Genomic DNA, 57,671 nt, shown 5'->3' with positions numbered 1-57,671 from the left:
AATGACTTTAGAAGATAAAACTTCTATTCGTGAATAATATCAATAATTTGCTCGGTTTAATTATTTTAAACACATAGAAACATAGAATTTTATAGTCTAAAAAGACGTTTCACTTATTTTAAAAAACATAGCTATGTGTTAGAAACTGGTTTCTTTTTAAACTCTTTTAGAAATAAATAAAAAATCTATGTTTCTATGTGTTAAAATTAATTCCCCCAATAGCTCTCAATAAATACTAATGAGGAGCTGTCTTAAGTGTGGAAATAGCCTTTTGTGATTCAGGATCATAAAGCATGGCAGTGCACAAACAATTTTTTCTTTCTTTGCTCATTAGTATTGAACAATTTACACATGATTTACAGCTTTCCCAAAACAATTCATCCTGAGGCAATTCTGAAAAGGTAACGGGTTCAAATCCCAGTTCATGATTCATTTTCATTACTGCAAGACCAGAAGTTAAACTGAATATTTTGGCTTTGGGATATTTTTCACGACTCAATTCAAATATTTTGGTTTTAATTTTTTTTGCAAGACCCGTATGACGGAATTCCGGCGCTACAATTAACCCCGAATTTGAAACAAAACGTCCGTCATCCCAGGAAGAAATAAAAGAAAAACCAGCCCATCTTCCGTCAGAAGCAAAAGCGATTATGGCTTCTCCTCTATTCATTTTAGTTTCAAGCAATTCAGGTGAACGTTTAGAGATGCCGGTTCCTCTTGCAATGGCTGATGATAAGGTTACTTCGCAAATTTGCCTGATCCAGTACGTATGAACAGATCGGGCTTTTTCTATTGTAAACTCAATTGGCGTTTCGGTTTCTTGTACAGATGAAACTTCTGCTTTATTTCGAGGCAAAACCGAAAAGAAACTTTTTTTACTGAGGTTTATATCAGGATTAATTATAGGATTTATGATTTTCATAATTGTTTGAAGGCATTAGTTGATGAATAAAACTTTTTAGGAGATTTTATACAATTTGAGAAATCAGTAAAATGGCAATAAAAAAGACAATGCTAAACACCATTACATTGATAAGCCTGTCTTTATTCTTTATAGATTTAGCAGATACATATTGTTTTGTAATTTTCCGGCTTCTTGTTTTATTTGTTTTCATTTGATTTTTTTGTTTTGATTTTGGTTCTAAAAGCCAAAGTATATGCCAAAAGAATTAAAAACCAAACAAACCACTAACTATCAATAAGTTAACACATAAACAATATTTAAGAAATATTCTAATACCTATCAAAATGAGAAGAAGGTATTTCAAAATGAGAAGTAAAATAAGCTGAATATTTGTTTTTATTTTTTATCTATTTATCATAAAAATTTATGTTTTATCTCCTTATACTTAGAACGTCCAATAGGCAGTAAATCACCATTCTTTAACTGCATACTGTACTTTCCTCCTGCTTCTACAACTATTTTATCGGCTTGTTCCCAGCAGAGAATATAGGATTTATGTATTCGTTCGAAAGTTTCCGGAAGGAGTTTTTCTAAAGCTTCGAGTGATTTATCGTGTAGTTCAATTTTATTATTTATCAGATGTAATTCGGTATAAATTCCTGCTCCTTTTATGTATAAAATTTCACTTATGGGTACAAGCCGAAAGGTTTTCGCTTTTCTTACTGCCAAAAAGCGAACATCACCGCCAGATTGTTTTCCTGATGTTGTATAACGCGTAAAAGCCTGAAATAATCGGGTTTCATCAAAAGGTTTCGGCACAAAATCGAGCACTCCGTAATTGAATGCTGTAATCGCTTTGTCTGTATATGCCGAAATTATAATAGTTTGAAAAGGTCCTGCAACAAAAGTCTGCAGAATTTCGAATCCGTCTTCTCCGTTTAGGTTTAGGTCTAACAAAAGCAGATCAATAGAATGTTTTTCAAGAGTGATTAATCCGTTTTCAAGAGAATCAGAAAGTAAAATCTCTACGTCTTTATCAAAAAAATCGCGTGTCATTCTTTCGGTTCTTTTTGCAATACGGGCTTCATCTTCAATTATGAGTATCTTCATTTTTTATCAAAAATTTTAATCGTGGTTTCCCATCCCTTTTCTACAGAATGAGAATCGAAAGACCAATTTGTACCGTAACTTTCTGTTAGTCTCGCTTTGATGTATTTAAACCCCGTTCCTACTCGCCCGTTCTTTTTTGTTTGTCGGTTTTGCGCTAAAGTCAGTAACGTATATTCTTTGAATTGTTTTTCTCTGGTAAAACTCAAACAGAAAACAATACAGCCTTGTTTTGGAGAAAGACTGTGTGTAATTCCGTTTTCAATAATGGTATGAAAAACTGCGGGCGGAATCGTTTCATTTTCATCAATTCCTTCTTCTTTCCATTCATAACAAATTTCTTTACGAAAAGACATTACTTCTAAATGTCTTCGGCACAAATCAATTTCTTGCCTGATAGGAATAAGCGTGTCTTCTGCAATATCATTCATAATATCAAATTCTTCTGCCAGGGCACGAATAAAAACCACACCATCTTTTGGAGATTCTTCAATCCAGTCTATTAATGAGGTTAAAGTATTGCGAAGAAAATGCGGCTGAATATTTTTCTTTATCAATTCTAATTGTAATCTCGAAGACAACAGCAATGATGCATTATGTGCTTCTTCTATAGCTTTTGTTCGTATGGTATGCAGATAAAGCATGCATAATACGAGAATTGTAAAGGCAATAAACAAACCAAAATCATAAAACATAAAATAGTTTACGGCGACACCCGCCAGTAAACCCGCTGCAACAATAAGTCCGCCTTTTGTTTTTCTAACTGCCGCATCTATAGCAATAACGATAGAGAAAAACCGTGCTGTAAGTGTAAAATAAGCTGCTGAACGATCAAACTGTCCATAAAAAACAATATAAATTGTTAATAGACTGATAAACAAAAGAAACAAAAACAATTTCTTTCTTTTAAATTGAAACTGAAGCATAAAATACCAGGGTACCAGTATTGAAATAACAAAAGTCATCCAGCCAATAATTTTTAAGCGGGTATAAAAATGGTTGTACGGAATATCAACGTAATACTTTACATATTCCATAATCAATAAACAGAAGAAAAGCAGGCAGATTATCCCGAAAAACAAAACCGATAATTCTTTTCTTGAGCTGTTTATGTAGAGAAAGAAATAATAAACTGCAGCAATGAGATAAGCTCCAGCCATTAAATTCATAAAAGATAATACGATAAGCGGCGCTCTATGAAGCAGGAGATAACTCTTTAGTTTTAAATGAAATTCACGATCTGAATCCCGACAGTAAAATCGTGTGCCAATTAAAGTAACAACGTGTTTTCCAACATTTGAAAGTTTCTTTGGAATTTGGTAATAAGTCGTTTCTGTTCCTGGCACTTCGCGATTTCCTTGTTTTGCCATTTGCCCATTTCTGCCCACATAAACGCTATCCCAATAAACATCAAAAGCACCAAAACCATGAACCTGAAGCCCTAGTGATTCTGAACTATTTTCAAGTTTTTGTATGTCAATTTCTGCCTGATATTTAAATATTGATGTTGGAAATTTACTGGGTTTATACAGCTGATGATCGTAATCTGTCTCATAGATTACATCTGATTTAACATACTCATTATACTGCTTACACGAGGTAAACATTAAAAGTAACAAAACGGTAAAAAAGACAGATTTATACATAAGATAAAGATAAAATAAATATCGATTTGAGAAATGCATTTGAGAAGTCCACAGAGCCGTTTGCATGTTTTAAGGAGCAGTACTTTATTTTATCAGCTAATCTTGTACTACAAAATCAATCAAATATGAAAAATCTAATAATCAGTATTTTACTTTTATTTATTCCGATGTTTGGCATGGCTCAAAAAACGGTTATTTCCGGAAAAGTTCAGGATCATAACACCAAAGAAGTATTGCCTTATGTAACGGTATCAATCTTGGATAATGCTTTAAAAACAGTAACTGCGGGTGTGACCGATGATCGGGGTATTTTTTCTCTTGAAGGAGTTTTAAACCAACAAATGAGTATTTCTTTTAGTTATGTAGGCTATCAAAATTTGGTACAGCCATTAGAAATCAAATCTGAAAAAAACAAAATTGAACTGGGAACTATTAATTTAATTAACGACGCTGTGCAATTAAAAACCGTGGAAATAAACGGGCAAAAACCCAATATCAGCCTAAAACTGGATAAAAAAGTTTTTGAAGTGGGCAAAGATGTACTTTCACAAAATGGTTCTGCGCATGATGTCCTGAATGGTGTTCCTTCTGTAGCTGTTAGTCCCGCCGGAGGAATAAGTCTGCGAGGCAACAGTAATGTTTTGGTTTTAATTAACGGCAGACAATCCGGACTTACTCAAAACAATGCTCTTGACCAAATTGCTGCCGACCAGATTGAACGAATCGAAGTTATTACCAATCCGTCTTCACGCTATGATGCTGCAGGTTCGGCAGGTATTATCAATATCATATTGAAAAAAAACAAAAAAAGCGGTTTTAGCGGGCAGGTACGACTGGTTGCAGGTTCGCCAAATGACAGTCGTCTTAATCCGAGCATTAATTTTAAATCAAACAAAATCAATATTTTTTCTAATTTCAGTATCCGTTCAAGCGATTATGAAGGCTTATATACAACCAATCAATCGACTAATATTACTAGTTCTCCTAATTTTATGGACCGTGTTCAGAATGAAGACCGCCACGACGATGGCAAACTTCTTTATCTGGGTGCTGATTATTTTATTAATGAACACGAAACCATAACGGCGGCTTTTTTAAAGAACGCAACTCACGATAATGATAAAACAGATTTAATTTACAATTACAGAAGTGATTCTAACAATGCTGCATCTGACAGTATTTTGAAAAGACACGGAAAATCATTAGAAAAAAGGGATTACAGTCAGTTTGAATTTAATTATACCCGAACATTCAAAAAGGCTGCAAAAAAGTGGACAATCGACGTTCAATATGACTGGTGGAACAGCGATAAAAAATGGGATCTTTCTACACAACGTTTATCTCCAGATCCGTTAGTTTATCCGGGAATCAGGACAAGATCAACAGGAAACAGCAAAGACTTTCTTGCTAAAAGTGATTTTGTACAGCCTTTAGACAGCGTTTCTAATTTAGAATTTGGAATTAAAACCGAAATCAGAAAAGTTTCAAGCGATTATTTGGCAGAAGAACAACAGGATGATGACTGGATTATTTACCAAAACATTGATAATGATTTAGATTATAGCGAAACCATAACCGGCGCTTATGTACAATTTAGTGATAAAATCAAGGCATTCAATTATATGCTAGGACTTAGAGGTGAATTTACAAACATATCGATCAATGATTTGAATAATACTTACAACGACCAGAAAAACTACAATAAACTATTTCCTACTGTGAATTTGAGTTATAAGTTTGATGCTTCGACTTTGCAGTTAAATTACAGTAAACGCATCAGACGTCCTTCTTTATATGCCATATACCCTTTTAATGAGGTTACAGACTTAAATGCACAATATATTGGAAATCCGGACTTAAATCCTTCTTATACAGATGCGTTTGAAATGGCGTTTCTTAAAACCTGGAAAACATTTACTTTTAATCCGTCTGTTTATTATCAGTATGAAAAAGGTTATATTCAGGATTATACCTTTCGTCAGGACGATATATTTCTGACAATGCCTATCAATATTGATTATGAAATTCGAAGCGGAATCGAATTATCAACTTTATACAATCCGATGAAATGGCTGCAGGTTAATGCCGAAATGAATTTTTATCGTTTTAAACAAAAAGGAAATTACATGGGAAATAATCTCGATTATAGCAGCGACAACTTTACCGCACGTTTAAGTACACAAATCAAATTGCCTTCAAAATTTAGTTTTCAGGGGCGTTATAATTTTCGCGGAGCAAAACGCAATGCCCAAACTACTAATGAGGCCTTGCAGTCTATTGATTTTGGGCTCAGTAAACTGCTTCTCAAAGATAAAGCTACAATCGTTTTTGATGTTACCAATGCTTTTAATCTGCGTCAAAACAAAAGCATTACAACCGGAACTGATTATGTTATAAAAGACAACAGTATTCCAAATGCGGCCAGATATCGTTTAAGTTTTGTGTATCGCTTTAATCTAACCGATTCAAAAGCAATCAGACAGGCTAATGAAGCGAATAGAAATTAACTGCAGTTTTTCTTAAAATTGAATCGACAAATTATGCGTTATTTTGGGCAATCCAATTGTAAATTTCCAACTGCGCGCGTCTTGGCGCCTCATCTGGAAATTCTAATTCGTTAAATCCTTCACTATTTATAATTCTCTTTTTTGTATTGTCTGCTAATTGCAGCTCAATTACTTTATTTATTTCTTCAATATGTTTTTCATCATGAATTGGAAAAGCCACTTCTATTCTTCTGTTTAAATTTCTGCTTAACATATCAGCAGATGATAAATAGATTTTTTCTTTGCCGTTGTTTCCAAATTTATAAATTCTTGAATGTTCTAAAAACATGTCTACAAGGCGGTACATTTTTATATTTTCAGATATATTTTTAATTCCCGGCAAAAGAGTACAAATTCCCCGAACAATTATAGTTATTTCAACATCGGCATTGCTTGCTTCAATAAGTTTGTCTATTATATCTTTCTCGTCTAAGCCGTTAATTTTTAAAAATATTGAAGCTGTTTTTCCAGCTTTTTTATTTTTTATTTCAGTATCGATTAACTCAAGCAGTTTTTCTTTCATATTAAAACCGGCAGCCAGAATATGCTTGGGTTTTGCTCCTTTTTTCTTGGTTTTTAAGAAGGCAAAAACCTTTTTTAAATCATTTGTGTATTTACTTTCTGCCGTAAAAAAACCAAAATCTGAATAAACACTGGCTGTATTTTCATTAAAATTTCCTGTAGACAAATATCCAAAATGATGTTTGTTATCGTATTTGTCTTTCATAGTAATCATAGCAGCTTTGGCGTGTACTTTTAGGTTGGGCAGACTGTGAATTATTTTTATGCCGGCGTTTTTCATTTCTTTTGCCCAGAATAAATTATTGTATTCATCAAAACGGGCTTTAACTTCAACAAAAACGGTAACTTTTTTTCCGTTTTTTGCGGCACTTATCAAAGCATTTGCAATCAGCGATTGAGAAGAAATACGGTATAAAGTAATTTTTATTTCGGTAACATTTTTATTGATGGCGGCCTGATTAAAAAACTGAAGCACATAGTAATACGACTGATACGGAAATTGCAGCAGCTGATTTTCTTTTTTTATGATATCAAAAATAGATTTCCCGTTTTCAAAAGGCTCATGTCGAAGTCCCGGATAGGATATTCCCTGAAGTTTTGGTTTTACAGGATTTGGAAACTTGAATAAATCGTAGAAATTATGGTGACTGCCTCCTTTTATCATTTCATTATTGTGCAGTTTGAATGCTTTTTTGCATATCAAAACCGAATCTGAATCCATATTTGAATCATATAGAAATCTTGTTGCCGAACCGCGTTTTCGTTCTTCTACTTTTGCTTCAATTTTTGCAATTAAATCTCCGGAATTTTCGTCTTCGATCAGGTAATTTTCATCTCGGTTTAATTTGATGGCATTACAGGAAATAACTTTTTCTGTTGGGAATACAAATGATAAACATCTCTTGATTATGGTATCAATTGAAATGATATAATGTTTGTTCTCTAAACTTTCCAAAGCTTTAAAACGCTCCAGTTTATCTGACGGAATATTTAGGTAGGCATAATTATAATTTCCTTTTCTGTCTTTTAGTTTTACCAAAAAATACAGACTTCTGTTATTTAAAAAATAAGTTCGAGGCTGATTTATTGTAATATAAACTACCTGAATATAAGAGAGAATGATGCTTTTGAAATAATATTCGATCTCGTTTAAATGTTCCGGCTGTATTTCCTGATTTTCGTAATAAATAATATTATTTTCTTCTAATTCTGGCAGAATTAAATGATTCCAGATTTTTCCGAATTTATTTTGCTGCAGGTTTACTTCCTTTAAAATTTGAGCCAATAAGTCATTATTTTTCTTGGTATTCTTTTTAAGAAGCTTATTTATTTTAACTCTGAAAAACTCATCTAAATTGGAAGAATGAATCGCTAAAAATTTTATTCTGTCGAATAAGGAATTCTGTACGTCTTCGGCTTCATCTAAAATGCAATTATTGAAAGAAAGCCATGATATTTCTGAAGGAATAAGATAGTTCTGCACTTTTAAAAAATACTTAAATAATAGAATTAATTGATTTTTGCTTACCAGCTATACCGGTAAATATCAACATTAATTATTATAGTTTATAAATAAAGAGGTCTGTTAACTATAATTTAATTTACTATTAACATCTTTCAAAACAGATCTGCAATAAAAACGTGATAGGTATTGAGCGTGCATCGCTATTTCAAGCTGTTTTTGCAACAGTAAAAAATCCACTTTTTCCTATTAACTTTTTATTAACGGTATTATAATATTGTCAAATAGTACGATTTCTCTTTTAAGGTACTTACATACAGTAAGAATTATAATTCAAAAAAACAGCACATTTTATCGATACGATTTTAGAAATCAGAACGCTGTTTCTGATGATTATTTTTTATGTCCGGGTTGATTATCGTTACGATATAATTTATCAAAATCATTGAATTTAAATAGGTTATAAACAATTAAAACTAGAATTATGAAAAAACAAAATCGAAAAATGAGGTTTACCAAAACCTTAATTATTATGCTGTCGGCCATGACGTTTTCATGTCAGGACACAACATTAGATGACGTAGAAACTACTGCCAAAGCCAAAGAACAAAATTTCAAAAAAATGAGTGCTGCTGTAAGTTCTGATTTAGCAAGAAGATGGGCTCCAATTCATTATCAGGATGTAGACGCTACAGGAACTTATGCTGAAGGTGGAAAATCTGATTACATCAGTGCTATTACTTATGATAATGACTGGAATGGTGAAAACAACTGGAATAATGTTCCTGTTTATGCCAATTCTTTGGCGGCGCATTGCTATTATTCGATTGTCGAATCAAAAACGCACTGGTTTATTACATATGCTTTCTTCCATCCAAGAGACTGGACAGATAATCCGTTTTTATATAGTTTAGATCAGCATGAAAATGATTTAGAAGGTGTATTGATGATTGTTGAAAAAGACGGTTCTAATTACGGTTCTTTAAAAGGTGCGGTTACTGTAAGTCATTCTGATTTCTTTTCTTATACAACGTCAGGAAGTTCTTTTGTAAGCGGATTGGAAAGCGTGGACGGAACTTTGCAAATGAGAGATTTTAACGGAGAAATGCATCCTGTTACGGCTCAGGATTCTAAAGGACACAGTCTAAAAGCGTGGCCTCAGCATGATATAGATGGAGACGGAATTATTTATTATCCATCACCAAACGGAACGGCGCAAATTCCATCTGATAATTACGATAATTATGTCGAATATAAACTGGTTGATATTTTTGAAGCAGGAGGATTATGGGATCAGCGATTTAATACTGAATTGTTTTCTAGTCCGGGCGGAGGATTTAAAGGAAATGATTTTAAAACCGGCGGTGCCAATGCGCCATGGGCATGGAATGATGGAGATGATGCAGTTGTTCAGGGCGGCGAATTTGCTACAGATCCGGCAAAACTGGCTGATAATTACTTTGATGGTGTTGGAAATTTTTCACGCACTTATGTTGATAATAAATACAATGCTTCTGCAGGAGGTGTTGTAACAGTTTATCAAAATTGCAATTATACGGGTTATGCAATTGCGCTGCCAGCTGGTAATTACACATTAGCGCAATTAAAATCATACGGTATAGCAAATGATGATTTATCGTCTGTACGTTTAGAAAACGGCTATAAAATTACAATGTACCAGGATGATAATTTTAACGGATCATCTGTAGAAATAACTGCAAACAACAGCTGTTTAAGTAATTTTAATGATAAAGCAAGTTCTTTAAAAATCACCACTTTGTAGGCAAATAAACAGTATGATTATCATTTCGTAGGAATGTTTCGTCGGTAGAAAAAAGCAATTGATTCAGTTTGCGTTCCGCAGGAACGTTTGAAATTTTAGATTGTTAAAAAATAATATTGAAGCCAAACGTTCCTACGGAACGTAAAACAATGCTAATAATATAATTTTTCTACCAACGAAATGTTCCTACGGAACAATGAATTGTATAAAATAGAAAAGGGCCGTATCAACTTTGATGCGGCCCTTTTTATATTGTTAATTATATTTTTGATTTAGTAATAAACCGAAAGCATAATTTTAGAATCAGAACTTTCTATAATTTTTGTCAGTCTTTTTAAGAAATTTTCACTCACCATTGGGCAGCCGTGGCTGTTTAAGATGTAGTATTCTTTTTCTTCATCCGGAACTTCTTTGTAACAGTGTAAAACTATCGCTCTTTTTAAAGCATTGTTGTTGGTTTGATCTAATCCAATTAATCTGAATGCTTTTCCGAAAACTCCTTTATATGATTTCTCGATAGAATAACGTCCTAATGCTGTGCAGTTAGAGTTAGGCGCGTTACTAAACTGAAGAATATCTCCTTTTATTCCCGTCTCTGATCCAGAACCGTGTGCAACAAGTCCCTGATCGATAATTTGGTTGTTTTCAAGATCGTATACAAAGAAACGGTTTTTACCTGATTTGATTTTCATATCTACAAGAAAAGCGATTTTCTTGCTGTAACCATTGCTTGATGATGTAAAGGATTTAATCTCACTTACATGCTCATTAAGTCTTGAAAGTTCAAGTTCTGTTAAGATGGCTCTTTTGTCCGTTATGTTGTAGGTTGTAAACGAACTTAAAGAAAGAAGCAGTGCAATAAAAAATATTCTCATACAAAGACAATAAATTAAGTTTAAGAGGTTTGGGACCTTTATCAAGATTTCTTGACGTTGCAAAATTATGCACAAATTTTACACAATTCCCATGTTTGATGTGTTAAATATATTATAATTATTTGAAAACATGACAATTAGCATGTTTTTTTTTCAGCCTTTTGTCGTTAAAAAAAGGCAATTTCGTCAAAAATAGCAGATTCTTTTTTGTTATTTTTATAAAGAAATCTCATAAAAAAGCCCGCTTGTTTAGAAAGCAGACTTTTTCCGGGTCTTTTTTAAGACAAAAATTGCGAAATCTAAAAAAATCAATTTTTATGATAAGGACATCCTGATGGTGCAGCAGATCCTGCAGCTTCAATCTTACTTGCAAACGAAATGTTCTATGGAATGTATAAACGAATAAGGCTGTTTCTAAATTAGAAACAGCCTTATTATTCTATTCGCAATTCAGTTTAGAATCACGTTATCAATTTATTTTACATCAAACCATAATTTGGTTGTAAGCAAATCTTTTCCTTGTGCCGCGATTGCAGCTTGGTAACTAACTCCGTTTAACGATTGTTCTGTACCCGGGTAGAAGAAACGAGAAGGTAACTGCCCGTCTAAAACTGTTGCAGGACCAGCCGTTAATACCGGATAATCCAATCTTCTCCATTCTGTAAATGCATCAAGACCTTGTCCGTAGAAAGCAATCCATTTTTGGGTTCCAATTGATTTTGCATAATTCGATGCATCATATTTTACACTTGTCTGATTCAGGTAAGTTGAGATCGTAGCTGCATTTGTAATTCCAAATTGATTGAAAGAGGCAGTAATGGCATCATTATAAAGCTGTTCTGCGTTTCCTGAAATATAACCACGAGCTACGGCTTCTGCAAGATTAAATAACGTTTCAGAATATGAAGCAATTACCGCAGGCGATGCCGAAGTTAAAAAGTAAGTTCCCGGTTTTGATGTTTTAGCAAATCCCTGACTATTGGCATCACTGTTTGACAAACCGTTTGCTCCTCCTACATATTTCCCAACAGTTGCATCTGATGGCAATTGAGCATAAACTGGCAAACGTGGATCAGATAATTCAGTTAATTTGTCAACCAATGTTTTAGAAATACGGAAATCATCACGAGTTTCAAACCACGCCGAAGCCGGATTTTGCTGCGGTGAACTTGTGTACGTAAATTTAAAAGTATCATTATTACTGCTCAATACTCCCGCTGCATCACTTGTTGCCTCAATAGCAGCTTGTTTTGCTAAAGCTGGTTCTCTGTCTGCAATTCTCAATGCGATACGCAGACGAAATGAGTTTACCAGTTTTTTCCATTTTGCAATATCACCTTTATACACTAAATCTCCCGTTACGGTACCATTTGCTGTGTTTAATAAAGATTGTGCCTGTTTTAAATCTTCAAGTAATCCTGTATATACTTCTTTTTGAGTGTTGTATGCAGGCGTTACTTTTAAGCCGGCTTCTTTATACGGAATACTTCCGTAAGCATCTGTCAAAAGCAAGAATGTCCATGAACGCAGGGTAAGCGCAATTCCTTTATAATTTGAATTGGCCTGATCTGCAGGGAAATTTATGATGGTATTCAAATCCGTAATCAAAGTTGCGTATCCGGTATTCCACAAAGAGGTGAAAGAAGTGTTTGATACGTCATATCTGTCTGGTTCTGTATACTGAATTTTAGCCCAATGCTGAACAAACAATAGCGATGAGTTAAAGTTATTAGCATCTCCCCAGTACAAATCAGCGCCTTGTTTTAAGGTTCCTGTCAACAGGTAAGGTGCCAATGGAGTTTCGGTTGCGTTTGGATTTTTATTGATATCGTCCAGCGTGTCACTGCATGAAGTCAGTGCCAATGCAAACAAAGTTATATATGTCAATTTTTTTAGCATGATTCTGATTTTTAGAATTTAAGATTTAAATTAAGACTGAAATTTCTCGTAGTTGGCAGCGCTAAACTCTCCAATCCCTGAGCATTTCCAGTATTGAAAGCCGTTTCAGGATCAATATTTGGTGCATCTTTATAAATAAAGAATAAGTTACGTCCGGCTGCCGTAATACTTGCTCCGTCAAAACCAATTTTTCTGGCAAATTTCTTGTCAAAATTATAAGTCAGTTTTACTTCTCTTAATTTTACAAAAGTTGAGCTGTATATATACGCTTCACTAATATTGTAAGAAGCTTTGTAATATTCCTGAGCGCTGATTACCTGATTATTTGGAGTTCCATCTGCAAATACACCATTAAAGATCATACCATCATCATAAACTGTAGTTCCGTTTGGAGCCGCTCCAGTTGGCAATAACGTTTTTGTAGAACCATTTATGTAATAGTTTAAACCACCGTTTGCAGCATCACGTCCGTGAAGAGTCTGTGCTAAAACCCCTGTATAATTACCCGTTCTGTTTGTTCCAGAGAAAAGCTCTCCTCCTACACTTGCATCGACAAGAACAGATAATTCAAGATTTTTATACGTTAATGTGTTTGTAACACCAGCTAAATAATCCGGAGTATAATGTCCTAAAACTTTCTTCTGCGGATCTGCTTTTGGTAATCCGTTAGCACCCACTACGATATTTCCGTTTGCGTCACGTAAATAAGCAGTTCCATAAAGTGCGCCATACGCCTGCCCTACAGATGCCAGTACATCTACACCTCCGGAAGAACCAATTGTATAGTTTTGAATTTGTTTATCATAATCCAAAATCTTCACTTCGCTGATATTTCTTGAGTAGTTTACACCCACATTCCATTTGAAATTTTCAGTCTGAATAGGATTTCCATCCAATTGAACTTCAATACCACGGTTGTTGATTTTACCGGCATTGATTAATTGTGAATTATAACCGCTTGAAGCCGTTGTTTTAATTTCTAAAATCTGGTCAAAACTGTTTGTGTTATAATACGCTACGTCAAAATGCAATCTGTTTTTCCAGAAAGAAGCTTCTAAACCTACCTCAGTAGAACGAGTCGTTTCAGGTTTCAGGTTCTCATTCAGTTTCTTTTGAGAAGAAGTCTGAATTGGGTTTCCGTCAAAAGCTGTCTGGAAATTGTAAACCGTAGACAATTGATACGGATCTGCATCATTACCCACTTCAGACCAGCCTCCTCTTACTTTTAAGAAATCAAGCGTATTGCTTTTTAAATTTAATGCTTCAGATAATATCAAACTTCCGTTAATAGAAGGATAAAAATAAGAACGGTTGCTGCTTGGTAATGTTGATGACCAGTCATTACGAGCTGTTAAGTTTAAATAAGCATAGTTTTTATAGCCTAATTGTGCCGAAGCATAAGCACTATACACTCTTAATCTTGAATAAATATTTGAGGAAGTCAGCGGATCACGAGAATTCGTTAACGTATACAAATCCGGTACAGCTAAACGCGGTGCTTTTTGATAGTTGTTTGCGTCGCTGTGGTTACGAATATTGAAACCTCCAAGAGCATCTAAACTAAAATCATCGTTTAATTTTTTAGTATAAGTAAAAATACCTTCTGTATTTTGTTCACTTACAGTATAAGCATCTTCTGCATAAGAACCGTATGGCGTTCCGTTTGTACCGTATTTAATTTTGTATTTTCTACGATCATTGTAGTAATCAATTCCTGTACGGAATTTAAAATTAAGTCCTTCAGCAAGTTTAGCATCTAAGTGAATGTCTCCAATGATACGGTTACGCTGCTGGCTTGTAGTATTATAATAAGCATTCCAATACGGGTTGCTGTAGTAACTGTTATTCCAGTTAACATTTCTATTGTCTTTAAGCTGATTGATATCAACCTGACGTCCGAACCAAAGAAACTGAAGCATTACACCCGCAGCACGGTTACCAGACGGACCTCCCGGAAGAGCCGGAGCATTAGTAGTAATATAATTTCCTGTTACACCAACTTTAATATTTTTAGAAATCTGGTAATTAGAATTAATGCTGACGTTTGTTTTGTTTACTTCACTGTTAGGTACAGTTCCTAATTGTTTTTGATTGTTTACTCCTAAACGAAAATCTGATTTATCATCTGATTTTGCTACAGAAACACTGTTGTCATACGTAAGACCTGTATTGAAAAAGTCTTTTACGTTATTTGGATGCGCTACAAAAGGCACCGCTTCTCCATTTGAATAAAATTGAGGAATAAGACGTCCGTCCATTTTAGGTCCCCAGCTTTCATCAACACCATCATTAATTCCGCCTCCTTTTCCATCAACATAACTAAATCTTCCGTTAGAACCCTGCCCGAATGTATTTTGAAAACGTGGCAAAGTAGTAACCTGAGAAAGTGTTATACCTGTGCTAAAGCTAATTCCAAGTCCCTTTTGGCTTTTTCCTGATTTTGTAGTAATAAGCACAACACCATGCGCTGCACGAGATCCGTAAAGAGCTGCAGCATTCGGACCTTTAAGCACCGTTAATGATTCAATATCCTGTGGATTTAAATCGGCAATTGCATTTTTGAAATCTCGTGTAGCACCGCCAACACTTCCTAATTGTGAGTTATCTACCGGAACTCCGTCAACCACAAACAATGGCTGGTTATTTCCTGCAATAGAAGTTTCTCCACGAATAATAATACGTGAAGATCCCATGTCTCCCTGTGAATTCGTAATACGAACACCCGCTAATTTACCTGTAAGGTTATTTAAAAAGTTAGTTTCTTTTGTATCTACTAATTCTTTGTTTTTAAGAGACTGCGTAGTATATCCTAAAGATTTTTTTTCTTTAGAAATACCAAGTGCTGTTACAACAACTTCTGATAACTGATTTTGTTCCTGAGTAAGACCTATTACAACTGAATTTTCGCTTACTACAGTTTCTGCTTTTTTATATCCCAGGAAACTTACTACCAATGTATAAGGAAATTTTTGTCCTGTTTGGAAAAAAAACTTCCCGTCAAAATCTGTTAAAACACCGTGAGTGGTTCCTTTAATATTTACAGAAGCTCCAATAATAGGCTCTTTTGTAGCGGCGTCTATTACTATCCCTTCTAGTTTCGACTGGATTAAAGGTTTCGTTTCCTGTGCTCTAATCCCTATGGAAATCAACAAAATGCATAGCCATGCATATCTATTTATTTTTTTTTTCATTACTTTGTTTTAGTTTAATAAATAAGGTAAGCCGAGGACGGATTTAGTCCATTCCTGCTTCCTTATAGAGATGTACAATTTCTTTAAGCTTCGCCATTTCTGCTGCAACAGAAATGGTTTTTTTATCTGCAGCACATTCGTTTTTTCATTTTTTTCTTTTTTTGATTACTACTATTTTAATTGGCCTGTATATTATTTTTTTCTAAAGAAAATTTGAAGTCAATTATCAAAAACAGCTAAGATTTTCCTGCTCAATGATTTACAAAGTCAATAAACATCATAAATTCTACTAATTTGATAGAACAAAGGTAAATTAAAAAAACGAACTCAAAAATTTTAACGGTTCTTTTTGAAAAAAAAATGCTAAGAAATTTAAACGTATGATTACAAACATCTAAAAACAAACAAGTTAACCTTTTGTGATTTTTTTCTTTAGTGTAAGATTTTTTTTAATTCAAAACTCAAAATCTTCATTCTTTACCATTATTTAAAAGCTATTTAAGAGAAGAAAAAACATCACCTTTCATAAATCAGCCGCGTTATTCGTGTAAAAAAAATTACTAATTTTAAAACACTTTCATTCTTATACTATGACCCATACATCTCAACTTCGAAGTTATATTTTCAGGCATCTTGACGGTTTAGCAGTAGCCCCGACAGCTATAGCATTAAAAAATAATGGCGTTTTAGAATTTATCCTAAATAAAAAACTGGTAAAATTAGCTGAGCTAACCACCGTTTTTAAAACAAATGAAGGCTATCTGAATGTTGGTTTGAGAATTTTAGCCTCTCAGGGATTTTTAAATTATGAAGTTGACAATGCTAAAGATGAAATTACGATTTCTGTAAATGAAAAAACAGAAATCGCTTTCTCACTGTTTTATCTTTATCAGGATGTTGTGGATTTATTAAAATTTTCAATTCAGTTTCATCCAAGACTTTTTGATGATGCGCCGTTTGAAAAACTCAATATTATTATCGAAAAATATAAAAAGAATTACGGAATTTCGCATTCTGATGATGATTTGACGAATGCTATTCAGGATCAGATTTTAAAGCATATTGAAGGTTATCTGGCCGGGCCAACCATTGTTCGTTTAGCCATGAACGGCATGTTTCATAAGTATTTTATGGAAACTTCTTTCAGACCCGAAGAGTTTCATAAATCTCCCGAAAACTTTAAAAAAATATTAGATTTCTTCGTTTTTCTGGGCTGGTTTCTGGAAAAAAACGGCAATTATCAATTTACCGAAACGGGTTTGTTTTTTGCAAAAAGAGCCAGTGCTTATGGCGTTACGGTTTCTTATCTGCCTACTTTTGCCAAAATTGAAGAATTGATTTTTGGAAATCCTGCAGTTTTAAAAAAGGCTGTCGACGATGAAAACGAAATTCATGTTGATCGTGAAATGAATGTTTGGGGAAGCGGCGGTGCGCATGACACTTATTTTAAAGTAGTTGACGAAATTATCATCAAACTTTTTAATCTCCCAATTGAAGAACAGCCAAAAGGAATTCTGGATATGGGCTGCGGCAACGGGGCTTTTTTGCAGCATATTTTTGAAGTTATTGACAGACAGACTTTAAGAGGAAGAATGCTTGATGATTATCCGTTATTTTTAGTTGGAGCCGATTATAATCAGGCTGCTTTAAAAGTGACGCGAGCCAATTTAATTAAAGCCGATATTTGGGCGAAAGTTATTTGGGGAGATATCGGACGCCCTGATTTGCTTTCGAATGATTTAAAAGAAAATTACAATATTGACCTAAAAGATCTTCTCAATGTGAGGACTTTTCTGGATCATAACAGAATCTGGAGTGATCCTTTACATATTAAAAAAGACAGAGTCAGTCAGTCTACCGGAGCATTCGCGTATAAAGGAAAAAGAATCAACAATAATTTGGTAGAAGATAATCTTTTAGAACATTTACAAAAATGGTCTCCTTATGTTCGTAAATTTGGTTTGCTTTTGATAGAATTGCATACCATAAGTCCGAAACTCGCCGCAGATAATTTAGGAAAAACTCCTGCTACTGCTTATGATGCCACACATGGTTTTTCTGACCAGTATATTGTTGAAATTGATGTTTTTAATACTATTGCTGCAGAGGCAGGATTATTTCCCGATAAAGTCATTTTTAAACGATTCCCGGATAATGATATTGCTACAGTAAGTATTAATTTATTGAAAGGAAATTGATTTATAGAGTTTATGTTCCGTAGGAACATTTCGTCAGTAGAAAAAATAAATTTATTATCATTATTTTACGTTCCGTAGGAACGTTTGATTTTCCATTATTTTTTTCAATCCAACGTCTCAAACGTTCCTACAGAACGTAAATCCGGTCGGTCATTATTTTTTTTCTACCGACGAAACATTCCTACGGAATGATTACTGGATCTAAAATTTTATTATAACAAAAAGGCTGTTTCAAAATTAGAAACAGCCTTTATTTATATATTCTATGTTCCGTAGGAACATTTCGTCGGTAGAAAATTATGTTAGCAGGAACGTTTGATTTTGATGACATTTTTTCTGCCAACTAAATATTATTTAACGATTAGTTTTTTAGAAACATTTAAACTATTAGAACTAATCGTAACAACATAAATTCCAGAAGCTAAATCATGATTAATTTTAGAAGAAGCATTCAGTTTTTTAACCAAAACTTTTCTTCCGTTTATATCCGTAACCGTTACAGTTGCAGTATCTCCAGCTTCTAATTCCGGAAACGCAATATTAAATTCATTATTTACAGCCGGATTTGGATAAAGACTAACAGCAGCATTTTCAACCGTTACTTCACTAACATTTATCTTTTTAGAAGCTGTAGTATTTTGAAACTGCCATTGTGCGCTTTCCCAGTTATTTTGTCCGCCATTGTATTGAGCAGAACCTGTAAGGTTTTCGATATGAATCATCGCGCCAGTCTGCCATCTGTTTTTAATTCTTACGTAAGTACCGTCAACATTTTCGCTTAACCATTGAGCACTCCACCAGCTAGACTGACCTGCTGTACATTGCACTACGCCTGTCAAATTTTCGATATGCATTACATCTCCTGTACCTACATTTCTTATCATGTAATAAGTGGCATCAATAGCTACTTTTTCCCATTTGTAGTTGTTGTTTGCTACAGTTGCTCCGTATCCAACATTTGCACCGGCATCATATAAATAATTACCCGTCCATCTGTTTCTAATTGTAAAGTAATTTCCTGTTGCTGTACTAACAGTAACCGCACAAGTACTCGTTTTGTTTCCATCCGCAGTTGTTACTGTAATTGTGGCCGTTCCGTTTGAAACTGCTGTTACCAAACCAGATGCATTTACAGTTGCAACACCCGTATTATTTGAACTATAGGATACATTTTTGTTTGTGGCATTAGAAGGAAGAACTGTTGCTGTTAATTGCTGTGTTGCTCCTACTGATAAAGATACTGTTGATGGACTTAAACTCACACTTGTTACCGCTACATTTGATGAAGTTACGGTAATTGCTGAAGTCGCTGTTTTTGCTCCATCTTGTGTTGTTACGGTAATCGTAGCAGTGCCAGAAGCAACAGCTGTAACTAAACCAGATCCGTTTACGGTTGCAACACCTGTATTATTAGAACTGTACGTTACATTTTTGTTTGTAGCATTTGCCGGAGCAACAGTTGGTGTTAACTGCTGTGTTGCGCCTACGCCTAAAGAAACTGTTGTTGGTAAAACTGTAACTCCCGTAACCGGAACATTTGAAGTAGAACAATTAGAAGCCTGAGTCCAGGAAAAAGTACCAATCGCACTGATTTCTTCATTTGTAGTGGCATTACCTCCTCTGTTTGAATAATTCATATTACAATACGTTCCGTTTCCGGCTGGAGAACCTGCGATAAGAACAAAATAACCTCTTCCCCAGTTTCTGTTAAGCACATTATTGTTTGGATATTCTTTTCCGGTACCGTTAATCGTAATATCTTTAAAGCTAAGATTGTAAATACCATCTCCGGATCTTTTACTTAGCGAAATAGCATCATTTCTTGAATCTATAATATCTAAATTATAAATCTGAACGTTTTTTACCTGACTTCCTGCATTTGTTGCACTAAAAATATCAACAGCCGGAACAGGATTATTGTAAGTATCATTAAAAGTTCCGCAGGTAGTTACGGTAATATCGTGAATTTCGTGCATTCCATCATTGTTAAATGGCGCTCCCGGAAAATTATTACTTACTCTGATTCCTGCCTCAAGGTTATCTTTAATAATTAAATTATAACCTTTATTGTTTTTTCCTCCATAAATAGCTAAACCTGAAGCTCTCCAGCAGTTTTCAGAAGTATTGTATCTAAACGTATTATTAATACACTCCAATCCGTCAGCTGACCAAATCGCCTGATCGTCATCTCCGTTGTTTCTAAAATTACAATGTTCAACTATTGAGTTTGCCGTTCCTTTACAAAGATTGATTCCATCTGCATAATTGTTTCTAAAACGACAATGCGACAATGTAAAACCATCTGCAATTGCAGGACCGCCTACATTATATTGTGCAATCCAGGCACCGCATTCAAAGTGTTCTGCCCAAATATTTTTTACAATCGAACCCGATGTAAAAACTCCATTTATAGCTTTATAAGAATTACTTCTTGAAGCTGAATTGGTTGTTAAATACATATCGGTAAACGAAATATTACTTGCATTGGCACGCAAACCGCCATTTAAACTGCTTGTGTTTGTAAAATTGATCTGCGTGTACCACATTCCAGCTCCAATTAATGAAGTATTTGCAGAACCAAAATACAATTCACGATTAACATTATAAACACCTGTAGGAACAAATATTTTTTTACCGCCGTTTGCATCAATAAAAGTCTGCAGATCACTTCCGTTTCCTGAATACGTTACCGCACCAGATGGAGCTGTAACAGCCGTAGGAACTGGCTCCATTTCAGCAAAATCTACATGAACATTTCCAGATTCTCTAACCAGTTTTAAGGTTCCGTTTACAGCAATTTTAGCAGGAAGTTTATAACGTACTTCGTCAAATCGCATTCTTGGGTTTTGGTTCGTAATTCCGTTGTTATTTGGATTTCCATTACTCCATAAATATTCCCATGACCAGGTCGAAGTTAAAGTAAGCGTTGTAATTTTTGTATTTCCGTTGTAAACGCCTAAAGTTGCTGATTGTCCGTCGGGAACACTATATCGAATTACAAGTCCGTCAGCCGCTTCTGTTAAAGTCCATTGAACAGTAGCATTTGTCGCAGACATATTTACACATTGCTGATCTGAAGCTTCAGACTGAAGATCGGCCTGACTGTATGATTTTGAAGTAACCGAAGCTCCATTAGACAATTGCCCTAAATTGGCTTCGTATCTCTTATACGCTGCGTCATAATAACCACGCTGTGCATAAGAATTTGAAGTTACGAGAACGAAAAAAAACCATAATATAATATGGCAATAATTGTCTCTTTTAAATAAAATAGAATGTAATTTGTTTCTCATAAGTTTTGGTTTTTTAAAATAGTTAGCGCCTCAAAATAAGGTCATAACGAAACTATACCTAAAAAATAAATTAAGGAAAAAGTGGACAAAAAATCAAGATTCATACAACGATTTCGCTACATTAAAAAACTAATAATCAAATACATACAATTTTAAAGAAAATAAAAAATCAAGAATTAATATAGATGCAAACTTGATAATTTAAAGCTCTGGAAATGAGAATATAAAAAAAATAAACCTTGTTTTTAATGAGATTCGCTTTTTTGAAAGTAAAATAAAAAATTACTTACAATAGCCGAAATAAAAATTCTAACTAAAAAACTTATTGTTCGCAATTTTGTAAATTCAATGAAATTGATCTATTTTCATTTCATTAAAAAGAAAACTAAATAATGAAACCATTACATATAAAAACTTCACAGCTTACTATACGCCATCTCGAGTTATCAGACCTGAATGATTTTATTGTGTATCGTTCAAATCCGGAAGTAACAAAATATCAAGGTTTTGACGTTATGACAATCGAACAGGCAGAAGATTTCATAAAAGAAAATTCGGTAAAATATTTTGGAATCCCGGGAGAATGGGTACAATACGCAATTGAAAATAAAACAGGAAAACTTATTGGTGACTGCGCTATTAAACTCGATCAGTACGATTCGAGAATTGCAGAAATTGGGATTACGATTTCGCATCTCGAACAAAAAAAAGGTTACGCTAAAGAAGTTTTTTTGGGTATTTTAAACTTTTTATTTGATGAAATAAAGATTCACCGCGTAGTTGAAATTGTTGATGCAGAAAATATTGCCTCTATCAATTTATTAAAAAGCATCGGTTTTAGAGAAGAAGGCCATTTTATTGAAAATATATTTTTTAAAGGAAAATGGGGAAGCGAATTTCAATTTGCGATGCTAAAGCGAGAATGGGATGCTGGAAAACTCTCAAAATTATAATCCTTCAACGATTTGAAATCCAAATAATTAATAACCGATTTTTTCGTACTTTCGTAAAAACTCAATATCCCATGAAACGTTCCGGTACAGCTGATCTCCCATTGCATTATGGACAAGTTCCTTTATGGCTTTCTGAACGTATGGCTAAACTAGGTTTGGCAATTGTAGAAACTATTGCTTTAGAATTTTCAACTTCTGAAGTAATAAGCAAACTTAGTAATCCTTTTTGGTTTCAAAGCTTTGGAGCCGTTATGGGAATGGACTGGCATTCGTCGGGTATTACAACTTCTGTGTTGGGAGCTTTAAAAAAATCGGTAAATCCTCATTCAAAAGAACTCGGAATTTATATTTGCGGAGGAAAAGGAAAACATTCTCTTTTGACGCCGCAGGAACTTTTATTTGTAGGCGAAAAAACAGGACTTGACGGCAGTGATCTGGCCAACTGCAGTAAACTTACAGCGAAGGTAGACAATACGGCAATTCAGGACGGATTTCAATTGTACCAGCATAATTTTATTGTTGATAATAAAGGACAATGGGCTGTAATTCAGCAGGGAATGAATCCTGATTCTAAAACCGCCAGAAGATATCATTGGCATTCGCAGGATTTAAAATCTTTTATAAACGAACCGCATACTTTTATTTATGGTGAAAATCAGGGAAATATTCTAAATCTTACGGCTGAGGCTGCTTCTAAATCCAGAGAAGGTATTTTAGAATTAACAAAAGAATCTCCGGCAAAAATCATAAAAGAAATGCAGTATCTTTCTATGCCTGCGCATCATGATGTGAGAATGGAAGATGTCAACATGAAAAGACTCGGTGCAATGCTTTGGACAACTCATGAAAATAAACCCGAAGATTTTGAAGAATTATTACTTTTAAAAGGAATGGGTCCAAGAGCCTTACAGTCTTTAGCATTAGTCAGCGAAGTTATTTACGGTACTCCTACCCGATTTGAAGACCCGGCACGTTTTTCATTTGCACACGGCGGAAAAGACGGACATCCGTTTCCTGTTCCCGTAAAAATTTATGACGAAACGATTAATACTTTGCAAAGGGCAATCAATCGCGCCAAAATTGGGAATAACGATAAAATAGAGGCAATTAAAAAACTGTCTGAAATCTCAAGAAAGGCAGAAGAAAGCTTTACTCCTAATTCAAACTTTGATGCACTAATTCAAAGAGAACGCGATAACTCCTATAAGTATGGCGGGAAAACCGTTTTTGGAGACGCCAAACCTCCAAAAAACAAACCTTCTAATCCAAACAACCAACTGGAATTGTTTTAATAATGTGATCCAAATTGGTTTAAAATAAAAAACTCCAAAATCAAATGACTTTGGAGTTTTTTATTTTAATATATTCAAATATTACATTTCGTTCAATTCGTTGAATTCGTGTAATGATTTTAATGTATTTTCATAGAATAAAATCGCAGCGATAAGGTTTCCTTTATCAGAGTAAGGCATCATTTTTCTTTGAAACTCTACTGTAGTATCTAAGAAAGTTGAAGTTCCAATTGCTTGGTTATCTAAGATTTTTTTGTGGTCTCCATCGTCTGGAATACCTAAATCTGCCATAGTAACTCCTGGTTTTGTAACCAAAGCGATGTAAGGAAGAGTTTTCACTAAAACTTTAATACGCTCGATGTACAATTCTAAAAGTTCACCTTTTTGCATTCCGCTTAATTCTTTTTGATCGTGGTATTTACGAATTAAAGCTGTTGTACTGATAATACTTCTTGGGGCATTTTTTGCTTGTGCCATGATAGCGCCAGTCGTCAAGAAGAAAAGGGCACATAATAGTATAATTTTGCTCTTCATTTTGTAGATGTAAATTAGTTGTTGGTTGTGACAAAAATATATAAATTAAGTTAAATCGCAACTTATTTCATTTCTTTTTTTTAGAAAACTTTAACAATGAGTGTAATATCATTCAATTTCGTCGTCATAAGTAAGAGTATCTTTAGGAATTTCAGCTATTTGATGGGTGCTTTTTATTCCCTCCGGTGACTTAATTATTCTAAATCTCCCTGGATATTTTATCCAAATACTCTTTTTGTTGCCGTAATAATCCATAAATTCCTCACAAACAAACACCGCATGTGCTGTTGACCACGCCACAACACCGCAAAATTCATTTCCAGACTGCCGTTTTAGTTTTTGAATTTGCTTGCCTTTTTCAAAACCCAGATATTTATAAATGGTTGGCGTATACACTTCGCCATCTTCTAAATCTTCCAGTGCTTTATCAAAAGTGGCATCTTTGTCAATAATCTGTTTGTATTTTGCCATTACTGCGTATGCAAGTATAGCATAGTCTGTTATGGCTTCGGCTTCACAATTATCTTTAATTAGCACAAAACCGGCCGAAAATCTGGCTTTCTCGAGTTCTGTATTTTTTAAATTAAAGGATGCATTATTTTTCAGGGTAATTTTTTGCTCGCTGTCGCTTATTTTTTCGGTTATAAAAAGATTGTCTAAACCATAAATATTTAAAGCGGCTTTGATTAAAGCAATCGACGAGCAGTTGGTGCGTTCTCCTTGTTTAAAGCTTTCCCATATTTGATCTGAGCTCAATTGAGAGTAACAATTTGAATAACCGAAAATTAAAAATAAAAATATTGAGGTAACGGATTTCATTGTCATTATATTAATAATTGCTTTCCAATTTAATTCTTTTTGGAAAATCATAGAATCTACAAATCTATAAAAATCAAATAATACTTTTTTTTACTTTTTCATTTTTTTCAAAAAATCTAACCCTTTCAGTACTTAATAAATACAGCATTTTAATTAAAGACAGGCTTCAAAATTAATTTTAAGATTAAAATACTTACAGAATATGTTTTTTTTTGCGAACTCATAAAACTTTCAATAAAAAAAGCCAGCCAGGTTATAATTTAAAACCTGATTTTATTTTTCTAAAGAATTGCAAAAAACATTCAGCATTTTTTATCATAGAAACTTTTGTCTTAAATTTGCACGCCTTTTGTAAATAACAGGAATCAAAAAACATAAAGCATTCATGTTAAATTATTTAAAAGAACAAAAGTCAAAATTAAAGTGATCGGGAAAACTGTAGAAAATGAAATTGCAAACTGGACTATGTGTCCTGAATGTCTTGGACGTGGCAAAAAAAGCAAAAGACTGAGCAAGAAAGTGAGATTGCAATATCAAACGGCACTTGAACAATTTGAAAAAACAAAAGGCGAAGGTACAGAGCCTGTTCGTCCAAAAGGATATTTATCTCCATGTTCTAAATGCAGCGGTTCTGGTTTACTTCTTTCGGTTCATAATCCTGAACCAGATACCGAAAACTATCCTCACGTAGCTATTATTGGCGCCGGCATTGGCGGAACTGCACTTGCTGCTGCCTGCTTGCATCGCGGAATTCCTTTTACTCTTTTTGAACGTGATGATGAGTTTAGTTCCCGATCTCAGGGTTACGGACTCACTTTACAACAAGCCAGTAAAGCGATTGAAGGATTGGGAATTTTTTCGCTTGACGAAGGCGTTATTTCTACAAGGCATTTGGTTCATACAACTGAGGGAAAAGTAATTGGCGAATGGGGAATTAGAAAATGGCTTCAGTCTGATATCAAAACATCGCCTAAACGCACCAATATTCACATTGCAAGACAATCTTTGCGACTGGCTTTACTTGAACAAACCGGCGGACACGATACTGTAAAATGGGGACATCAGCTGTTAAACTTTGAAAAAACGGATGATGAAAGTCTTAATCTGACTTTTAATGTAAAAGGAGAAATCAAGAATTTTAAAGCTGATCTTGTTGTGGGGGCCGATGGTATTCGCAGTTCGGTTAGAAAACTGCTTATTGATGAAAATACAGCACCTTTACGTTATTTAGGATGCATTGTAATATTGGGTATTTGCCCACTTTCAGCACTTGAAAATCTTAATAGTTCGCTCTTAGATTCTGCTACGGTATTTCAAACTGCCAATGGCAACGAACGAATTTACATAATGCCTTATAAAGCCGATTCTGTCATGTGGCAGCTTAGTTTTCCGATGACAGAAGAAGATGCTAAAATTTTAAGTGCACAAGGTCCACAAGCCTTAAAAGAAGAAGCCTGCCGAAGAACACAATGGCACGAACCAATCCCGCAAATTTTAGCTGCAACTCAGGAAACACTTATTTCAGGATATCCTGTTTACGACAGAGAATTACTGAAACCAGATTTGCTTAATAATGCAGGTCAGGCAACTCTTATTGGTGATGCCGCTCACCCAATGAGTCCGTTTAAAGGTCAGGGAGCTAATCAGGCGCTTTTGGATGCCTTATCTCTCGCCCGCACTATTACAAAAGGCTGCAGACCTTTCTCTCAATGGAGATCTGCCGGAATCAGGAAAAGTGTTTTAACTGAATTTGAAGCCGAAATGCTGGAGCGAAGTGCTGTTAAAGTGAAAGATTCTGCTGATGCCGCTCAGTTTCTACATTCGGATATAGTACTTCGTGAAGGCGATGAACCCAGAGGAAGATGCTTAAAAAGACAGGATTTATAAAAACCTTTTTTAGAAATTAAAACCTACTGTATACAATTTTACAGGGTTTACTTTTCCTCTTAATAAAATTTCTCCCTGCTGAATGTATTCTACAGAAGAATCTTTTGCCAATGCATTTTTCATGGTTTCAGAAATAACAAAGTCATGGTTAAATTCGTTGCATTTGCATTGAATTCGAGAAGTTGTGTTTAAAAGATCTCCGTGATAAACAATTTCTTTTTTAACTTTTCCAACCCAGGTAGTTACTGCCGTACCGATATGCATTCCGGCTTTGAACTTTGGAACGATATTGTACGTTTTTAAATAATAATCACTTCTGTCTAAAATACTTTTTTTGAGGAGATAAAAACAATATAAACAGCGATTTTCTTTGATTGCACAATTTGATTTCCAGGTAAGAATAATTTCATCTCCGGCATATTGGTAAATTTCTGCTCGAGAAGCAAGAATAGCATCTGTAAAATCATTGAATAAATCCCGAAGCAAACTGCTATATAAAATATCGCCAAGCTGCTCAGCCAGTGTGGTAGAAGATTTTACATCGACAAACATAAAAACACGTTCTTCCTGAACTGGGCGATGGTATTGTCCGGTAAAATAATTATAAAAGAAACCAACACTCAATAAACTGCTGATTTCCAGAAAAAGAATTAAAAATACAGATGCACCAAGCGAAAATATAAAATCATTAATGAGTCTGTCACTTATGTATTTATTAAAAGCCTCATAATAAGAAAGATGCTCAGAAAACCGTGTAAAAGTAACGGCAAATAAAAGTAAGAATACAAGTATACCAATACTGTAAATAAGCGCTTTTAGCAGCATCGAATTGGCAAATGAAAACTGATTTATCCGAATGAGTGATTTTTCGAAAGTTATGATTATAAAACCAATAAAAACGCCGATGACAGCACCTAACAGCATTTTTAAATATTCGTAATCAGTTCCGGCATCTGTAATAGCGGTATAAGCCAAACCCAGTATTCCGCCAGCGAGAATGGCTTTAAGAATAAGACTGTATTTTCTATAAAATGGCAGCTTAGGTAACTCCATAAGACGCGGATTCTAATAAATATTTACCTTATAAAAGTAATTATTTTACAACATAAATTTTACAAAAAAATCCCCTTTCTATACGAAAGAGGATTTTTGAAAAGTATTTTTCAAATTTAATACTTTCTATTTTTTCGGTAAATCTCCCGGCTGCGGGTCTCCGTCTTCGTTTCCTTCATTTGCTCGTGTCGTACCTTTTGAACCCGAATTTAATGAAGTACTGTCTCCTGCTTTTATAGCATCTGAATCTCCTGCAACTGTAGTTCCTCCAGATTTGCAGGAAAAAAACAATACCGTAAAAAACACAAAAGTCATTATTCCTAGTTTGTATATCGCTTTCATAATCAATATTTTAAGTTTGTAATATATTTTCAAATTTAATCGAAATTATAAGTCTCTTTGTTTCAATATTTTGTATATTTATTACACAATTAGTTATAAATCAATAAAATTGTAATCATGATACCACATAAAAGCACAAATTACGATCGATATCAAAATGATTTTAATTTAAGTGAAAAAGATTATACTGATCCTTATCAGCTGGAAAAAATTGAAGAAGATAATATCGATCTGGAATATTTTCTAAATGAAAACTATCATAATAATTTCGTTTATGCCTCAGAAAGTGATGATGATTATGATGACGATTTTGATGATGAAGATATTGACGAAAATGACATCGACGATGATTTAATCGAAGATTATGACGAGAATGACCATGATCCTTTTGCTGATGATTCTTATAAAGTAGATTAGCTAAAATTCCGCTAAAAAAATTAAGATAAAGTGCTGAATTAAAATATTTAGCACTTTTTTTTTATCCGCTATTAAAACCCGTATTTCTACTTTGAAAGGAGAATTTTTTATACACTATTTTTGAGTAACCCTATAACAACATCAGACTAAATCTAACAACCAACTAACTACTTTTTATGAAAACTAAACCAGTTAAGCCAACAGAAAATTTAAAAGTCAAGGATTTTACTTATTCTACTAAAGTTGCTGTATCTCAAGGAGAAAAGGATATTCAGTTATTAAATATTGGAGATACAGTATTAGCATTTACTATAAAACAACAGGAAAATAAAATTATTCCAGAAGTTTTGGATGCTAAAATTTCGTTTAGCTCTGGTGCAACAGAATCAGATTTTGGCCCCACAATGGTTTACATTAATTTTATTTTTGGAGATTCAGTAAGAGATCTTATTTGCAGTTTCGATCAGGTATTTTTACTTTCAAACGGAAAATATGCAAAAGCCGGTCAGCTCAGACCTGGTTTTCAGTTGGTTAAAAAAGATGGTGGTCCGGCAGATATTATAAATGTTTCTTTAGGTTATTTTTATGGAGGAATTCACAATATTTCAACCAATGCGCCGATGAAAGACAATCCAAACGGACATTTGTTACTAATTAATGGTGTAATTGCCGGTGATTTTTCGGTTCAGCTTTTCTTTGATAATTTACCCGATGACTGGAAAGAATAAGTTTGTATTTTTAATTTGAATTTAAAATCCAAAACGACTAAAATACATGCACTGGAATATTCTCGAAAATTTATGGAAACGTACTCAGGAAACCTCAAATGTTTCTACAGCAAATGATACGCAAACCTGGGATCTGGAAATGAAAACCCTGTACGAACTGGGAGTTGGTATGGAAGATGCTATACAGTTTTTATATTTTCAAAAACCTGATTTTGAAGCTTTCAAAAACTGGATAAAGACTAAAAAAGCAGATCAAAACGATGAAATAGAAAGTGAGATCGACAATGTTCTATCTGAACAAGACCTTAAATTTTGGAATAAAAACGGCTATGTAATCCTTAAAAATGCGATCTCTAAACAAGATTGTGAAGCGACTCAAAAAGCCATTTGGGATTTCCTGAAAATGGATCCGGAAAAACCGGAAACCTGGTACAAGAGACACGAAAACCAAAAGGGATTGATGCTTCATTTTTCTGATCATGAAACATTAAATAAAAACCGTTCTTCACTTAAAATAAAAAAGGCCTACGAACAGCTTTACAACACTACCCAAATATACAAAGTAATAGACAAAGTAAGTTTTAACCCTCCTGAAACCAGCCGTTTTACTTTTTTAGGAAGTCCGCTGCATTGGGATATAAGTTTAAAACAGCCCATTACGCTTGGTTTTCAAGGTCTGCTCTATCTTACTGACTGCGGTATTGATGACGGTGCTTTTCACTGCGTTCCGGGTTTTAATACTCAAATAAACGATTGGTTAAATAATCTGAAACCGAATGAAAATCCGCGAGAAAAAGCAATCAACACTCTAAAACCTAAACCTATTTTGGGCAATGCCGGAGATTTTATTATCTGGAATAATACTTTACCGCATTGCGCCACGCCAAACAGAGGCAAAAGCCCGAGAATGGTTCAGTACCTTACCTATTTACCAAATAATTACGACGCTTCGGGTGAATGGATTTAATTGATTTTACTCATTATCCCTGACTCTGAGGAAGTAAATCATCTAAATCAGATAATCTATAGAATTTTAAATCGTTTAGCTGCATGTATTTACAAATAAACTCTAAAGTTTCTATTTTGGTCTGATAATTTTCTGTAACCTCTTTTACTGGTTTATGGCCACATAAAAGCAAAATTTTATTGTTCTTTTTAGCGTAATGCAGTAATTCCAAAACATACGGAATGCTAAAATGTACGTGGCTATTGTCTATATCAAAGGCAAATACAACTTTAGAATTATTAAAATAACTGTCTTGTTTTTCAGGGATTTCACCACCAAAAGCGCGTCCTCTTATAATTTTAAAATCGTTGGATAATGATTTATCCAGAAGCTCAGATCTCATTCCGTACGGATATGCGAAAGAAGTAACTTTAAAATCTTTCTTTTTCATTGAAACAATCATCGGGTTTATTTCCTGATTCATATAAGCAGTAATTCCGTTTTGATTCACAAACTTTACCGCATTGTAATGATGATAACCATGTCCCGCGATTTCATGACCATACTTTTGCATTTCGAGCAGTGTTTTTATTTCAGGTTCTCCAATAGAATCAATTCTGCAGACATTAAAAGTAGCTTTCCATGAATATTTTCTCAAAATGCTGTCGGCTTCAGACCATTCATCAACATAAGCATCATCAAAAGACAATATTACGCCAGCCTTATACGGTTTAGAAACTGGTTTGGGCTTTTTATTTTCGCAGGAAATAAATGTAAAAAATAATAAAATCAATAATACTTTGATAGAAAATATCTTCATAGACGAGAATGTATAAAGGCCGGAAAGAATAATGTGTTTTAAAATTCGAAAATTTCTTTAAGTTCCAAAATCGTAGTTCCGGAAGGAAGTATTTTAGGTGCTTTTACTAATTTTTGAGCCAAAATTTCAGTATGAAGCGGTTTGAGTTTTCTAAGAATTCCAATTGCATTAAGGGCATTAATCACTTTAATCGAAATTTTTTCTCCCAGCCTGTCCGTATCTTCACGAACCAAAGGTCCCGGTCTGAAAATAATATACTGTTCAAAATTAAGTCCGGCAATATAATCTTCAAGTTTGCCTTTCATTTTCGAATAAAAAACGCTGCTTTTAGCAGAAGCTCCATAAGAAGAAACCAAAACAAACGATTTTATGTTGTTTTCCATAGCGTTTAAAGCAAAAGCTGCCGGAATATCAAAATCTATTTTCCATTGATTTTCTTTAGAACCTGCTGCTTTTAAAGTAGTTCCGAGGCATGAAAACAAAACATCTCCGGCTATTAAATCTTTATATTGATTAATAGTTTCAAAATTTACAACGTGTTCTGTTAATTTAATGTGCTTCTTTCCAGTAGGTTTTCTAACAAAAGTTACGACCGAAGTATAGTCACCATCTTCCAGAAGCTGATCTACCAAATATTTTCCTGTTGAGCCTGTAGCCCCAATAATCAATGCCTTCATAAAATATTTTTAGAGAACTGATTTAGCTGGCGTTAAAGATACTCAAAAAGCATTTATGTTGTCATTTACATAGAAGAAAAAAATGACGTTTTAAACAAAGTAAAAATGACGTTTTAAACAAAATCAAACCTTTTTCATCTCTCTAATTTTGCTTCATAACAATTAAAAATTTAAAAAAAATGAAAACGAATAATTATCAGGGAGCAATGCAAAAACCTTTACAATCAGGATTCAATGCAAAATCGACTTCAACAGATGTAATTAAAGGAATTGATTTAACGGGTAAAATTGCCATTGTAACCGGAGGCCATACCGGAATTGGGTTAGAAACTACCAAAACACTTTCTAATGCAGGTGCAACGGTAATTATTGCCGCCAGAGATATTGTCAAAGCGCAGAAAAACCTTGACGGAATTGCAAATGTAGAATTAGAATCTTTAGACTTTATGAATCCGGATTCTATCGATGCTTTTGCTGCAAAATTTATAGCATCTGGCAGACCGCTGCATCTTCTTATCAATAATGCCGGAATTATGTGGGTGCCGTTACGCAGAGATCACAGAGGTTACGAATCGCAATTGGTTACCAACTATTTAGGACAGTTTCAGCTTACTGCTAAGTTATGGCCGGCACTTAAACAGGCTAATGGAGCGAGAGTTTTAAATGTTTCTTCATACGGACATCAAATGGCGCCGTTTGATTTTAATGATCCTAATTTTCTTCATCGCGAGTATCATACGTTGCAAGGCTATGGACAATCTAAAACGGCCTGTAACTTGTTTGCTATGGAACTTGACAATCGTGCCAAAGAATTTAATGTGAGAGCTTATTCTCTGCATCCGGGAAGCGTTCTGGGTACTGATTTAGGCAGAGAAGAACCTATCGAATTGTTCAAACAAATTGGTACTCACGATCAGGATGGAAATTTAAAACCAGAAGTAGCTGTTTTATTAAAAACGCTTCCGCAGGGTGCGGCAACTACAATTTGGTGTGCGACAAGCCCTTCTTTACAAAACATTGGTGGTGTGTATTGTGAAGATGCTGATATAGCCGAACTTGATCTTGGAAATATCGAACACAAATTTGAAGATCCTTCTACCATACGCGGCGTACAGCTTTATTCTTTAGATGAAGATAACGCTAAAAGACTTTGGGATTTAAGCGAACGCCTTTTAGGAATGTCATTTGAGGTTATTTAATAAAAACTAAAATGTAATATACCGTCAGGATTTTTATCTTTGATATAAAAAAGGAAAATTTTGGCGGTTAATATCGTTGTAAAATGGAACACATCTCAAAATATTTAACTCCGGATATCAAACTGTCATGTTATGAAGATAAATTCTTCAAATCTGATCTGGTTTTTGATGATCATATGCTTATTTGGTTCATTTCAGGCGAAACTAAAATTATTCAAACCGATTCTGTTTTTACTTTTAAAACCGGTGATATTTTTCTAATTCCCAGAAATTTACTCGCAACCATTATAAATTATCCCAAAAACGGACAGCCGCATAAAACGGTGGTCATGCATCTTTCTGTAGAACGTTTAAAAGAGTTTTATAAAAATATTGATTTAAGCGGAAAAACCCTTTCTGAGCAAAAAATCGTCTCTTACAACAATCATCCTTTATTAGAAAGCTGTCTGGCTTCATTAATGCCGTATTTTGATATTGAAGGCGATTTTCCCGAAGACATTGCTTCCTTAAAAATTACCGAAGCCATTAGTATTTTAAGAACCATTGATAAAAGTATCGACAATATTCTGGCCAGTTTTGATGAACCCGGAAAAATTGACCTCATCGATTTTATGCAGCGCAATTTTATGTTTAATATGCCTATGGAAAAGTTAGGATATTTAACAGGGCGCAGTTTGTCTACGTTTAACAGGGATTTTAAAAAGTATTTTAATACCACTCCTCAAAAATGGCTGACTCAAAAAAGACTTGAGCTCGCACATTATCATTTGTCTGAAAACAAGAAAAAACCAACCGAAATTTATTATGAAGTGGGTTTTGAAAATCTGTCTCATTTCTCTTTTGCTTTTAAAAAGCAATTTGGTTATTCACCAACCGCATTGGGCAATATTCAATAGATTATTTTAGATTTTTTTATTATTTCCAAAGCAATAAATACTTTAATCAAATGTTATTATTAATGCAGAGGCTTAACAGTTTCTGGATTATATCAATAAATTAAAGTATATGAAAAAAATATTGTTTTTAATTATAACGGGGTTTTCCCTGCATCTACAGGCACAAGAAGAAGTAAAAGGTAAATATCAGCCCATTCAGTCTAAAACTCCGGAAAGTAAAGAAGTGATTCCGCCAACGGAAACTCCTCCACCCGACGAACCTACTCTTTCTAAAGATCCAATTGTTTTAAAAATAAACCCGGAAGAGCTTTTTAAAGACAATACGCTTTATAAAAGAGAAGCTAATGTTGAAGGCATTTTTTATAGAAGAAATGAATATTTAGGAGGTTATGTAACCAAATCGTCAACCTCAACAGTACGTTATCGTGATGCCGCTTTTGTAGACGGTGATAAAATTAGAGTATATCTTAATGATAAAGTGATTGAACCCGAAGTTAGCCTTGTTGGTGAATTTAAAGGATTCAAAATAAATCTGGTAAAAGGAATGAACAAAATTGATTTTGAAGCTTTAAACGAAGGTTCTGCATCGCCAAATACAGCCGAATTTCAGGTTTTTGATGATACAGGTGCTGTTATAAAAGCAAGTCAATGGAACGTAGGAACAGGTTACAAAGCTGTTATTATTTTATACAAAGAATAAATCCGGTTTCTTATTAATTCAAATAAAAAAGGGTTGTTTCATTTTTGAAACAGCCCTTTTGTTTTGATTATTATTTGTTTAAAATAACATTTTGTTATTTTATTATAAACATAAGCATCATTCCGCTAGGAATGTTTCGTCGGTAGAAAAAAAATAGCTTGTCGCATTTACGTTCCGTAGGAACGTTTGATATGTAATTGCTAAAAAATGGAGACAAACCAAACGTTCCTACGGAACGTAAAAACATTGGCAACAACATTTTTTCTACCAACGAGATGTTCCTACGGAACATTTTATGTAATTTTTATTACACGCTTTTAAACTCATAACCAATAACTCATAATTAATAATTAACAATCAACAATCAACCATTAACCATTAACAATTCACCTCTTCTCCCATAAAGCAACAACCTTTTAAAAGAATAAATAGCGGGAAGTTTAGGAAAACTGAGCGCAATTCTCTCTTTATACGTTTTTATAAAAAGTTCTTTTTGTTCACCTTCAAGCCTTTCGATATAAGGAATTAAAGCCGATCCTGAAATAAAATCAAAAAGCGTATCGTGATCCTTTGCAATTATGGGATACACTTTCTGAATGATTTGAATATCTTCTAAACCGCCGTCAAACAAAATCTGCGCATATTCATCAATACTTAAAACAGGTGAATCTCTTTTAAAACCTTTTAAATACGTTTTAAAGGGCTCTTCATCAACCAATTCAGAAAGAATTTTATTGAGTTTATTTTCTGGCTGAACCGGCATTTGTACCGCAAATTGTCCGCCTTTGTTAAGCAAATTCAGTAAGTTTGGAAATAACATAGTATGATCATTCGACCATTGCAAAGCCGCATTACTGAAAATTAAATCCCATTTTTCGCCAGAATGTAGGGTTTCTTCGGTAGTAGCTTTTCGAAAGTGCAGTCTGTCTGTTTCAAGATGTTTCGATTTTTCGAGCATTTCTGCCGAAGAATCAACTCCTAAAAAATGAGCATCTTTAAACTTATCAGCCAAAATAGCCGTTTGCTCGCCCGTTCCGCATCCCAAATCAATAGATCTCATTCCGCTTACAGGTTTTATGAATTCGGCTAAATCATAAAAGGGTTGATACCGAATATCTTTGAATTTATTGTATATCTCTGGATTCCAAGGCATAATTTGTATTTTTAATAAAAGAAAGTTGCTAACTAAGGTACTAAATTTTAGGATGGTAAAACTTAAAATTCTCATATCAAACGTGTTAAAAACTTAATAAATTTGCTAAATTATACCGATTGGTATATATTTGTAACATATATAAATCATTTTGAAAATGAGCAAAGCAGAAAAAACAAAGCAGTTTATTATCGAAAAAACAGCTCCACTTTTTAATACAAAGGGTTACAGCGGCACATCAATGAGTGATATTACAACGGCAACCAGTCTTACAAAGGGAAGTATTTATGGCAATTTTGAAAATAAAGACGAAGTGGCTATTGCGGCATTTAAGTATAATGTAAAAAAGCTTCACGATGTTTTGAGCCGTGAAATTGAAAAACAGAGAACTTTTAAAGAAAAACTTCTGGTTTATCCGAGATTATATTCAAATTATGCTGAACTTGAAGTTACAGTAGGCGGCTGTCCGGTTTTAAACACCGCTATAGAATCTGATGATACGCATCCTGTTCTTAAAAAATATGCTGAAAAAACCCTTCTTTACTGGAAAGAAAAACTTATCTATTTAATCGAGCAAGGAATAACTGCAGGCGAATTCAGAGCCCAATCAATTGATTCAGAAAAAACAGCCTTAACCATAATTGCCATAATCGAAGGCGGAATAATGATTAGCAAACTGACTGGAAACGGCAAGGATTTATCAACGATCATGCTTTCTCTTTATAAAATCATCGAAGACTTAGAATAAGCAATTTTTACGATTGCTTTTTTTAGCCATAAAAATATACCGATTGGTATAATTAATAATTAAAATAATAAAATAAAATGAAAACTAGATTACAAGTACTGCAAGATCACATTGGTGGTGAATTCACCCTTTCGCCATCTCCTTTTATGCTTTGGATGAATCCAATAGTTGTTGCTGCCGAACCGGGAACAGTAACTTTTAAATATCTTATTCGGGATGAAATGACCAATCCTATTAAATCTCTTCATGGAGGTGTTACAGCTGCTATTGTAGATGATTGTATTGGTGCAACGTTATTTTCTCTTGATGAAGAACATTTTTACACTACTATAAATCTAAACATGGATTATTTTGCTCCGGCTCACTCCGGTGATATTATTTTGGCCAAAACAGCCATCGTAAAAAAAGGTAAACAATTTGTAAATGCGCAATGTGAGATTTGGAACGAATCTGAAACCCGATTAATTGCCAGAGGATACTCCAATCTTTTTAAGACAAATGTTGTAAAAAAAGTGCTTTAATACTCTTTTATATTCAAAATGTTAAAATGGTAATTATGTAATTTCTCACAAAAATAATGTAAGAAATTCCGTCTTACATAGAATACATTTGAATATAGTAAATTTCTTAAATCTTACTTAATGAGTAAGATTTTTTTGATTTTAACTAAAACGTCTTCCTAAATCTGAATGATTAGGTAATCTCACAACTAATTTTTTTTGAGCGTTTTTCTCAGTTAAATAAATAGTTAGGGTTTCGTAAAAATTACTTGAAATAGAGTCTTCTGTAAAATTTAATTTTAGAATTATGAAAAAAATTACCTTTCTTATTTATATCATCTCCCTTCAAAGTTTTTCTCAGATATATGTGGGCGCGAGTACTCCGGTTTTTGTAAAAAATCAGGTATTGTTTGTACAGCAAAACATTACTCTGGCAGCAAATTCAAATTTATATTTAAGAAATCTTTCGCAGCTCGTACAAGGCACAACAGGAACGTCAACAAATTCCGGAACCGGAACAATATCTGTCTATCAGGAAGGAAGCTCAGATAATTTTGATTACAATTATTGGTGCTCTCCTGTAGGTGTAGGAAGTGCATCGGCCGGAAACAGTAATTTCGGAATCACTTTATTAAACAGGCCTACAACTTCTACGGCTGCTACGGCTGCTACGATTCTTCCGCTGCAAAGTTTTGACGGAACTGCAAATCCGCTTGCCATAGCTTCACGATGGATTTACAAACTAACAAATGCTAATAGTTATTCGCAATGGGTTCAGGTTGGTGCAACGACTACTCTGGCTCCCGGAGAAGGTTTTACAATGAAAGGCAGCAGCGGAACCGACGCTCTTGATCCTGAAGGAACCGGAGTTGTTAATAATCCAGGCGGTACAGGCGCACAGCGTTATGATTTTCGCGGAAAACCTAACGACGGTACCATTACGGTATCTGTAGGTACAAATGCTTCTACCCTTACCGGAAATCCTTATCCTTCGGCAATGCACTTAAACGCTTTTTTATTAGATCCTTTAAACAGCGCATGTACAGGAATTGCTTATTTCTGGGAACAGGACAAAACCATCAATTCTCATTTAATCGCAGCTTATCGAGGCGGTTATGCTACTTACTCTCCCGGAACTTTGGGCTCAAACGGAATTTATGTTCCCGCTACTTTTAATAGTTATAAAGGTGATGGTTCGTTAAACACTGTTGGAACGTCATCCGGGCTTATGAGACAGCGAAAATATGCGCCTATTGGTCAGGGGTTTATTATAAAAGGGGCTTCGACTGGTACTGTCGCATTTAGAAATTCATATAGAATATTTTATAAAGAAGGTGCTGGTTTATCTCAATTTGAAAAACCTGCCAGACCTAACACAACAGCAAAAAATACAGATGCCGAAAATCAGGAAACTCAAAATGAGCAGGAAAGCAACGATATTCCGCATATTAGAATAAATACGATTATTAATAATCAGTTTACAAGACAGCTTGCTCTTGCTTTTTTACCTGAGGCTACAGATGGCGTAGATCCCGGAATTGATGCCTTAAATATTGACGGAAGTCTGCCAAATGATGCTACTTTTTTGGTAGATGGTAAAAGTTATATCATCGAAGGTGTTGCTTTTGAGGTAAACAAACAAATTCCTTTAACGGTAAAAGCGGCCGAAAATACGACACTTAAATTCTATATTCCTGAGGTCATCAATTTTGATCCTTCGCAGACGGTTTATATTTATGATGCTTTAGATTCTTCTTATCATGACATTAAAACCGGAAATTATGAGGTAACAATTGCGCCTGGAGTTTATACTGACCGTTTTAAAATTGCATTCACCAACAAAACATTGGGTGTTGATGAAGAAACAAAAAGCAATTTCTTTATAAGTCAGGATAACGCCAATCAGTTATTAAAAGCTTCCAATCCAGACGCTATTCAGCTAAAATCGTTTACTCTTTATGATATTCTGGGCAGAAAAGTTCGCTTTAAAGACAATTTAGGTGCCGAACAGTCTTATAATTTCTCTACTGCCGGTTTAAGTTCCGGAGTTTACATTGTGTCTTTTATAACTGCTGAGAATGAAAAAATATCCAAAAAAGTAGTCATTTCAAATACCGGCAAGTAGCCTTCTTATTAAAAAAATAAAGTTTTTTATTCTATCCAAACCACTAAAACCCCAAATTATGATAACTACAACTTCTCTAAAAAATAATAGAACATTCATAATACTGTTTTTTTTCCTTTTATCATTCATTGGAAATGCACAAATTGGGATTGGAACAGTAACTCCTAATGCAAGTGCCGTATTAGACATTACCTCAACAACTCAGGGAATGCTGGCTCCCAGAATGACAACTGCACAAAGAACTGCCATAGCTTCTCCTGCTGATGGTTTAATAGTTTACGATACCGATTTGAAAGCTCTTTATTATTATTCTTCGGGTTCGACTTCATGGGTGGTGGTAAGCAGCGGTATAAATCCGAGATTAAACTTCAAGCGTATACGATCTACAGATAATCTCGCAACTGTTTTGGCTACCGAATTAGCTGCGGGCGGCGGTGCTAAATATGTTTTAAACTCTAATACATTGTATGAAATAAACGGTACAGTAACGTTTAATTTCCCTATTGATTTAAATAATGCTTATGTGCACGGTTTAGATTCTAATGACGATATTATTCTTAGAACGAGTGGCAATATATTTGAAGGCGCAACCGGAGGAAGTATACGAAGTTTAACCATTAGAGCTGCTACAGGAAGTGTTTTCAACTTAAATGGTGCGGCAACTCAAAACTTAATTTTTAGAGATTGTATTGTAGCCAATTCTGCTAGTGTGGGTACAATATCTGGTTTTGGGCTTGTATTTTTGAGTATTATCAATTTTTCAGGAAATACAAACGGAATAACCTATAACAACATTAGTCAGCTTTTATTAAGTAATATGGGTTGGTTTAATAATAATGCCGGCACTTATGAAAAACTAACCGGAACATTTACTTTAGTAGAAAAACAAGGCGGATTTAGTCAGGTTGACGGAACTGCAATAGGATTTGATGTTTCTACCAGCGGACTTACAATTACAGGTGATGCCGTATTAGAATCTGTAGTTTTTACCGGAACAAATACGGCTGGATATGTAAAAGGCTATACAACGGGTTCTTATACAGGATATAACTTTAATAACAGCTGGAATGTTAGAGCTGCGGGAATTCCAACCGAAACTGATGCCAATGCTGTTGGTGACTTTTCTATGGATTACACCGTAGGAAGCGGTCTGGCAGTTAGTTTTACAAATAATTTAAACCCAAGTAATACCGTAAAAGTAGGTTCTGGAACTCCCTTAACTACCTACTCTAATTTGTTTAGGTTCTCTACTGATGCTGCAAACCGTTTACGTTATCAGGGAAAGAAAAAAAGAATTTTTCAGATAGGAGGTTCAATTTCTTTTCAAGTACCAGGAGCTGGAACTTATATTATTTATATAGCAAAAAATGGAACCGTCATAAGTCAGTATAAAATTTATGGAAGAGGACAAATACTTAACGATATTGTGGTGCTTCCTTTAAATGCAACAACCGAACTTGTAAACAACGATTACATTGAAGTTTTTGCACAGCGTTATACAGGAGCAAACGGAGATATTGTCGTACCTAATATGACCATTACCATTAAATAGATCTTTCTTCTAAACAGTATTGTAAAAAGAAAGAGGAGAATTTCAAAAATGAAATTCTCCTCTTTCTTTTTATATTTATTTAAGTATTTATAGTATGATGAGTTCTTAGTTTAACTTATAATTCATAACTTCTAACTCATAACTAAAAAAACTTATTTCTTATCAATTTTATAAAGTCTACCCTGATCTGTAACAGCATACAATGCACCGTCGCTTCCTTGAGTAATATCTCTAAAACGCTGACCTTCGCTGGCAAGAAGTCTTTCCTCTCCTACTACTTTATTATCACGTATCACCAAACGTGCGATATGAGTAGCACTAAGCGAACCAATAAAAAGATTATTTTCCCATTCCGGAACACGATTTCCTGTATAAAAAGTCATTCCGCTAGGAGAAATTACAGGATCCCAGTAATAAACAGGCTGTTCCATACCGTCTTTCTGCTGAATTGCATCTCCAATTACTTGTCCGCTGTATTCAATTCCATAAGTAATTGTTGGCCATCCGTAATTAGCTCCGGCTTTTAAACGATTAATTTCATCGCCGCCTCTTGGTCCGTGTTCGCTTTGCCAAATTTCTTTTGTAACCGGATGAATTGCAAGTCCCTGTGGATTTCTATGTCCGTAAGTATAAATTTCAGGTAAAGCATTTCCACCTGCAAAAACCGGATTTCCAGATGCCGGCTGTCCTTCTTTGGTAATTCGTATCACTTTTCCAAGACTAGCTGTTAAAGATTGCGCCAAAGGTCTTGTCTGCAAAACAGAACGCTCTCCTGTGCTTGCTACAAGATTTCCGGTCTGATCAAAAAGAATACGTCCTCCGTAGTGTAAATCACTTGCATTTGCCGGACTTGAACGATAAATTACCGTTGCGTTTTCAATAGTTTTTTCGTCGTTTGCTAATCTTCCTTTGGCAACAGCAGAAATATTTCCTCCCGTAACAGCTTCCGAAAATACCCAGTAAATCATTCTGTTAGAACTAAAATCAGGATCCAGACATAAACCCAGTAAACCTCCCTGTCCCGCAGGATTTACAGCTGGCAGACCTGTAATAGGCTCGCTTACTACTCCTGCAGCGGTTACAATACGCATTGTTCCTGCTTTTTGAGTTACAATTAATCTTCCGTCAGGAAGTACTTTTACGCCCCACGGACTTGATAATGATGATGTAATAATATCCGCTTTGAACTCTGTATTTGTTGTCATTCCGTTAATTCTGGTCTGACCCGCAAATGCAGGTTTATATTGTGTATTTGCCGGTTTAGTTTCTACAGGGTCTGTTACCGTTCCGCCTCCGTTTTCAGGAGTATCGTCGTTGTTGCAGCTAAAGGCCAACAATGCAGTAGAAAGAATAAAAATGTACTTTAAATTTTTCATAATAGTTATTTTAAATTAATTTGGGTTATAGTAATAAATATCTAAAATCAAAAATGAAAAAAATTATATAATTTAAGGAAAGACTTACAGAATTAAACGTATTAAAAATCAAGTTATTATTCCATCATCGTCATTTACGTTCCATAGAAATGTTTGAATCTATAAAACAAAAAATCCCATTTATGGAAAATGGGATTTTCATTATAATGAGAAAATGTTTTTAAAATTTAATGGCAATTTTACCAATAGTTTTTCCTGATTCTAAACGCTCATGTGCTTTTTTAAGATTTTCTGCAGAAAGTCCTTTATAAGTTTCTTTTAAAGTTGTTTTTAAAATCCCTTCATCAAGTAAATCAGCAATTTTGTTGAGAATATGATGCTGTTCGATCATGTCATCAGTTTGAAACATCGAACGTGTATACATCAATTCCCATGAAAAAGACACACTTTTACTTTTCAGTTTATTTAAAACAACAGGTTCGGCACTTCCGGTAATTGAGGCGATATGTCCCTGAGGTTTAATCAATTCGGCCATAATGTCCCAATATGCATTCGTGTCAACAAAATCCAAAATAAAATCTACATGCTGAAAACCTGCCTCTCTAACCGAATTAATTAAATCTTTATGATCTACCACAAAATCGGCTCCTTGTTTTTTGCACCATTCAACAGTTTCGGGTCTCGAAGCAGTGGCAATAACGGTTAATCCCGCTATTTTTTTTGATAGCTGAATGGCGATAGAACCAACACCTCCGGCACCTCCAATAATTAAAATAGATTTTCCTTTGTCTTTTTCAGGACTGATTCTAATTCTGTCAAACAAAATTTCCCAGGCTGTTAATCCTGTTAACGGAATCACAGCTGCTTCAGCATTCGTTAAAGATGTTGGTTTATTCCCTACAATCCTTTCATCAATAACCTGACACTCCGCGTTGCTGCCTTGTTTGGTTAAATCTCCGGCATAATAAACCGGATCGCCAACTTCAAATAAGGTTACTTTTTCTCCCACTGCCTGTACAATTCCTACGGCATCCCAGCCAATAATTTTGGGTGTTTCGAGAACAGTGTCTTTGGCACCGCTCTGGCGAATTTTAAAATCAACCGGATTTACTGAAATAGCATCAATTTTTACTAATAAATCATGCGCTCCGGGTATTGGTTTTACAGTTTCAAATTCAATAAAACTATCTGTGTTTTCTATAGGTAATGAGGTTTTAAATCCTATTGCTTTCATTTTTTCTAAATTTTGGTTTAAAATATACTAACAAAGATACGAGGGGTTTACGTCTTAAAGCTGGTATATTTTTATGCAATATTGGTACAAATTCTTCACTATGTTTTTTTACGCAGATTTAGGAATGTTTTTTTGTTTCCCGCAGATTTAGCAGATATTTTTATTAATCAGCTAAATCTGCCAAATCTGCGGGAGAATTTACCACGCATAGCTTTGTCAAAGTTTAAAACTTTGACAAAGCTTTACACTCATAACTATGTTTAAAAAAACTTAAATTTGCTAAACGAAATTCTCTTCAAAATGATTATCCGAAAAGCCAAACTCTCCGACTCCAAACAAATTGCTCCTATATTATTATTGGCAATGGAAGATCTTCTTTATAAATTCATCAACAAAAAAGATTACACAGCTGCTAAAGATCTTCTGCAATATTTTGTTGAAAGAGAAAACAATCAATATTCGTATGAAAATTGTTTTGTTGCCGAAGAAAACAACGAAATCATTGGCGCAGTAAATGTTTATAACGGATCTGATATTGAAGCTTTACGCCTGCCAATTGTAGAATATGTTCGAGAAAATTACAACCCAGAATTTGATCCTGAGTTTGAAACGCGCGCCGGAGAATTTTATATTGATTCATTGGGGGTAAATCCAAATCAACAAGGAAAAGGAATTGGATCTAAATTACTTTTGTTTTTGATTGATGAATATGTTACTAAAAATAAAGAGACTTTAGGTTTGTTGGTTGAAGAAGATAAACCGCTGGCAAAAAACCTTTATTTAAAACTTGGTTTTAAAGTGGTGGGCGAAAAGGCTTTGGTTGGAAAAAAGCTCGATCATCTTCAAATAAGCTCAAATTAAACTTCGGCTCTGCCAAAAAATAATTAAATTCCAAAACCAAAATAAACTTCAATGAATCATCCAATATTTGAATCTAATTATAAAAAACTGGGATTTCTGATTTTGAATCAGGAAACTGTTGACGAAATTAACAGTGATGATTACAAAGCCTATATTAAGGTTTTGTATGTTCCGGAAGATTATCAAATAACCATTGATTTTAAACATTATCAAACTTTAAATCCTTCTTTGTTTTTTATAAACAGCAATCAATACCTGCAGATTAATGAAGAAGGTAAAAAGCCAGGTTATTTTATGTACTATAACCGGGATTTTTACTGCGTACAGATTCATGATGCCGAGGTTGCCTGCGACGGACTTTTATTCAATAATATTTTTGAAATGCCAATGACAACCTTGCCTGATAAAGAGGTTTTGTTTATTGAAGGCATTTTCAACCAGATTCAGGAAGAGTTTATTTCGCCCGATTCTTCGCAGGAGGAAATGATTCGAACGTATTTGAAACAGCTTATTATTAAAGCAACCCGAATCTGGAAAATACAACAGCTGGGAGCTTTAAATGATGAACCTTCTAAAGAAATGGATTTTTTTAGGGATTTCAGCCGACTGGTTGAAATTCATTTCAGAACCAAACATACTGTTGCCGATTATGCTGATATATTAGGTCTGGCTCCCAAAACGCTTTCGAATAAATTCAACCGTTTAGAACTTTCGCAGCCTAATGATATTATTAAGGACAGAATTATTCTCGAAGCAAAAAGGCTTTTGGGCTATTCTTCTTTAAGTGTAAAAGAGATTGCTTATCAGCTCGGATATGAAGATCCAGCTTATTTTAACCGCCTTTTTACCAACAAAGTTGGCGACACTCCGTCGAATTTCAAGAAAAAATACCTTCAAGGGAAAAATGTACAATTAGAATAGACTTTTATCCATTTTGAGAGCTTTATAAGCGCCATATCTTTGTCCTATCAAATTATAAATAATTAAAAACACAAAAGATATGAAAACTATTAAAGCATTAAAACAGAGTTTATTTATTGCAGCATTGTTAATTGTAAATACAGTTGCTTCAGCACAAGAAAGACCTTATAAAGGACAAAATGACCCGGAAATTTTTACAGAAGTAAGAGGCTTTTTAAATGCCTTAAATTCTGGTGACGGAAAACCTTTGGAACAATTATCAGTTACAGATGCCAGAAACGTTTTGGTTGGCGCTCAAAAATCTGTAGAAGTTGATTATTCCGGAATTGAAGAATCTGAAAAAGTAATTTCTCAAAACGGTTTAAAAGTAAAAATACATATTACAAAACCTAAAGGCGCTAAAACAAATGCGCCGGTATTTATCTTCATTCACGGCGGAGGATGGGTTTTAGGAGATTACCCTACTCATAGAAGATTAGTAAGAGATTTGGTAGTAGAAAGCGGTGCAGTTGCAGTTTTCCCAGATTACACTCCGTCTCCAGAGGCTCAATATCCTGTTGCAATCAACGAAATTTACGCTGCAACTCAATGGGTTGCCGAAAACGGAAAAGAAATTGGTGTAAATGGTAAAAACCTTGCTGTTGTAGGTAATAGTGTGGGTGGAAATATGACTGCTGCGATTACTTTAATGGCAAAAGATAAAAAAGGACCTCATATTAAATTACAAGTTTTATTATGGCCGGTAACCGATGCTAATTTTGAAACTGAGTCTTATAACTTATATGCAAACGGTCGTTTCCTTACTAAAAACATGATGAAATGGTTCTGGGATAATTATTTACCTGATACTGCAAAAAGATCTGAAAAATATGCTTCTCCATTACAAGCAAGTTTAGCTGAATTAAAAGACTTACCTCCTGCTCTTGTTCAAACTGCTGAAAATGATGTTTTAAGAGATGAAGGTGAAGCGTATGCAAGAAAACTAAACGAAGCCGGAGTTCCGGTAACTTTAACAAGATACAATGGTTTGATTCACGATTACGGACTTTTAAATCCTATTGCTAATGTTCCTGCTATTCAAACTGCAGTTCAGCAAGCAGCAATCGTAATTAAAACATCTTTGAAATAATTCATAAAAAACAATAAGGTAAAAAAGGGAACAGAAATTAATCTGTTCCCTTTTTCCATTAAAAATAGTAAACTATTTAAAAACTCTACTTTATAAGCTTTGATGTCCTTCAAAACTTATACAAAAAACAAAAAATCCGCACACAAAGATAGGATCGAAACCCATATTGGAAATCATTAGAAATAGTGATTTTTGGTTTCAAAACTTTGAAGAAATTATTATTTTGATTCTGGTAAAATGTTAATCCCGTTTTCTAGGCAATTTGATGGTTATAATGCCGTTATAAAAGAAGATTTTAACGACTTTTATGCTTCAATTTGCAGGCATAATTTAGTATAAACCTCATTAAATAAATTTATATCACCACATGAAAAACATAACAATATTAGAAGCAGGTTTAGTTTTAAGAATAGTTTTAGGAATTACAATGTTATCAGCGGTTGCCGACCGTTTTGGACTTTGGGGAGCGCCGGGGTCTAACGGAGTTGCCTGGGGAAACTGGGAAAATTTTGTTCTCTACACACAAACACTTAATCCGTTTGCTACTAAATCAGTTGCCGAAGTACTTGGCGCGATTGCAACCTTCTTCGAAATTTTATTATCTGTTTTATTGCTTTTTGGTTTTAAAACCAGAATTGCAGCTTTAGGAACTGCTTTTTTAATGCTGTTATTTTCAGTTTCAATGGCAATATCTGTTTCGGTAAAAGCGCCGTTTGATTATTCAGTTTTAACCAGTGCTGCTGCGGCTTTGCTTCTTTCTACAATTGGAAAAACTGCTTTTGCTGCTGATAATAAAATATAGTATTTAGTTGTTTTTTTCACACATAGCTCTCAAAGTTTGTCATTCCGAGGAACGAGGAATCTGCGCAAGAAACTCTACAAAGATTGGCGATTTATATACGGAGCTACTTGCGCAGATTCCTCGTTCCTCGGAATGACAAGATTGCGCAAATTATGTTTGTTTAAACAAGTATAACGCCTTTTATATACAAACAAAAACTATGTTTCTATGTGTTCAAAAAACTAAAATACAAAAGGGATAGAAATTAATCTATCCCTTTTTGCCCCAAAATATTTAAAACACCTTAGCTCTCTACCTACAAAAGAGCTTCAACATAACTTGCAATCTGCGAATCAGTTTGTGAATTAAAAGAAGATTGCACTAATTGGACGGTTAAAAACAATGTGTCTTCTTTTAATTCCATTTTAACATCATCATTATTTTCAGAGTTTGTTAAGTGAATAGTGCTCATTTTATCCTGAAGCGCTTCTTTTCCCATATCATCAGAACAGATTTTTTTTACGAATGATTCTACATCATCAAAAACAATATCCAGTCTTGATAACGGATATTGATCGTAAGCTGTAAAAGTATTCCAGTCAATGTCTACTTTAATATCATAACCTGCTCTTTCTTTTAGTTTTGCCTCAAAAGCCGGAAGTTTTTCTGTTTTAATTGATTCTGCTAAACGTTTTTCTGCTAATCCCATATTTACTTTATTGATTAATTGTGGGAGCAAATGTATCAACGGTATTTCGTGTGGACATCACTATTTATAATGATTTTCATTTTATTTTCAGACTTGATTGATTAGGTCAATTTTTCCTTTATTTGCTAAAATTTCATTTAACATAGCAGATTCATAACCCATCATCTTGGCTCTTCTGGCTTCTTTTAAAGCTTTTTCAGGCTGCTTTAACTTATAATACATTTCACCAAGATTGCACACAAAAATGGGTTCTTTCGGATTTATTTCTATTGCTTTTTCAAAATACGAAAGCGATTCTTCATAACGCAGTTCTATATCCAGAATACAGCCGTAATTATTGTAAATAAGAGCATTTACAGGAGGTTCATGTTCTGTCTTAGTAAAATAATAATGTCGTTTGCTAAAACTGGCTTCATAACCTTTAGTGTACCAAAGAATTCTGGATTCAAGAAAATAAGCCGAAGCATATTGTGAATCTATCGCCAAAATTGCATCGCAGTTTTTTTGTGCGGCTTCATAATTTTTAGCAAACATAAAATCCCAGCCTTCTTTTAAAAGTGCTCTTTTGGTTTCGTCTTCTTTTTTCTCAAGATCTTCCTCATTAATTTCTTTTTTTCGATATTCATCGATTTCAATTTCCCAGTCAGAAAAAATTACTTTTTTAGTATTTCCTGTTACAGTAAAAACTAAATCATTGGCATCGGCATCTTTAAAATCAAGTGAAAATAATATCTGTTTTTCAGAACCTGAATCTAAAACTTCTTCTATTTTCTGATTCAGTTTTTGAATATTTACGTGTATTCGCATCCATGTTCGCAAATAAGAACCTCTATGTACAAAAATTATTTTTTTAGGAAGATGCCTTAAAGCCGGCTCTGCAATAACCTCTTTTTCTATCTTATAATATTTAAAATAATTATCGTTTATTTCGAGATAATTACGTTTGTCTAAGCCCGAAAACTCCAAGCCCCACACAACCAGTTTATCCTTCATCTCAAACCGTTCCTGAATGTGATTTGATTTTTTTATTTTTTCAATTAACTGAGAAAAACGCTTTTCGTTATTATAAAAATTATGACAAGATCTGTTTACTATAAGTTTTTCTTCCTTTTCTTCTTGACTTATTTCCACTGAATCATTGCTTGTGAAGTCTATAAAAACTAAGTCATCACTATATAATTTCAGGCCTCCGTTCTGGTAAATATGAAGATAAATTCGTTTCGATTTTTTTCCCCTGATACTCTTAGGTTCATCCAGCGGATATTTTTCTTCTTCAAGTTCTAATTTTTGAATCGGAAACGGAACACTTACTTTATAATATTTATCTTCAACTATAGAAAACCATGAAATTTCAAATTTATCTGCATTAAATGGAATATGAATTAAACCCGAAAATGCCGATTGATTTAAGTGATAATATTTAGATTGAATATCCATTTCTGCCAGTTCATCTTCTGAATAAAAACAGACATTATTTTCCAGTTTTATATCAGAAATCAAATATTTAGAAGAATTGACAAACGAAATCGAATCGATATGCATCAAGAGTTCCCTGTCGTGATAAACACTAAATGTTGATTTAAAATACCTGTTGGCCAAACGGACTCTGGCTCTGTAATGAGACCCGAAATAATGAATGTAATATACTGTAGGTGAACCTAGAACGATTGTCAGCCAGATTAAAAAATGCAATCCGTTAAATTCACCTGTTTTTTGATAATTGACCAAAGCATAAACTCCGTAATCAACAAAGAGTAGAAATGCAGTAACCAATACAAATCCAAACAAAAATTCTAAGCTTATACCGCCATGAGATTTTCCGTAATAGAAATAGAAAAAATAGCCGCACCAGGCAATCGCAGCATTAAAAAACACTGCAAAACCTAATCCTAAAAAATAAAGTAGAAAATAACTTATAAACTCCGCCGCAAACAACAATCCGACTGGAAAAAAAATCTCTCCGCTAAAATAAACAGGATCAACTCTTTTATAAGAACTGTAACTTTTCATGATTTAATATTCTTGAATTTTAAAAGGCAAATGTAAAAGTTCGTTAAAACCGAGAAGTCATTATAAATGGTGATTTTTTTTATTTGTGAATTGTGAAATGTGAAATGTGAATGAGAAACGTGCTTTAAAACTTTGTCAAAGTTTAGAACTTTGACAAAGTTAGCGAGTATGTCAATTCACATTTTCACATTTCACATTTCACATTTCACACAAGAAACATTTCACACAAGAAACATTTTTAAGGTATATTTAAGGTCACGAACAAATATGTATTCGTAAATTAGCCACAAACAAAAATTTAATTTAATGACAGTACTTACATTTACCCTGATAATGCTTCTTGGTGCTTTTTTAGCAGGCTTTATTGGTTCATTATCGGGCTTGGGCGGTGGTATAATTATTATTCCTCTTTTAACTATTATTCTTGGTGTTGATATTCATTATGCAATTGGAGCCGCTCTGGTTTCGGTAATTGCGACTTCTTCCGGTTCGGCGGCGGCTTATGTAAAAGAAGGAATTACTAATATGCGTCTGGGGATTTTTCTTGAAATTGCCACCACAATCGGAGCTGTTTGCGGTGCTTTACTTTCTACCATTGCTCCTACTTCATTCATTGCCGTTTTATTCGGACTTACCTTGATTTTTTCGGCTATAAATTCACTTCGCAAAAAAGAAGAACACATTGTTTTAGAATCAAGTCCACTGGCTAAAAGTTTAAAGCTTCAGGGAACTTACCCAACGCATGACGGACAAGTGGTAAGCTATGGAACTAAAAATGTTATTGGCGGTTTTAGTATGATGGGAATTGCCGGGATGATGTCGGGTTTACTCGGAATTGGTTCCGGAGCTTTTAAAGTAATTGCAATGGATAATATTATGCGAATTCCGTTTAAGGTTTCTACCACTACCAGCAATTTTATGATGGGCGTTACGGCAATGGCGAGTTCTGTAATTTACATTCAAAAAGGCTATATCGAGCCGGGAATTTGTATGCCGGTTGTTATTGGTGTTTTGTTTGGCGCTATGGCCGGAGCTAAAATTTTGGTTAGAACAAATCCTAAAAAGCTTAGAATATTTTTTGCCTGCTTAATTTTTGTACTGGCTCTTAATATGATTTATAACGGAATTAATGGAAAAATCTAAAGTTATGCAGCACGAAAAATTTGGAGAAAAAGATTTTCAAACCATTATTGGAAATTTATTGCGTTATGGTGTATGGATTTCACTTTCCGTAGCTTTTATTGGCGGAATCGTTTATTTAATGCATCACGGAAATGACATTGAAGATTATTCTGTTTTTAAAGAAAATGACCGCAATATATTTGAAGTCGTTGGCACAGTTATAAAAGGTGTATTTTCGGGAAGCGGAGAATATTTGATTTTCTTCGGAATTATATTATTGTTTTTAACACCAGTTTTCAGGGTTTTACTTTCTCTTTTCTCTTTTTTGATTGAGAAGGATTATTTATATGTAGTGATTACACTTATTGTTATTCTGATTATTATAACGAGTATTTCATTTGGATTTTCTCACTAAGCTTTAAGCTTTAGGCAGTAAGCTATAGGCTTTCCAAAAGAAGCTTAATGCCTATTGATTAAAGCAAAATATTGTTATAAGCTTTATGCCATAAGCTTTTAAGAATGTTAAAAGCCTATTGCCTAAAGCTTATAGCCTAAAGCATAAAAAAATTGCTGTAAACTCTATTTTTAGGTTTTCCAAAAAGCCTATTGCCTAAAGCTTACAGCCTAAAGCATAAAAAATATGGAAATAGGAATCGATAGTTTTGCTTCGGCAATGTATGGCGACAACAATACTCTGAGCAGTGTTGATGCAATGGAACAGCTTCTGCAGAGAATTGAATTTGCAGATCAGGCTGGATTGGATGTTTTCGGGATTGGAGAACATCATAAAAAAGAATTTCTGGATTCGGCAACGGCTGTAATTTTAAGTGCGGCTGCGGCAAGAACCAAAAATATTCGTTTAGCAAGTGCCGTAACAGTTTTAAGCGCTGCTGATCCTGTACGAGTTTATCAAAGTTTTGCGACTTTAGATTTAATTTCAAAAGGAAGAACCGAAATTGTTGTGGGCCGTGGTTCTGCTATTGAAGCTTATCCTCTTTTTGGATATGATCTTAAAGATTATGATGCGCTTTTTAAAGAAAAGCTGGAATTGCTTTTGCAAATTAGAGATAACGAATTTATAACATGGTACGGAAAATTTCGTCCGGAATTAAATAATCTTCCGGTTTACCCGAGAGCTTTACAGGAAAGAATGCCGATTTGGCTTGGTGTGGGCGGAACTCCGGAATCTTTTGTCAGAGCCGGAAGTTTAGGCCTTCCTTTAATGGTTGCAGTTATTGGCGGACAAACACATCGCTTTAAACCTTTAATTGACTTATATCGCGATGCCGGAAAAGCTGCAGGTTTCAAACCTCATGAATTAAAAGTGGGTTTACATTCGCCTGGTTACGTTTCCAATACTACTGAAAAAGCTATCGAAGAATATTATCCGGGTTACGCCGAATTGTGGACAAAATTAGGATACGAAAGAGGCTGGGCTCCGGTAACAAAAGGTAAATTTGACGGATTAATTGATGATCTCGGTGTTTTAATTGTAGGAAGTCCGGAAAGAGCTGCAGAAAAGATTTTGCGTCACAGCGAAGCACTTGGCGGAGTTGACCGATTTACTTTTCAGATGGACAATGCCGGATTAACACATTCGCAATTAATGAACGCTATAGAACTCATCGGAACAAAACTGATTCCTTTGATTAAGAAAGGGTAATTTATTGGCCACAGATTACACAGATTAAACGGATTAACACAGTATTATTTTTTTATTATTTAGGATAAGAAATAACCTTTGAACCTTTGGCACTCTAAACCTTTGAACCTATAAAAAAAGAAAAGCATCCGTTTTTAGCGGATGCTTTTCTTTTTTAATTGTAATTTTTCAACTAGAACAATTAAATAGTATTAGAACTTATATGTTACACCAAATCTGAAGTTTCTTGGCTGTTCTGTCTGCCAATAGTAAGCATTAATATTTGTTGAAGCATAATAAGAACCGCTGTAAAGATATTTATCCAGAATGTTAAACACATTTGCTGTAAATTTCATTTTTCCAATCTCATAAGATAAACCACCATCCAATTTAAAATATTCCGGAAGTCTTTCTAGTCCGGCAGCCCAGGTATCTGTTTGTCTTCCTGCAAGGTATGTACCTCCAATAGACGCTCCTAATCCTTTTAATTTACCGCTTAAAAGAGTATAATTTAACCATGCATTGGCAACATGTTTAGAGAAACCCGGTACAGTAGAACCTTGTACAATACTTGGAACATTAGAATCTGTAACTATAGATTCTGTAAAAGCATAATTGGCAATTAAATTAAGACCGTCAAAGATTTTTCCTCTAAGATCAACTTCTATACCTTGTGCTCTTTTTTCTCCTAAAACAACTTTAAACACATCATTAGGTCCGTTACTCGGATCAGAAGTCAATTCGTTTTCTTTTAAAATTCTATAAGCAGCAACTGTGGTGCTCCATGATCCGTCAAACCAGTCTTTCTTGATTCCAAACTCGATATTATTTCCTGTAAGAGGTTTAATTGGATCTCCATTTTTAATAATTCCAGATTGAGGCGTAAAAGCCTGATCGTACAATCCGTAAACCGATGTAGTTGGCGTTATAGAATAGCTGACACCAACACGAGGCGTAATATGAGTATCTTCTTGTACATCACCCCAGTTTGTTTGGTTTATCCATGTATATCTTGCCGCAAGAGTCAATCTTAATTTATTTTCAAAAAAACCTAATTCATCCTGAATGTAAGCCGCTGCATATTTTGAAATCATACCTCCAAAAGATCTTTCCTTAAGCGGCGTTTCACGATCAAAAACAGGCAGTCCATTTGCTGGTGTTCCATAATTTGGTGCAAAAATATTAAACGGAGTATCGAAAGTATCTAAATCATGCGATTGGTAAAAATCTGCATAGTATTCTTTATTTCCTGCATCAATTCCTCCTAATACTTTATGAGAAACAGAACCTGTATTGAATTTTCCATTAACAAAAAGCTGTCCTAAAAACATATCGCTTTCCGCATCCCAAATACCCACATTACGTATAATTTCACCATACCCAAGAGTTCCGTCAGGTATCTCATCATAGTCTAAATCAACCGGACCAGGTCCCACGCCCGTTGGCCATGAGCTGTATCCTTTTTGCAGATATTTAAAATAGGATGTTTGTGCAGTAAGTTTCCAGTTGTCATCAAATTTATGTTCAAATGTAAAATAGCCGCTGTGATCGTTCATTTTTGTATCTGGCAGACCCGGCTGAGTCATTGTAAAATTTCTTGGCAAAGTTGCATATCCTCCAGCGTCAGCTCCAAAAATATAATAAGAACCAACCTCGGTCATATTAGCCATTTGATAGTTGTACTCTAAAGTCACTTTCGTTTTATCATCAATTTGATACGAAAGTACCGGAGCAATTACATAACGATCATTGTGCTCAAACGGTCTGTGAGAGCCTTTCTTTTGAAAAGCACCATTAAAACGGTATAAAAACTTTCCTTTTTTATCAAATTTTCCATCAAGATCAATACTTGCTCTGTAAAAATCAAAGCTTCCAGCCATCACAGTAGCTTCTCCTTTCGTAATTCCGGTTGGTTTTTTAGTCACCACATTATAAAGTCCGCTTGGATCACCGCTCGAAAGCATAAATCCTGCTGGTCCTTTCACAAATTCGATATGATCTACAAAACTCATATCTTCAGTTAATGGTCCCCAAAAAGAAGTAACCACATTAAATCCGTTACGGAAAGCCTGAATTTGTGAACCACGCATTGTAATATTCGTGTACATATCTCCCCAGTGTTCTAAACGCACAGCACCACTTACGTTACGAATAACTCCGTCACTCATACTGATAATCTGCTGGTCTTTTAAGGTTTGACCGCTCACAATTTGAATGTTTTGAGGAATTTCCAATACTGGAGTCTGCAAACGTAAGGACATAGAAGGTTTGTCTTGTTTGTATTTATTTTTTGTAATTATTACTTCATCAAGATCTTCCTGGCTTTCAGAAAGTGAAAAGTTTTTTGTTGTAGTCTGCTTTGCTTTTACAACAATATCATCTTCAATAGGGCTAATTCCTACTGAATGAATACTAATTGTATACGAACCCGGCTTAACATTTCTAATTTCATACTGTCCGCTTTCGTTTGTAACAGCTGAATATTTTGTTCCTTTAAGCGCTACAGAAACACCTTCTGCGGGTGTATTTCCACTCAAAGAAACTTTTCCGTTTACTTTTCCCGATTCCTGACTGATTGCGTTTAAAGAAGTCAAAAGAACCATCAACAGGCAAACTTTCTTAATGATTTTTATACTCATTTTAGTAATATTTTAAGTTTTGTTTGGCAAAAGTAACTGCTAACAGTGGATTTTCCAAATTATTTTTAATTATTCTAAATAAATATAAAATAATTAAACTATTTAGTGATATTTTTACACTTATTGCTTTTTAAATTTTGTAAGAAAACAAATAATTAAGGAAGTATACTTATCTTTAATCCGCAAAATAAATTTCAGAACAACAAAAACATAAATCAATGGATACCACCAAAACAGTTAGAAAAGTTGCAATTGTGGGTTATAACAGAATTCCGTTTGCCAGAGCCAATACCGCTTACGCCGAAGTTGGAAATATGGAAATGATGACCGCTGCCTTAAACGGAATTGTCGATAAATATAATCTTAAAGATGAGTTATTAGGCGAAGTTGCCGGAGGTGCAGTTATAAAACATTCTTACGACATGAATATGATAAGAGAATGTGTTATGAAAACTTCACTTGATCCTGCAACTCCTGCTTGTGATCTCCAGCAAGCCTGTGATACCGGAATTGAAAGTGCTATTTATATTGCCAATAAAATTGCTCTTGGTCAGATCGAATCTGGAATTGCCGGTGGTGTTGATTCTATCAGCGACATGCCGATTGCAGTTAGCGAAAAATTGAGAAAAACGTTATTGAAAGCCAGACAGGCAAAATCATTAGGCGAAAAAATAAAATTGTTTTTAAAACTTCGTCCAAAAGATTTTTCTCCACTTGTTCCTCGAAATGAAGAAGTACAAACCGGACTTTCTATGGGCGGACATACCGAAATCACAGCAAAATATTATAAAATTTCAAGAGAAGATCAGGATAATTTAGCGCTTAAAAGTCACTTGAACATGGCAAAAGCCTATGATGAAGGTTTTTTTGATGATATGATTACGCCTTTTAACGGACTTGATAAAGACAATAATCTTAGAAAAGATAGTTCTATTGAAAAGCTGGCTAAATTAAAACCTGCTTTTGATAAAGTGAACGGAACTTTAACGGCAGGAAATTCTACTCCGCTTACAGACGGTGCTTCCTGCGTACTTTTAGCCAGTGAAGAATGGGCAAAAGAAAGAGGATTACCAATTTTGGCTTACATTACTTTTGCCGAAATCGCAGCTGTGGAATATGTAAAAAACCAGCAGAATCTTTTATTAGCGCCTTTATTTGCTGCCAGCAGAATGCTAGAAAAAGCAGGGTTAAATCTGCAGGATTTTGATTATTATGAAATTCACGAAGCTTTTGCCGCTCAGGTTTTGGCCACTTTAAAAATTTGGGAAAGTCCAGAACTTAGCGCCGAATTAGGCTTGAAGAAAACTCTTGGCGCTATCGACCGAGAAAAACTAAATGTAAAAGGAAGCAGTCTGGCAGCCGCTCATCCATTTGCTGCAACCGGTGGAAGAATAATTGGTGTTATGGCAAAATTATTAAATCAAAAAGGTTCAGGAAGAGGATTTGTTTCTATTTGTGCTGCCGGAGGACAAGGTGTTACGATGATTATTGAGAAATAATATCATTACAATTATCTTTGTCAAAGTTTAAAACTTTGACAAAGATTTTTTAAAATACAACAAACCCGACAGGTTTTAAAAACCTGTCGGGTTTACTTATAAGATAAACTTCTGAATTTCATTTTTTAAATCCGCTGAATCTCCTAAATCTGCGGGAGTATTTTTTTGCACGCAGATTTAGCAGATTGGGCAGATTTTTTAATTTCTCTTCTTTTTAAAAAGCAAATTCTTCCACAGAAGATAATGCTTTTGGCAGTGCATTTGCAGCAAAATCAGGAATTGCCGTTCCTTCAACACGAAAAGTAGTAACATCAGTCATTCCTAAAAAGCCTAAAACAGTTCGTAAATATGATTCTGAGAAATCATAACTTTTGTACGGCCCTTCAGAGAATATAGCTCCGGAAGCGATTGACAAGTATACTTTTTTATCTGTTACCAATCCTTTAGCGCCTTCCGGGCTATAACTAAAAGTTTTTCCGGCTCTGGCCACCTGATCAATCCATCCTTTTAAAACGGCAGGAATTCCAAAGTTATACAAAGGCACTCCGATAACAATAATATCAGATTCTAATAAAGTGTTTATCGCTTCATCTGAATATTTAAGCACTTCTGTTTGTTCCGGTGTATGGGCATCAGCAGGTGTGTAAACTGCGTTAATATGAGAACCCGTTAAATATGGAAGAGGCGTTTGGGTTAAATCAAGTGTCTGCACTTTCGTTTCAGGATCTGCTTTTACCAGTTTATCAATAACTGCATTTGATAATTGATTACTAAAAGAAGTATCTCCATTAGTACTGGTAATTATTTTTAGAATTTTTTGGCTCATTATTTTTATAATTTGTTTTACAATACAAACTTATCTACATTTGCTATCTCTTTTATAGTACTATCCTCAAGGATAGCGCTATCCTTGAGGATAGTAACAATATAACCATGAAAACAAAGAGCGAAATAACGAAAGAAATGGCCTGTGAACCAGAA

Annotated in this window: 48 protein-coding genes (2 of these 48 only partly in view); 26 read left to right on the top strand and 22 right to left on the bottom strand. The window is 34.4% G+C overall.

The annotated features are described in order from the left end of the window. Window positions 1–37, top strand: partial view of a polysaccharide deacetylase family protein gene (locus tag ABDW27_RS21905; protein WP_343697852.1) — the end only. Its footprint begins 914 nt before the window's first position; only the last 37 of its 951 coding nucleotides appear in the window; its start codon lies off the left edge, out of view; the stop codon is at window positions 35–37. Window positions 38–235: 198 nt separating this feature from the next. On the opposite strand, the gene ABDW27_RS21900 is transcribed toward ABDW27_RS21905, so the two are convergent. The 4 genes from ABDW27_RS21900 to ABDW27_RS21885 form a co-directional block, all read right to left on the bottom strand. Further along, on the bottom strand, window positions 236–922 hold the full coding sequence (locus ABDW27_RS21900; RefSeq protein WP_343697851.1) for a GNAT family N-acetyltransferase: 687 nt from the start codon (window positions 920–922) through the stop codon (window positions 236–238). A 46-nt stretch (window positions 923–968) separates the two neighbouring features. After that, window positions 969–1,115 (bottom strand): hypothetical protein, encoded by a 147-nt coding sequence (locus tag ABDW27_RS21895; protein WP_343697850.1) that lies wholly within the window; start codon window positions 1,113–1,115, stop codon window positions 969–971. 203 nt (window positions 1,116–1,318) lie between these two features. Beyond that, complete coding sequence (locus tag ABDW27_RS21890; protein ID WP_343697849.1) at window positions 1,319–2,014, bottom strand: LytTR family DNA-binding domain-containing protein; 696 nt, start codon at window positions 2,012–2,014, stop codon at window positions 1,319–1,321. Next, entirely contained in the window at window positions 2,011–3,618 is a 1,608-nt protein-coding gene (locus tag ABDW27_RS21885; RefSeq protein WP_343697848.1) for a histidine kinase, read from the bottom strand. The genes ABDW27_RS21890 and ABDW27_RS21885 overlap by 4 nt, the downstream gene beginning before the upstream one ends. Window positions 3,619–3,782: 164 nt before the next feature. Between ABDW27_RS21885 and ABDW27_RS21880 the strand changes: the two genes are divergently transcribed. Next, the gene (locus ABDW27_RS21880) at window positions 3,783–6,164 is read left to right on the top strand and encodes an outer membrane beta-barrel protein (protein WP_343697847.1); all 2,382 of its coding nucleotides are present in this window, start codon (window positions 3,783–3,785) and stop codon (window positions 6,162–6,164) included. Window positions 6,165–6,195: 31 nt separating this feature from the next. Here ABDW27_RS21880 and ppk1 read toward each other — a convergent pair whose 3' ends face one another. Continuing rightward, a complete protein-coding gene (ppk1, locus tag ABDW27_RS21875; RefSeq protein WP_343697846.1) occupies window positions 6,196–8,208 on the bottom strand; it encodes a polyphosphate kinase 1 in 2,013 nt (670 codons plus the stop codon). Between the two features lie 463 nt (window positions 8,209–8,671). On the opposite strand from ppk1, the gene ABDW27_RS21870 reads away from it, so the two are divergent. After that, the gene (locus tag ABDW27_RS21870; RefSeq protein WP_343697845.1) at window positions 8,672–9,970 is read left to right on the top strand and encodes a hypothetical protein; all 1,299 of its coding nucleotides are present in this window, start codon (window positions 8,672–8,674) and stop codon (window positions 9,968–9,970) included. A gap of 272 nt (window positions 9,971–10,242) precedes the next feature. Here the strand turns inward: ABDW27_RS21870 and ABDW27_RS21865 are convergent, their stop codons facing one another. The 3 genes from ABDW27_RS21865 to ABDW27_RS21855 all read right to left on the bottom strand — a co-directional run bounded on the left by ABDW27_RS21865 (window position 10,243) and on the right by ABDW27_RS21855 (window position 15,935). Further along, complete coding sequence (locus ABDW27_RS21865; protein ID WP_343697844.1) at window positions 10,243–10,845, bottom strand: murein L,D-transpeptidase catalytic domain-containing protein; 603 nt, start codon at window positions 10,843–10,845, stop codon at window positions 10,243–10,245. Between the two features lie 474 nt (window positions 10,846–11,319). Then, on the bottom strand, window positions 11,320–12,744 hold the full coding sequence (locus ABDW27_RS21860) for a SusD/RagB family nutrient-binding outer membrane lipoprotein (RefSeq protein WP_343697843.1): 1,425 nt from the start codon (window positions 12,742–12,744) through the stop codon (window positions 11,320–11,322). Between the two features lie 11 nt (window positions 12,745–12,755). Beyond that, on the bottom strand, window positions 12,756–15,935 hold the full coding sequence (locus ABDW27_RS21855; RefSeq protein ID WP_343697842.1) for a SusC/RagA family TonB-linked outer membrane protein: 3,180 nt from the start codon (window positions 15,933–15,935) through the stop codon (window positions 12,756–12,758). Window positions 15,936–16,525: 590 nt separating this feature from the next. Here ABDW27_RS21855 and ABDW27_RS21850 point away from each other — a divergent pair. Beyond that, window positions 16,526–18,133: a class I SAM-dependent methyltransferase gene (locus tag ABDW27_RS21850; RefSeq protein WP_343697841.1), complete on the top strand. Its 1,608-nt coding sequence runs from the start codon at window positions 16,526–16,528 to the stop codon at window positions 18,131–18,133. Window positions 18,134–18,483: 350 nt separating this feature from the next. Here the strand turns inward: ABDW27_RS21850 and ABDW27_RS21845 are convergent, their stop codons facing one another. After that, a complete protein-coding gene (locus ABDW27_RS21845; RefSeq protein WP_343697840.1) occupies window positions 18,484–21,426 on the bottom strand; it encodes an Ig-like domain-containing protein in 2,943 nt (980 codons plus the stop codon). Between the two features lie 392 nt (window positions 21,427–21,818). Between ABDW27_RS21845 and ABDW27_RS21840 the strand changes: the two genes are divergently transcribed. Beyond that, window positions 21,819–22,379 (top strand): GNAT family protein, encoded by a 561-nt coding sequence (locus ABDW27_RS21840; RefSeq protein ID WP_343697839.1) that lies wholly within the window; start codon window positions 21,819–21,821, stop codon window positions 22,377–22,379. A 71-nt stretch (window positions 22,380–22,450) separates the two neighbouring features. After that, on the top strand, window positions 22,451–23,671 hold the full coding sequence (locus ABDW27_RS21835; protein WP_343697838.1) for a DUF763 domain-containing protein: 1,221 nt from the start codon (window positions 22,451–22,453) through the stop codon (window positions 23,669–23,671). A gap of 81 nt (window positions 23,672–23,752) precedes the next feature. Here the strand turns inward: ABDW27_RS21835 and ABDW27_RS21830 are convergent, their stop codons facing one another. Together ABDW27_RS21830 and ABDW27_RS21825 are read right to left on the bottom strand one after the other, a co-directional pair. Further along, a complete protein-coding gene (locus ABDW27_RS21830) occupies window positions 23,753–24,205 on the bottom strand; it encodes a hypothetical protein (RefSeq protein ID WP_343697837.1) in 453 nt (150 codons plus the stop codon). A 108-nt stretch (window positions 24,206–24,313) separates the two neighbouring features. Then, window positions 24,314–25,024, bottom strand: a complete 711-nt coding sequence (locus ABDW27_RS21825) for a hypothetical protein (RefSeq protein ID WP_343697836.1) — start codon at window positions 25,022–25,024, stop codon at window positions 24,314–24,316. Between the two features lie 465 nt (window positions 25,025–25,489). On the opposite strand from ABDW27_RS21825, the gene ABDW27_RS21820 reads away from it, so the two are divergent. After that, window positions 25,490–26,911 carry an NAD(P)/FAD-dependent oxidoreductase gene (locus tag ABDW27_RS21820; RefSeq protein ID WP_343698149.1) on the top strand — a complete coding sequence of 474 codons (1,422 nt, stop codon included), beginning with the start codon at window positions 25,490–25,492 and terminating at the stop codon, window positions 26,909–26,911. A 9-nt stretch (window positions 26,912–26,920) separates the two neighbouring features. Here the strand turns inward: ABDW27_RS21820 and ABDW27_RS21815 are convergent, their stop codons facing one another. Further along, on the bottom strand, window positions 26,921–27,964 hold the full coding sequence (locus tag ABDW27_RS21815; RefSeq protein WP_343697835.1) for an adenylate/guanylate cyclase domain-containing protein: 1,044 nt from the start codon (window positions 27,962–27,964) through the stop codon (window positions 26,921–26,923). 126 nt (window positions 27,965–28,090) lie between these two features. Beyond that, window positions 28,091–28,306: a hypothetical protein gene (locus ABDW27_RS21810; protein WP_343697834.1), complete on the bottom strand. Its 216-nt coding sequence runs from the start codon at window positions 28,304–28,306 to the stop codon at window positions 28,091–28,093. A 117-nt stretch (window positions 28,307–28,423) separates the two neighbouring features. Between ABDW27_RS21810 and ABDW27_RS21805 the strand changes: the two genes are divergently transcribed. The 3 genes from ABDW27_RS21805 (at window position 28,424) to ABDW27_RS21795 (ending at window position 30,418) form a co-directional block, all read left to right on the top strand. Then, window positions 28,424–28,723 (top strand): hypothetical protein, encoded by a 300-nt coding sequence (locus ABDW27_RS21805; RefSeq protein ID WP_343697833.1) that lies wholly within the window; start codon window positions 28,424–28,426, stop codon window positions 28,721–28,723. A 176-nt stretch (window positions 28,724–28,899) separates the two neighbouring features. Further along, window positions 28,900–29,451, top strand: a complete 552-nt coding sequence (locus tag ABDW27_RS21800; RefSeq protein ID WP_343697832.1) for a hypothetical protein — start codon at window positions 28,900–28,902, stop codon at window positions 29,449–29,451. A 46-nt stretch (window positions 29,452–29,497) separates the two neighbouring features. After that, window positions 29,498–30,418: a phytanoyl-CoA dioxygenase family protein gene (locus ABDW27_RS21795; protein ID WP_343697831.1), complete on the top strand. Its 921-nt coding sequence runs from the start codon at window positions 29,498–29,500 to the stop codon at window positions 30,416–30,418. 13 nt (window positions 30,419–30,431) lie between these two features. Here ABDW27_RS21795 and ABDW27_RS21790 read toward each other — a convergent pair whose 3' ends face one another. Next, window positions 30,432–31,217 carry a polysaccharide deacetylase family protein gene (locus ABDW27_RS21790; RefSeq protein ID WP_343697830.1) on the bottom strand — a complete coding sequence of 262 codons (786 nt, stop codon included), beginning with the start codon at window positions 31,215–31,217 and terminating at the stop codon, window positions 30,432–30,434. A gap of 38 nt (window positions 31,218–31,255) precedes the next feature. Then, window positions 31,256–31,894 carry an NAD(P)H-binding protein gene (locus ABDW27_RS21785; protein ID WP_343697829.1) on the bottom strand — a complete coding sequence of 213 codons (639 nt, stop codon included), beginning with the start codon at window positions 31,892–31,894 and terminating at the stop codon, window positions 31,256–31,258. 179 nt (window positions 31,895–32,073) lie between these two features. On the opposite strand from ABDW27_RS21785, the gene ABDW27_RS21780 reads away from it, so the two are divergent. The 3 genes from ABDW27_RS21780 to ABDW27_RS21770 all read left to right on the top strand — a co-directional run bounded on the left by ABDW27_RS21780 (window position 32,074) and on the right by ABDW27_RS21770 (window position 34,689). Next, a complete protein-coding gene (locus ABDW27_RS21780; protein WP_343697828.1) occupies window positions 32,074–33,093 on the top strand; it encodes an SDR family NAD(P)-dependent oxidoreductase in 1,020 nt (339 codons plus the stop codon). Window positions 33,094–33,176: 83 nt separating this feature from the next. Further along, window positions 33,177–33,989 carry an AraC family transcriptional regulator gene (locus ABDW27_RS21775; RefSeq protein ID WP_343697827.1) on the top strand — a complete coding sequence of 271 codons (813 nt, stop codon included), beginning with the start codon at window positions 33,177–33,179 and terminating at the stop codon, window positions 33,987–33,989. A 109-nt stretch (window positions 33,990–34,098) separates the two neighbouring features. Further along, complete coding sequence (locus ABDW27_RS21770; protein WP_343697826.1) at window positions 34,099–34,689, top strand: hypothetical protein; 591 nt, start codon at window positions 34,099–34,101, stop codon at window positions 34,687–34,689. 364 nt (window positions 34,690–35,053) lie between these two features. Here ABDW27_RS21770 and ABDW27_RS21765 read toward each other — a convergent pair whose 3' ends face one another. Continuing rightward, window positions 35,054–35,842 (bottom strand): methyltransferase domain-containing protein, encoded by a 789-nt coding sequence (locus tag ABDW27_RS21765; protein ID WP_343697825.1) that lies wholly within the window; start codon window positions 35,840–35,842, stop codon window positions 35,054–35,056. A gap of 157 nt (window positions 35,843–35,999) precedes the next feature. On the opposite strand from ABDW27_RS21765, the gene ABDW27_RS21760 reads away from it, so the two are divergent. The 4 genes from ABDW27_RS21760 (at window position 36,000) to ABDW27_RS21745 (ending at window position 40,767) form a co-directional block, all read left to right on the top strand. Beyond that, entirely contained in the window at window positions 36,000–36,590 is a 591-nt protein-coding gene (locus ABDW27_RS21760; protein WP_343697824.1) for a TetR/AcrR family transcriptional regulator, read from the top strand. 77 nt (window positions 36,591–36,667) lie between these two features. Then, the gene (locus tag ABDW27_RS21755) at window positions 36,668–37,111 is read left to right on the top strand and encodes a PaaI family thioesterase (RefSeq protein ID WP_343697823.1); all 444 of its coding nucleotides are present in this window, start codon (window positions 36,668–36,670) and stop codon (window positions 37,109–37,111) included. Window positions 37,112–37,397: 286 nt separating this feature from the next. Beyond that, window positions 37,398–39,215: a T9SS type A sorting domain-containing protein gene (locus tag ABDW27_RS21750; protein ID WP_343697822.1), complete on the top strand. Its 1,818-nt coding sequence runs from the start codon at window positions 37,398–37,400 to the stop codon at window positions 39,213–39,215. Between the two features lie 58 nt (window positions 39,216–39,273). Then, window positions 39,274–40,767: a hypothetical protein gene (locus tag ABDW27_RS21745; protein ID WP_343697821.1), complete on the top strand. Its 1,494-nt coding sequence runs from the start codon at window positions 39,274–39,276 to the stop codon at window positions 40,765–40,767. 152 nt (window positions 40,768–40,919) lie between these two features. Here ABDW27_RS21745 and ABDW27_RS21740 read toward each other — a convergent pair whose 3' ends face one another. After that, window positions 40,920–42,143 (bottom strand): PQQ-dependent sugar dehydrogenase, encoded by a 1,224-nt coding sequence (locus ABDW27_RS21740; protein ID WP_343697820.1) that lies wholly within the window; start codon window positions 42,141–42,143, stop codon window positions 40,920–40,922. Window positions 42,144–42,363: 220 nt separating this feature from the next. Continuing rightward, a complete protein-coding gene (locus ABDW27_RS21735; protein WP_343697819.1) occupies window positions 42,364–43,377 on the bottom strand; it encodes a zinc-binding alcohol dehydrogenase family protein in 1,014 nt (337 codons plus the stop codon). Window positions 43,378–43,677: 300 nt separating this feature from the next. Between ABDW27_RS21735 and ABDW27_RS21730 the strand changes: the two genes are divergently transcribed. The 4 genes from ABDW27_RS21730 to ABDW27_RS21715 all read left to right on the top strand — a co-directional run bounded on the left by ABDW27_RS21730 (window position 43,678) and on the right by ABDW27_RS21715 (window position 47,090). Beyond that, entirely contained in the window at window positions 43,678–44,238 is a 561-nt protein-coding gene (locus ABDW27_RS21730) for a GNAT family N-acetyltransferase (RefSeq protein ID WP_343697818.1), read from the top strand. Between the two features lie 51 nt (window positions 44,239–44,289). Continuing rightward, window positions 44,290–45,159 carry an AraC family transcriptional regulator gene (locus ABDW27_RS21725; RefSeq protein ID WP_343697817.1) on the top strand — a complete coding sequence of 290 codons (870 nt, stop codon included), beginning with the start codon at window positions 44,290–44,292 and terminating at the stop codon, window positions 45,157–45,159. Between the two features lie 79 nt (window positions 45,160–45,238). After that, window positions 45,239–46,288: an alpha/beta hydrolase gene (locus ABDW27_RS21720; RefSeq protein WP_343697816.1), complete on the top strand. Its 1,050-nt coding sequence runs from the start codon at window positions 45,239–45,241 to the stop codon at window positions 46,286–46,288. 367 nt (window positions 46,289–46,655) lie between these two features. Continuing rightward, window positions 46,656–47,090 (top strand): DoxX family membrane protein, encoded by a 435-nt coding sequence (locus tag ABDW27_RS21715; RefSeq protein ID WP_343697815.1) that lies wholly within the window; start codon window positions 46,656–46,658, stop codon window positions 47,088–47,090. Between the two features lie 295 nt (window positions 47,091–47,385). Here the strand turns inward: ABDW27_RS21715 and ABDW27_RS21710 are convergent, their stop codons facing one another. Both ABDW27_RS21710 and ABDW27_RS21705 read right to left on the bottom strand, forming a co-directional pair. Continuing rightward, entirely contained in the window at window positions 47,386–47,778 is a 393-nt protein-coding gene (locus ABDW27_RS21710; protein WP_343697814.1) for a hypothetical protein, read from the bottom strand. A gap of 87 nt (window positions 47,779–47,865) precedes the next feature. Next, window positions 47,866–49,788 (bottom strand): tetratricopeptide repeat protein, encoded by a 1,923-nt coding sequence (locus tag ABDW27_RS21705; RefSeq protein ID WP_343697813.1) that lies wholly within the window; start codon window positions 49,786–49,788, stop codon window positions 47,866–47,868. 306 nt (window positions 49,789–50,094) lie between these two features. On the opposite strand from ABDW27_RS21705, the gene ABDW27_RS21700 reads away from it, so the two are divergent. The 3 genes from ABDW27_RS21700 to ABDW27_RS21690 all read left to right on the top strand — a co-directional run bounded on the left by ABDW27_RS21700 (window position 50,095) and on the right by ABDW27_RS21690 (window position 52,573). Next, the gene (locus ABDW27_RS21700; RefSeq protein WP_343697812.1) at window positions 50,095–50,931 is read left to right on the top strand and encodes a sulfite exporter TauE/SafE family protein; all 837 of its coding nucleotides are present in this window, start codon (window positions 50,095–50,097) and stop codon (window positions 50,929–50,931) included. Next, entirely contained in the window at window positions 50,918–51,325 is a 408-nt protein-coding gene (locus tag ABDW27_RS21695; protein WP_343697811.1) for a DUF1634 domain-containing protein, read from the top strand. The genes ABDW27_RS21700 and ABDW27_RS21695 overlap by 14 nt, the downstream gene beginning before the upstream one ends. A gap of 225 nt (window positions 51,326–51,550) precedes the next feature. Beyond that, complete coding sequence (locus ABDW27_RS21690) at window positions 51,551–52,573, top strand: LLM class flavin-dependent oxidoreductase (protein ID WP_343697810.1); 1,023 nt, start codon at window positions 51,551–51,553, stop codon at window positions 52,571–52,573. Window positions 52,574–52,764: 191 nt separating this feature from the next. On the opposite strand, the gene ABDW27_RS21685 is transcribed toward ABDW27_RS21690, so the two are convergent. Continuing rightward, window positions 52,765–55,191 (bottom strand): TonB-dependent receptor, encoded by a 2,427-nt coding sequence (locus tag ABDW27_RS21685; protein WP_343697809.1) that lies wholly within the window; start codon window positions 55,189–55,191, stop codon window positions 52,765–52,767. Window positions 55,192–55,409: 218 nt separating this feature from the next. On the opposite strand from ABDW27_RS21685, the gene ABDW27_RS21680 reads away from it, so the two are divergent. Further along, complete coding sequence (locus ABDW27_RS21680; RefSeq protein WP_343697808.1) at window positions 55,410–56,690, top strand: acetyl-CoA C-acetyltransferase; 1,281 nt, start codon at window positions 55,410–55,412, stop codon at window positions 56,688–56,690. Between the two features lie 214 nt (window positions 56,691–56,904). Here the strand turns inward: ABDW27_RS21680 and ABDW27_RS21675 are convergent, their stop codons facing one another. After that, window positions 56,905–57,516 (bottom strand): NAD(P)H-dependent oxidoreductase, encoded by a 612-nt coding sequence (locus ABDW27_RS21675; protein ID WP_343697807.1) that lies wholly within the window; start codon window positions 57,514–57,516, stop codon window positions 56,905–56,907. A 107-nt stretch (window positions 57,517–57,623) separates the two neighbouring features. On the opposite strand from ABDW27_RS21675, the gene ABDW27_RS21670 reads away from it, so the two are divergent. Next, window positions 57,624–57,671, top strand: the 5' end (the start) of a protein-coding gene (locus ABDW27_RS21670; protein WP_343697806.1) for a helix-turn-helix domain-containing protein. The gene runs 324 nt beyond the window's last position; only the first 48 of its 372 coding nucleotides appear in the window; its start codon is at window positions 57,624–57,626; its stop codon lies beyond the right edge, outside the window.

Source organism: Flavobacterium sp. (genome assembly GCF_039595935.1).
Lineage (GTDB): Bacteria > Bacteroidota > Bacteroidia > Flavobacteriales > Flavobacteriaceae > Flavobacterium.
The sequence above is the reverse complement of the archived record's forward strand: the minus strand, read 5'-3'. Positions and strand labels throughout refer to the sequence as shown.

Bases quoted from the DNA above. Each gene is read 5' to 3' on its own strand.
- ABDW27_RS21900 (WP_343697851.1), bottom strand. From the start codon at position 922: ATGAAAATCATAAATCCTATAATTAATCCTGATATAAACCTCAGTAAA.
- ABDW27_RS21895 (WP_343697850.1), bottom strand. From the start codon at position 1,115: ATGAAAACAAATAAAACAAGAAGCCGGAAAATTACAAAACAATATGTA.
- ABDW27_RS21890 (WP_343697849.1), bottom strand. From the start codon at position 2,014: ATGAAGATACTCATAATTGAAGATGAAGCCCGTATTGCAAAAAGAACC.
- ABDW27_RS21885 (WP_343697848.1), bottom strand. From the start codon at position 3,618: ATGTTTACCTCGTGTAAGCAGTATAATGAGTATGTTAAATCAGATGTA.
- ABDW27_RS21880 (WP_343697847.1), top strand. From the start codon at position 3,783: ATGAAAAATCTAATAATCAGTATTTTACTTTTATTTATTCCGATGTTT.
- ABDW27_RS21870 (WP_343697845.1), top strand. From the start codon at position 8,672: ATGAAAAAACAAAATCGAAAAATGAGGTTTACCAAAACCTTAATTATT.
- ABDW27_RS21865 (WP_343697844.1), bottom strand. From the start codon at position 10,845: ATGAGAATATTTTTTATTGCACTGCTTCTTTCTTTAAGTTCGTTTACA.
- ABDW27_RS21860 (WP_343697843.1), bottom strand. From the start codon at position 12,744: ATGCTAAAAAAATTGACATATATAACTTTGTTTGCATTGGCACTGACT.
- ABDW27_RS21855 (WP_343697842.1), bottom strand. From the start codon at position 15,935: ATGAAAAAAAAAATAAATAGATATGCATGGCTATGCATTTTGTTGATT.
- ABDW27_RS21850 (WP_343697841.1), top strand. From the start codon at position 16,526: ATGACCCATACATCTCAACTTCGAAGTTATATTTTCAGGCATCTTGAC.
- ABDW27_RS21845 (WP_343697840.1), bottom strand. From the start codon at position 21,426: ATGAGAAACAAATTACATTCTATTTTATTTAAAAGAGACAATTATTGC.
- ABDW27_RS21840 (WP_343697839.1), top strand. From the start codon at position 21,819: ATGAAACCATTACATATAAAAACTTCACAGCTTACTATACGCCATCTC.
- ABDW27_RS21835 (WP_343697838.1), top strand. From the start codon at position 22,451: ATGAAACGTTCCGGTACAGCTGATCTCCCATTGCATTATGGACAAGTT.
- ABDW27_RS21830 (WP_343697837.1), bottom strand. From the start codon at position 24,205: ATGAAGAGCAAAATTATACTATTATGTGCCCTTTTCTTCTTGACGACT.
- ABDW27_RS21825 (WP_343697836.1), bottom strand. From the start codon at position 25,024: ATGAAATCCGTTACCTCAATATTTTTATTTTTAATTTTCGGTTATTCA.
- ABDW27_RS21820 (WP_343698149.1), top strand. From the start codon at position 25,490: ATGTGTCCTGAATGTCTTGGACGTGGCAAAAAAAGCAAAAGACTGAGC.
- ABDW27_RS21815 (WP_343697835.1), bottom strand. From the start codon at position 27,964: ATGGAGTTACCTAAGCTGCCATTTTATAGAAAATACAGTCTTATTCTT.
- ABDW27_RS21810 (WP_343697834.1), bottom strand. From the start codon at position 28,306: ATGAAAGCGATATACAAACTAGGAATAATGACTTTTGTGTTTTTTACG.
- ABDW27_RS21805 (WP_343697833.1), top strand. From the start codon at position 28,424: ATGATACCACATAAAAGCACAAATTACGATCGATATCAAAATGATTTT.
- ABDW27_RS21800 (WP_343697832.1), top strand. From the start codon at position 28,900: ATGAAAACTAAACCAGTTAAGCCAACAGAAAATTTAAAAGTCAAGGAT.
- ABDW27_RS21795 (WP_343697831.1), top strand. From the start codon at position 29,498: ATGCACTGGAATATTCTCGAAAATTTATGGAAACGTACTCAGGAAACC.
- ABDW27_RS21790 (WP_343697830.1), bottom strand. From the start codon at position 31,217: ATGAAGATATTTTCTATCAAAGTATTATTGATTTTATTATTTTTTACA.
- ABDW27_RS21785 (WP_343697829.1), bottom strand. From the start codon at position 31,894: ATGAAGGCATTGATTATTGGGGCTACAGGCTCAACAGGAAAATATTTG.
- ABDW27_RS21780 (WP_343697828.1), top strand. From the start codon at position 32,074: ATGAAAACGAATAATTATCAGGGAGCAATGCAAAAACCTTTACAATCA.
- ABDW27_RS21775 (WP_343697827.1), top strand. From the start codon at position 33,177: ATGGAACACATCTCAAAATATTTAACTCCGGATATCAAACTGTCATGT.
- ABDW27_RS21770 (WP_343697826.1), top strand. From the start codon at position 34,099: ATGAAAAAAATATTGTTTTTAATTATAACGGGGTTTTCCCTGCATCTA.
- ABDW27_RS21765 (WP_343697825.1), bottom strand. From the start codon at position 35,842: ATGCCTTGGAATCCAGAGATATACAATAAATTCAAAGATATTCGGTAT.
- ABDW27_RS21760 (WP_343697824.1), top strand. From the start codon at position 36,000: ATGAGCAAAGCAGAAAAAACAAAGCAGTTTATTATCGAAAAAACAGCT.
- ABDW27_RS21755 (WP_343697823.1), top strand. From the start codon at position 36,668: ATGAAAACTAGATTACAAGTACTGCAAGATCACATTGGTGGTGAATTC.
- ABDW27_RS21750 (WP_343697822.1), top strand. From the start codon at position 37,398: ATGAAAAAAATTACCTTTCTTATTTATATCATCTCCCTTCAAAGTTTT.
- ABDW27_RS21745 (WP_343697821.1), top strand. From the start codon at position 39,274: ATGATAACTACAACTTCTCTAAAAAATAATAGAACATTCATAATACTG.
- ABDW27_RS21740 (WP_343697820.1), bottom strand. From the start codon at position 42,143: ATGAAAAATTTAAAGTACATTTTTATTCTTTCTACTGCATTGTTGGCC.
- ABDW27_RS21735 (WP_343697819.1), bottom strand. From the start codon at position 43,377: ATGAAAGCAATAGGATTTAAAACCTCATTACCTATAGAAAACACAGAT.
- ABDW27_RS21730 (WP_343697818.1), top strand. From the start codon at position 43,678: ATGATTATCCGAAAAGCCAAACTCTCCGACTCCAAACAAATTGCTCCT.
- ABDW27_RS21725 (WP_343697817.1), top strand. From the start codon at position 44,290: ATGAATCATCCAATATTTGAATCTAATTATAAAAAACTGGGATTTCTG.
- ABDW27_RS21720 (WP_343697816.1), top strand. From the start codon at position 45,239: ATGAAAACTATTAAAGCATTAAAACAGAGTTTATTTATTGCAGCATTG.
- ABDW27_RS21715 (WP_343697815.1), top strand. From the start codon at position 46,656: ATGAAAAACATAACAATATTAGAAGCAGGTTTAGTTTTAAGAATAGTT.
- ABDW27_RS21710 (WP_343697814.1), bottom strand. From the start codon at position 47,778: ATGGGATTAGCAGAAAAACGTTTAGCAGAATCAATTAAAACAGAAAAA.
- ABDW27_RS21705 (WP_343697813.1), bottom strand. From the start codon at position 49,788: ATGAAAAGTTACAGTTCTTATAAAAGAGTTGATCCTGTTTATTTTAGC.
- ABDW27_RS21700 (WP_343697812.1), top strand. From the start codon at position 50,095: ATGACAGTACTTACATTTACCCTGATAATGCTTCTTGGTGCTTTTTTA.
- ABDW27_RS21695 (WP_343697811.1), top strand. From the start codon at position 50,918: ATGGAAAAATCTAAAGTTATGCAGCACGAAAAATTTGGAGAAAAAGAT.
- ABDW27_RS21690 (WP_343697810.1), top strand. From the start codon at position 51,551: ATGGAAATAGGAATCGATAGTTTTGCTTCGGCAATGTATGGCGACAAC.
- ABDW27_RS21685 (WP_343697809.1), bottom strand. From the start codon at position 55,191: ATGAGTATAAAAATCATTAAGAAAGTTTGCCTGTTGATGGTTCTTTTG.
- ABDW27_RS21680 (WP_343697808.1), top strand. From the start codon at position 55,410: ATGGATACCACCAAAACAGTTAGAAAAGTTGCAATTGTGGGTTATAAC.
- ABDW27_RS21675 (WP_343697807.1), bottom strand. From the start codon at position 57,516: ATGAGCCAAAAAATTCTAAAAATAATTACCAGTACTAATGGAGATACT.